48 protein-coding genes are annotated in these 47,853 nt (G+C 73.8%); 21 read left to right on the plus strand and 27 right to left on the minus strand.

The genetic code is table 11. The features are described 5' to 3' along the window. Nucleotides 1-655, plus strand: a 655-nt coding sequence (locus tag ACTT8P_RS23670) for an SbcC/MukB-like Walker B domain-containing protein (RefSeq protein WP_442833722.1), incomplete at its 5' end; no start/stop codon positions are given. 41 nt (nt 656-696) lie between these two features. Here the strand turns inward: ACTT8P_RS23670 and ACTT8P_RS23675 are convergent. Beyond that, entirely contained in the window at nt 697-1,143 is a 447-nt protein-coding gene (locus ACTT8P_RS23675) for an Lrp/AsnC family transcriptional regulator (protein ID WP_442833723.1), read from the minus strand. A 144-nt stretch (nt 1,144-1,287) separates the two neighbouring features. Between ACTT8P_RS23675 and ACTT8P_RS23680 the strand changes: the two genes are divergently transcribed. From ACTT8P_RS23680 to ACTT8P_RS23690, 3 genes are all read left to right on the plus strand, one after another. After that, nucleotides 1,288-1,743 carry a rhodanese-like domain-containing protein gene (locus ACTT8P_RS23680; RefSeq protein ID WP_442833724.1) on the plus strand — a complete coding sequence of 152 codons (456 nt, stop codon included), beginning with the start codon at nt 1,288-1,290 and terminating at the stop codon, nt 1,741-1,743. A 21-nt stretch (nt 1,744-1,764) separates the two neighbouring features. After that, a complete protein-coding gene (locus ACTT8P_RS23685; protein WP_442833725.1) occupies nt 1,765-2,280 on the plus strand; it encodes an immunity 21 family protein in 516 nt (171 codons plus the stop codon). Nucleotides 2,281-2,415: 135 nt separating this feature from the next. Then, complete coding sequence (locus ACTT8P_RS23690) at nt 2,416-3,261, plus strand: SDR family oxidoreductase (RefSeq protein ID WP_442833726.1); 846 nt, start codon at nt 2,416-2,418, stop codon at nt 3,259-3,261. 57 nt (nt 3,262-3,318) lie between these two features. Here the strand turns inward: ACTT8P_RS23690 and ACTT8P_RS23695 are convergent, their stop codons facing one another. The 3 genes from ACTT8P_RS23695 to ACTT8P_RS23705 form a co-directional block, all read right to left on the minus strand. Then, nucleotides 3,319-5,007, minus strand: coding sequence for a DUF885 domain-containing protein (locus ACTT8P_RS23695; protein ID WP_442833727.1), 1,689 nt, complete (start codon nt 5,005-5,007; stop codon nt 3,319-3,321). 90 nt (nt 5,008-5,097) lie between these two features. Beyond that, complete coding sequence (locus tag ACTT8P_RS23700; RefSeq protein ID WP_442833768.1) at nt 5,098-6,348, minus strand: GNAT family N-acetyltransferase; 1,251 nt, start codon at nt 6,346-6,348, stop codon at nt 5,098-5,100. 182 nt (nt 6,349-6,530) lie between these two features. After that, on the minus strand, nt 6,531-8,111 hold the full coding sequence (locus tag ACTT8P_RS23705) for an alkaline phosphatase D family protein (protein WP_442833728.1): 1,581 nt from the start codon (nt 8,109-8,111) through the stop codon (nt 6,531-6,533). A gap of 249 nt (nt 8,112-8,360) precedes the next feature. Here ACTT8P_RS23705 and ACTT8P_RS23710 point away from each other — a divergent pair, with 249 nt between their 5' ends. The 9 genes from ACTT8P_RS23710 (at nt 8,361) to ACTT8P_RS23750 (ending at nt 17,165) form a co-directional block, all read left to right on the plus strand. Beyond that, nucleotides 8,361-8,870 carry a hypothetical protein gene (locus ACTT8P_RS23710; protein WP_442833729.1) on the plus strand — a complete coding sequence of 170 codons (510 nt, stop codon included), beginning with the start codon at nt 8,361-8,363 and terminating at the stop codon, nt 8,868-8,870. Then, the gene (locus tag ACTT8P_RS23715; RefSeq protein WP_442833730.1) at nt 8,854-9,822 is read left to right on the plus strand and encodes a bifunctional lysylphosphatidylglycerol flippase/synthetase MprF; all 969 of its coding nucleotides are present in this window, start codon (nt 8,854-8,856) and stop codon (nt 9,820-9,822) included. The genes ACTT8P_RS23710 and ACTT8P_RS23715 overlap by 17 nt, the downstream gene beginning before the upstream one ends. Before the next feature lie 36 nt (nt 9,823-9,858). Continuing rightward, on the plus strand, nt 9,859-10,995 hold the full coding sequence (locus tag ACTT8P_RS23720; RefSeq protein ID WP_442833731.1) for an acyl-CoA dehydrogenase: 1,137 nt from the start codon (nt 9,859-9,861) through the stop codon (nt 10,993-10,995). Nucleotides 10,996-11,052: 57 nt separating this feature from the next. Then, complete coding sequence (locus tag ACTT8P_RS23725) at nt 11,053-12,180, plus strand: SDR family oxidoreductase (RefSeq protein ID WP_442833732.1); 1,128 nt, start codon at nt 11,053-11,055, stop codon at nt 12,178-12,180. After that, a complete protein-coding gene (locus tag ACTT8P_RS23730) occupies nt 12,177-13,451 on the plus strand; it encodes an aspartate aminotransferase family protein (RefSeq protein ID WP_442833733.1) in 1,275 nt (424 codons plus the stop codon). The genes ACTT8P_RS23725 and ACTT8P_RS23730 overlap by 4 nt, the downstream gene beginning before the upstream one ends. A 39-nt stretch (nt 13,452-13,490) precedes the next feature. After that, the gene (locus ACTT8P_RS23735; protein WP_442833734.1) at nt 13,491-13,958 is read left to right on the plus strand and encodes an aromatase/cyclase; all 468 of its coding nucleotides are present in this window, start codon (nt 13,491-13,493) and stop codon (nt 13,956-13,958) included. After that, on the plus strand, nt 13,930-14,487 hold the full coding sequence (locus ACTT8P_RS23740; RefSeq protein ID WP_442833735.1) for a flavin reductase family protein: 558 nt from the start codon (nt 13,930-13,932) through the stop codon (nt 14,485-14,487). The genes ACTT8P_RS23735 and ACTT8P_RS23740 overlap by 29 nt, the downstream gene beginning before the upstream one ends. Beyond that, nucleotides 14,484-15,848, plus strand: a complete 1,365-nt coding sequence (locus ACTT8P_RS23745) for an NAD(P)/FAD-dependent oxidoreductase (RefSeq protein ID WP_442833736.1) — start codon at nt 14,484-14,486, stop codon at nt 15,846-15,848. The genes ACTT8P_RS23740 and ACTT8P_RS23745 overlap by 4 nt, the downstream gene beginning before the upstream one ends. 66 nt (nt 15,849-15,914) lie before the next feature. Next, on the plus strand, nt 15,915-17,165 hold the full coding sequence (locus ACTT8P_RS23750; RefSeq protein ID WP_442833737.1) for a wax ester/triacylglycerol synthase domain-containing protein: 1,251 nt from the start codon (nt 15,915-15,917) through the stop codon (nt 17,163-17,165). 1 nt (nt 17,166) lies between these two features. Here the strand turns inward: ACTT8P_RS23750 and ACTT8P_RS23755 are convergent, their stop codons facing one another. The 6 genes from ACTT8P_RS23755 to ACTT8P_RS23780 all read right to left on the minus strand — a co-directional run bounded on the left by ACTT8P_RS23755 (nt 17,167) and on the right by ACTT8P_RS23780 (nt 23,603). Continuing rightward, complete coding sequence (locus ACTT8P_RS23755) at nt 17,167-18,042, minus strand: SAM-dependent methyltransferase (protein ID WP_442833738.1); 876 nt, start codon at nt 18,040-18,042, stop codon at nt 17,167-17,169. A 35-nt stretch (nt 18,043-18,077) separates the two neighbouring features. Continuing rightward, on the minus strand, nt 18,078-19,649 hold the full coding sequence (locus ACTT8P_RS23760) for an ABC1 kinase family protein (RefSeq protein WP_442833739.1): 1,572 nt from the start codon (nt 19,647-19,649) through the stop codon (nt 18,078-18,080). A 108-nt stretch (nt 19,650-19,757) separates the two neighbouring features. Beyond that, nucleotides 19,758-20,402 (minus strand): hypothetical protein, encoded by a 645-nt coding sequence (locus ACTT8P_RS23765; RefSeq protein WP_442833740.1) that lies wholly within the window; start codon nt 20,400-20,402, stop codon nt 19,758-19,760. Between the two features lie 86 nt (nt 20,403-20,488). After that, on the minus strand, nt 20,489-21,013 hold the full coding sequence (locus ACTT8P_RS23770; protein WP_442833741.1) for an RNA polymerase sigma factor: 525 nt from the start codon (nt 21,011-21,013) through the stop codon (nt 20,489-20,491). 158 nt (nt 21,014-21,171) lie between these two features. Beyond that, nucleotides 21,172-22,968, minus strand: a complete 1,797-nt coding sequence (locus tag ACTT8P_RS23775; protein ID WP_442833742.1) for an NAD(P)/FAD-dependent oxidoreductase — start codon at nt 22,966-22,968, stop codon at nt 21,172-21,174. 47 nt (nt 22,969-23,015) lie between these two features. Continuing rightward, nucleotides 23,016-23,603 carry a hypothetical protein gene (locus ACTT8P_RS23780; protein ID WP_442833743.1) on the minus strand — a complete coding sequence of 196 codons (588 nt, stop codon included), beginning with the start codon at nt 23,601-23,603 and terminating at the stop codon, nt 23,016-23,018. A 342-nt stretch (nt 23,604-23,945) separates the two neighbouring features. On the opposite strand from ACTT8P_RS23780, the gene ACTT8P_RS23785 reads away from it, so the two are divergent. Further along, the gene (locus ACTT8P_RS23785; RefSeq protein WP_442833769.1) at nt 23,946-24,485 is read left to right on the plus strand and encodes an SRPBCC family protein; all 540 of its coding nucleotides are present in this window, start codon (nt 23,946-23,948) and stop codon (nt 24,483-24,485) included. Between the two features lie 135 nt (nt 24,486-24,620). Beyond that, nucleotides 24,621-25,490 carry an esterase/lipase family protein gene (locus tag ACTT8P_RS23790; RefSeq protein ID WP_442833744.1) on the plus strand — a complete coding sequence of 290 codons (870 nt, stop codon included), beginning with the start codon at nt 24,621-24,623 and terminating at the stop codon, nt 25,488-25,490. Here ACTT8P_RS23790 and ACTT8P_RS23795 read toward each other — a convergent pair. Next, nucleotides 25,442-26,320, minus strand: a complete 879-nt coding sequence (locus tag ACTT8P_RS23795; RefSeq protein ID WP_442833745.1) for an alpha/beta fold hydrolase — start codon at nt 26,318-26,320, stop codon at nt 25,442-25,444. The genes ACTT8P_RS23790 and ACTT8P_RS23795 overlap by 49 nt on opposite strands. Nucleotides 26,321-26,524: 204 nt before the next feature. On the opposite strand from ACTT8P_RS23795, the gene ACTT8P_RS23800 reads away from it, so the two are divergent. After that, nucleotides 26,525-27,298 carry a GntR family transcriptional regulator gene (locus ACTT8P_RS23800; protein ID WP_442833746.1) on the plus strand — a complete coding sequence of 258 codons (774 nt, stop codon included), beginning with the start codon at nt 26,525-26,527 and terminating at the stop codon, nt 27,296-27,298. Between the two features lie 231 nt (nt 27,299-27,529). On the opposite strand, the gene ACTT8P_RS23805 is transcribed toward ACTT8P_RS23800, so the two are convergent. From ACTT8P_RS23805 to ACTT8P_RS23815, 3 genes are all read right to left on the minus strand, one after another. After that, complete coding sequence (locus ACTT8P_RS23805) at nt 27,530-28,684, minus strand: ROK family transcriptional regulator (RefSeq protein WP_442833747.1); 1,155 nt, start codon at nt 28,682-28,684, stop codon at nt 27,530-27,532. A gap of 92 nt (nt 28,685-28,776) precedes the next feature. Continuing rightward, nucleotides 28,777-29,439, minus strand: coding sequence for a response regulator transcription factor (locus ACTT8P_RS23810; protein ID WP_442833748.1), 663 nt, complete (start codon nt 29,437-29,439; stop codon nt 28,777-28,779). A gap of 14 nt (nt 29,440-29,453) precedes the next feature. Next, nucleotides 29,454-30,617 (minus strand): sensor histidine kinase, encoded by a 1,164-nt coding sequence (locus ACTT8P_RS23815; protein WP_442833749.1) that lies wholly within the window; start codon nt 30,615-30,617, stop codon nt 29,454-29,456. Nucleotides 30,618-30,746: 129 nt separating this feature from the next. Between ACTT8P_RS23815 and ACTT8P_RS23820 the strand changes: the two genes are divergently transcribed. Genes ACTT8P_RS23820 through ACTT8P_RS23830 form a run of 3 tightly spaced genes read left to right on the plus strand, consistent with a single transcriptional unit; the run spans nt 30,747 to nt 32,855 of the window. Further along, a complete protein-coding gene (locus ACTT8P_RS23820; RefSeq protein WP_442833750.1) occupies nt 30,747-31,670 on the plus strand; it encodes an ABC transporter ATP-binding protein in 924 nt (307 codons plus the stop codon). 2 nt (nt 31,671-31,672) lie between these two features. Next, nucleotides 31,673-32,398: an ABC transporter permease gene (locus ACTT8P_RS23825; protein WP_442833751.1), complete on the plus strand. Its 726-nt coding sequence runs from the start codon at nt 31,673-31,675 to the stop codon at nt 32,396-32,398. Nucleotides 32,399-32,438: 40 nt separating this feature from the next. Further along, the gene (locus ACTT8P_RS23830) at nt 32,439-32,855 is read left to right on the plus strand and encodes a hypothetical protein (protein WP_442833752.1); all 417 of its coding nucleotides are present in this window, start codon (nt 32,439-32,441) and stop codon (nt 32,853-32,855) included. Between the two features lie 4 nt (nt 32,856-32,859). Here the strand turns inward: ACTT8P_RS23830 and mug are convergent, their stop codons facing one another. The 11 genes from mug to bioB all read right to left on the minus strand — a co-directional run bounded on the left by mug (nt 32,860) and on the right by bioB (nt 44,608). Continuing rightward, nucleotides 32,860-33,405 carry a G/U mismatch-specific DNA glycosylase gene (mug, locus tag ACTT8P_RS23835; RefSeq protein ID WP_442833753.1) on the minus strand — a complete coding sequence of 182 codons (546 nt, stop codon included), beginning with the start codon at nt 33,403-33,405 and terminating at the stop codon, nt 32,860-32,862. Between the two features lie 13 nt (nt 33,406-33,418). Then, entirely contained in the window at nt 33,419-34,861 is a 1,443-nt protein-coding gene (purB, locus tag ACTT8P_RS23840) for an adenylosuccinate lyase (RefSeq protein WP_442833754.1), read from the minus strand. 120 nt (nt 34,862-34,981) lie between these two features. Next, nucleotides 34,982-35,764: an SGNH/GDSL hydrolase family protein gene (locus tag ACTT8P_RS23845; protein WP_442833755.1), complete on the minus strand. Its 783-nt coding sequence runs from the start codon at nt 35,762-35,764 to the stop codon at nt 34,982-34,984. A gap of 623 nt (nt 35,765-36,387) precedes the next feature. Then, complete coding sequence (locus tag ACTT8P_RS23850) at nt 36,388-37,401, minus strand: hemolysin family protein (RefSeq protein WP_442833756.1); 1,014 nt, start codon at nt 37,399-37,401, stop codon at nt 36,388-36,390. Continuing rightward, the gene (locus tag ACTT8P_RS23855; protein WP_442833757.1) at nt 37,398-38,747 is read right to left on the minus strand and encodes a hemolysin family protein; all 1,350 of its coding nucleotides are present in this window, start codon (nt 38,745-38,747) and stop codon (nt 37,398-37,400) included. The genes ACTT8P_RS23850 and ACTT8P_RS23855 overlap by 4 nt, the downstream gene beginning before the upstream one ends. A gap of 180 nt (nt 38,748-38,927) precedes the next feature. Continuing rightward, nucleotides 38,928-39,353: a GNAT family N-acetyltransferase gene (locus ACTT8P_RS23860; protein WP_442833758.1), complete on the minus strand. Its 426-nt coding sequence runs from the start codon at nt 39,351-39,353 to the stop codon at nt 38,928-38,930. A gap of 156 nt (nt 39,354-39,509) precedes the next feature. Next, nucleotides 39,510-40,313: an ABC transporter ATP-binding protein gene (locus ACTT8P_RS23865; protein ID WP_442833759.1), complete on the minus strand. Its 804-nt coding sequence runs from the start codon at nt 40,311-40,313 to the stop codon at nt 39,510-39,512. Nucleotides 40,314-40,600: 287 nt separating this feature from the next. Next, complete coding sequence (locus ACTT8P_RS23870) at nt 40,601-41,299, minus strand: class I SAM-dependent methyltransferase (RefSeq protein WP_442833760.1); 699 nt, start codon at nt 41,297-41,299, stop codon at nt 40,601-40,603. A 181-nt stretch (nt 41,300-41,480) separates the two neighbouring features. Beyond that, entirely contained in the window at nt 41,481-42,197 is a 717-nt protein-coding gene (gene bioD, locus ACTT8P_RS23875; protein ID WP_442833761.1) for a dethiobiotin synthase, read from the minus strand. 28 nt (nt 42,198-42,225) lie between these two features. Then, nucleotides 42,226-43,506, minus strand: a complete 1,281-nt coding sequence (locus ACTT8P_RS23880; RefSeq protein WP_442833762.1) for an adenosylmethionine--8-amino-7-oxononanoate transaminase — start codon at nt 43,504-43,506, stop codon at nt 42,226-42,228. Beyond that, nucleotides 43,499-44,608, minus strand: a complete 1,110-nt coding sequence (gene bioB, locus ACTT8P_RS23885; protein WP_442833763.1) for a biotin synthase BioB — start codon at nt 44,606-44,608, stop codon at nt 43,499-43,501. Before bioB ends, ACTT8P_RS23880 begins: the two co-directional genes overlap by 8 nt. Nucleotides 44,609-44,770: 162 nt before the next feature. On the opposite strand from bioB, the gene ACTT8P_RS23890 reads away from it, so the two are divergent. Then, a complete protein-coding gene (locus tag ACTT8P_RS23890) occupies nt 44,771-45,898 on the plus strand; it encodes an 8-amino-7-oxononanoate synthase (protein ID WP_442833764.1) in 1,128 nt (375 codons plus the stop codon). Nucleotides 45,899-45,940: 42 nt separating this feature from the next. Here the strand turns inward: ACTT8P_RS23890 and ACTT8P_RS23895 are convergent, their stop codons facing one another. Together ACTT8P_RS23895 and ACTT8P_RS23900 are read right to left on the minus strand one after the other, a co-directional pair. Beyond that, the gene (locus tag ACTT8P_RS23895) at nt 45,941-46,171 is read right to left on the minus strand and encodes a DUF397 domain-containing protein (RefSeq protein ID WP_442833765.1); all 231 of its coding nucleotides are present in this window, start codon (nt 46,169-46,171) and stop codon (nt 45,941-45,943) included. A 9-nt stretch (nt 46,172-46,180) separates the two neighbouring features. Beyond that, the gene (locus tag ACTT8P_RS23900; protein WP_442833766.1) at nt 46,181-47,041 is read right to left on the minus strand and encodes a helix-turn-helix domain-containing protein; all 861 of its coding nucleotides are present in this window, start codon (nt 47,039-47,041) and stop codon (nt 46,181-46,183) included. A gap of 214 nt (nt 47,042-47,255) precedes the next feature. On the opposite strand from ACTT8P_RS23900, the gene ACTT8P_RS23905 reads away from it, so the two are divergent. Continuing rightward, nucleotides 47,256-47,720 carry an ATP-binding protein gene (locus tag ACTT8P_RS23905; RefSeq protein ID WP_442833767.1) on the plus strand — a complete coding sequence of 155 codons (465 nt, stop codon included), beginning with the start codon at nt 47,256-47,258 and terminating at the stop codon, nt 47,718-47,720. Nucleotides 47,721-47,853: the final 133 nt, after the last annotated feature.

The following is a 47,853-nucleotide window of genomic DNA, read 5'->3' on the forward strand; positions in this document are numbered from 1 at the left end:
GGCCGCCTCCGCGCGGGACGCCGCCGCCCGGCGCTGCGCCGAACTCGACCGGCTCTCCGAGCGGGCCACCGCCGCCGCCCGCCGGCTCGCCCCGCTGCGCGAGGAGTACGACCGGGTGGCCCGGCTGGCCGGCCTGGCCGCGGGCACCTCGGCGGACAACGAACGCCGGATGCGGCTGGAGGCGTACGTCCTGGCCGCCCGCCTGGAGCAGGTCGCCGCCGCCGCGACGGTACGGCTGCGGCGGATGTCCTCCGGGCGCTACACCCTGGTCCACTCCGACGACCGGGCCGGGCGCGGCCGCAGCGGCCTCGGCCTGCACGTCGTGGACGCCTGGACCGGCCGGGAGCGGGACACGGCGACGCTGTCGGGCGGCGAGACCTTCTTCGCCTCCCTCGCCCTCGCCCTCGGCCTCGCCGACGTCGTCACCGACGAGACCGGCGGGGTCCGGCTGGACACCCTGTTCATCGACGAGGGCTTCGGCAGCCTCGACGACCAGACCCTCGACGAGGTCCTGGACGTCCTGGACTCGCTGCGCGAACGGGACCGCAGCGTCGGCATCGTCAGCCATGTCGCCGACCTCAGACGGCGCGTGCACGCCCAGTTGGAGGTGGTCAAGTCCCGGACCGGGTCGGTGCTGCGGCAGCGGGACGGGTGACGGTCGGCGCGGTCGCGGTCCGCGGATGCCGGGCGGCGGTGTCAGCGGCCCACCGGGCGGCGGGGCAGCGGCGAGGAGTAGACGACGCTCGTCGTCACCGAGCCGAGCGCGCCGATCCGCCCGGACACCTCCTCCAGGTGCCGCATCGAACGGGCCGCGACCTTGATGACGAAGCAGTCGTCGCCGGTGACGTGGTGCGCCTCCAGGATCTCGGGGGTGACGGCGACCAGGTCGTGGAACGGCTTGTAGTTGCCGGTCGGGTAGCGCAGCCGGACGAAGGCCAGGATCGGCAGGCCCAGCCGGTCGGGGTCGACGACGGCCGCGTACCCCTGGATGACGCCGGCCTCCTCCAGCCGGCGCACCCGCTCGGTCACCGCGCTCGCGGACATGGAGACGGCCCGGGCCAGCTCGGCGAAACTCGCCCGGCCGTCCCGCTGAAGGACGTCCAGAATGCGCCAGTCGGTGGCGTCCGGGGAATACACGGTCATGCGGCAGAAATAGCAGGGGAATCCCCGGCCGGGCAAGTCGCACGCCGGGGATCATGCCTTCTGGACGGGGCCTGGCGCCCGTAGATTTCCGGTCAGCAACCCATTCGGGAGCCAATTCGGGAACCCATTCAGGAAGGCCGGACCATGACCGTCACCCCCGCCCCCGCCCCGCCCGCCGAGGCCGCCGCCTACTTCCGTTCGCGCCTCGCCTTCCACACCGACGTGGCCGACGTGGGCGCCGCGCTCGCGGCCGGCGGCGATCCGGGGTTCGTGGTCGTGGACTCCCGGTCCACCGCGTCCTGGGACCAGGGCCATGTGCCGGGCGCCGTCCACCTGCCGACCGCGTTGATCCCCGAACAGGCCGAGCGGCTCCTCGACCGGAACGTCCCCGTCGTCACCTACTGCTGGGGCCCCGGCTGCGACGGCGCCACCCGCTCCGCCCTCGCCCTCGCCGAACTCGGCTACCGGGTCAAGGAGATGCTCGGCGGCTTCGAGTACTGGGTGCGGGAGGGGCTTGGGTACGAGACCTGGGAGGGCGCCGAACGCCGCGCCGCGGACGGACTCACCGCTCCCACCGACGCGGCGGACTGCGGCTGTTGAGGGACGTGTAGGTTCTGCCGCATGGTGCGATACGCGGAGCCGGGCACGGTGAACTGGGTCGAGTCGGGCGGCGGGCCGCTCATAGCGGTACCGGAGACGGTCCTGCCGTTCTGGGCCGGCGCCGACGGCGAGGAGACCGCCTCCGACTACGACCGGGCCTGCGAGGTCGACGGACAGGCCGGGTTCCTCCCGGTCGGCGACACCACGGCCCTGGTCCTCGGCGACGAACCCGCCGCGACCGCGTTCCTGCCCGAGCACGGCACCTTCGTCCGCTGGTGCGCCGGCGACGACGAACGGGAACTGCTGGCGAGCGTGCCCGAGGCGCTCCGCACCGCCGAGTGGGGCCCGGAGACGAACTGGCGGGTGCCCGGCCCGGTGGTGCTGTTCGACGCGGCCTGGCCGGGCGGCGCCTGCGAGCGCACCGACCACGTCCGCGTCCCCCTGGCACCCGGCCGGTACGCGGTCCGCACGGCTCACACCCGCCCCGGCCCGGAAACCTGGCTGGCCCTGGTGCAGCTGCGCCGGCTGACCGCCTGACCGCCGCCTGACCGGCGGACCGACCAGACCGCCTGAGCGACCGGCGGACTGGCCGACCGGCGGGCGGGGCACGCCCACGAGATGCGCGAGATATCCGTGTGCGTCGGCCCGCCCGGCCGACCATCATGGTCGGCCATGCCCCGACTGCCGCACCCCGAGCCCGAGAACCTCCGCCGCGACCCCCTGCCCCTGCGCGGCCGGACCGCGCTCGTCACCGGAGCCAGCCGCCGCGACGGCATCGGCCACGCGGTGGCGCGCCGGCTCGCCGCCCATGGAGCGAGCGTCTATCTGCACCACCACGTGCCGCACGACGCCGCCATGCCCTGGGGCGCCGACCGGACCGAGGACGTGCTCGGCTCCGTCCGCGCGGCGGCCGGTGCCCCGGACGCCCAGGTACTGGATGGCCCCGGCGACCTCACCGACCCGGCCGCACCCGGCGCCCTCGTCGCCACCGCCGCCGAGGCGCTCGGCGGCCGGCTCGACATCCTGGTCGCCAACCACGCCCTCAGCGGCAGCGACGGCACCCTGGACCGGATCGACGCCGCGATGCTCGACGCGCACTGGGCCGTCGACACCCGTTCCGTCCTGCTGCTGATCCAGGCGTACGCCCGTCGGCGCGCCGCGCTCCCGCCGCGCCTCCCCGGCGGACGCGTCATGATGATGACGTCCGGGCAGGACATCGCCGGCGGCATGCCGGGCGAGATCGCCTACGCCCTCCAGAAGGGCGCGCTGGCCTCCGTCACCCGGTCGCTCGCGACGACCCTGGCGGAGCACGCCGTGACCGTGAACACGGTCAACCCCGGTCCGGTCGACACCGGTTACCTCACCGGCGAGGCGTACGAGGCCGTCGCCGCGATGTTCCCCGCCGGGCGCTGGGGCAGGCCCGACGACCCGGCCCGCCTCATCGGGTGGCTGGCCACGGACGAGGCGGACTGGATCACCGGTCAGGTCATCGACAGCGAGGGCGGGTTCCGGCGCTGACGGCGATGACGGCACCGCCGCCGCTGACGCCGCTGACGGCGCCGGGCGCCCCCGCCCTCACAGCCGCGCCAGCTCGTCCACCAGGTCGTCCAGGCCCAGCGAGCCCTGCGACAGCGCGGCCATGTGCCACGCCTTGAGGTCGAAGGAGTCCCCGTGCCGCGCGCGGGCCTTCTCCCGGCCCAGCAGCCAGGCCCGCTCACCGAGCTTGTAGCCGATCGCCTGGCCCGGGATCGTCAGGTACCGGGTCAGCTCGCTCTCCACGAAGTCGGCCGGCCGGCTGCTGTGCGCGCCGAAGAACTCCTGCGCCAGCTTCGGCGTCCACCGCTCGCCCGGGTGGAACGGCGAGTCGGCCGGGATCTCAAGCTCCAGATGCATGCCGATGTCGACGATGACCCGGACCGCCCGCATCATCTGCGCGTCCAGGTACCCGAGCCGGGTCTCGGCGTCGGTGAGGAAACCCAGCTCGTCCATCAGCCGCTCCGCGTACAGCGCCCAGCCCTCGGCGTTGGCGCTGACCATGCCCACCGACGCCTGGTAGCGGGAGAGGTCGCCCGCGACGTGCGTCCACTGGGCGAGCTGGAGGTGGTGGCCCGGCACGCCCTCGTGGTACCAGGTGGAGACCAGGTCGTAGACCGGGAACCGGGTCTGCCCCATCGTCGGCAGCCAGGTGCGGCCCGGCCGGGAGAAGTCCTCCGACGGCTCGGTGTAGTAGGGCGCCGCCGCGCTGCCGGGCGGCGCGATCCGCGACTCCACCTTGCGGACCCGCTCGGCCAGTTCGAAGTGCGTGCCGTCCAGCGCCTCGATGGCCTGGTCCATCAGGCCCTGGAGCCACTCGCGGACCTCGTCCACGCCCTCGATGTGCCGCCCGTGCTCGTCGAGGTGGGCCAGCGCCTCCCACGGCGTCGCGGCCCCCGGCAGGATCTTCGCCGCCTCCGTCCGCATCTCGGCCAGCAGCCGGTGGTACTCGGCCCAGCCGTACGCGTACGCCTCGTCCAGGTCCAGATCGGTGCCGTTGTAGTAGCGCGCCCAGCGGGCGTACCGCTCCCGGCCGACGGTGTCCGGCGCGCCCTCGACGGCGGGCGCGTACCCGTCCCGCATCCAGTCCCGCAGCTCCACCACGGCCCCGGTCGCCGCCCGGGCCGCCGCGTCCAGCTCCGCGCGCAGCGGCTCGGGCCCGGCGGCCGCGAAGTCCTCGAACCAGCCGCGGCCCTCGCCGGTGTCCGCCCACTCGCCGAGCTGCCCGACGAAGGTGGCGGTCGGCCGCGGCGCGGCGCGCAGCCCGCGCTCCAGGCCCAGCGCGAGGGAGGCGCGGTAACCGGCCAGCGCGTCCGGCACCGCACGCAGCCGCTCGGCGATCCGCGCCCAGTCCTCCTCGGTCTCCGTCGGCGTCACCGTGAACACCTCCCGCACACTGTGCGCGGCGGTGCCCATGTTGCCGACCGAACGCAGCCCCTCCTGGGCCTCGTGCACGGCCAGCTCGGCGGTCAGCCGCTCGCGCAGCAGCCGGGCGCAGCGCCGCTCCACGTCACTGTCCCCGCCGGGCCGCCGCTCCGCCGCGTCCAGCCGGGCCAGCGTGGTCCGTGCCAGCTCGGCCAGAGCCTCCTGGCCCGCGGGCGAGAAGTCGGGCAGCCGACTGGAACTCTCCGGCACGCCCAGATACGTACCGGTGACCGGGTCGAGGGCGATGAGCTCGTCGACGTAGGCGTCGGCGACCTCGCGGGGCAGCGGGCTCTGTGTGTCTGACATGCGGACATCCTCGTACGGATGCCGGTGCCGCGTCAGCCCGGTGCGGCGGGCTGTGCGCGCCGGCGGTCCGATTTCGCTCACGGCGTGGCGCTACTCCCGGCCGATCCGCTCCCCGTCCAGCCGCCGTCCCGCGACCGCGGCCGGCTCCAGGCGGGCCGTGATGACCAGGGTGCCCTCCTCGATCTGGTAGTCGAGCGGGAGGCCCAGGCCGCGCATGGCGGTGACCATGCCGGTGTTGGACGCCTGGGTCACGGCGTAGACGGACTCGCAGCCGGTCTCGGCGGCCATCGCCACCAGTCGGCCGAGGAGTTCGGCGCCGATGCCGCGGCGCTGCCAGGCGTCCTCGACCAGCAGGGCGACCTCGGTCTCGTCGCCGTCCCACAGCAGGTGGCCGAGGCCGACGATCCGGCCGGTGGCGGTGCGTACGGCGAGGGTGCGGCCGTAGCGGGGGCTGAGGAGGTGGTTGAGGTAGCGGTCCGCGTCGCCGACCGGGCCGTGGTAGCGCAGCCGGAGAGTCCCCGGGGAGCACCGGCCGTGCATCGCCTTCGCCGCTTCCAGGTCGCCGGTGTCGGCGCGGCCGACGGTGATGTCGTCGCCCTCGGGCAGCGTCAGTACGTCCTGGCCGCGCGGCACCCGGGGGCCGAGCCGGGCGTCCAGTTCGACCAGGGCCCGGGCGCGGGCGAACTCCGTCGGGGTGAACGGCAGATACGGCCGCTCGATGCCGATCACGCCGCCCTCGGGCGTGCGCAGCCGCATCCCCGTCTCTTCCAGGACGCCTTCCGCGGGGACCTCGGCCGCCGCCGGGGCGGGCAGTGAGCGGATCGTGCAGCGGCCCAGCAACTGACGCAGGGCCAGGGGGAGTTCGGCGGCATCCACGGCGGTGCGGGTGGCCAGGCCCAGTACCCGGGTGGGGGCGTCGACCAGGTCGTGCGCGTCGGCCCGCTCGCACCAGGTGGCGCTGCCGCCGGCGGCCGTCACCGCCCCGCTCAGGTCGGCGACGGCCAGCGCGCCCGGCGCGCGCAGCAGGAACTCGTCCACCGTGCCGTCGGCCAGCGGGTGGGTCTGGAGGCTGAGGATGTCCACCCGCAGTGCGGCGAGGGCCGTGCACAGCGCGGCCAGCGACCCGGGCTCGTCGCGCACCGTGGTCCGCATCCGCCACAGCGCGCTGTCCTCGACGCCGGGCGCGGCCTCGGCGCCGGCCGCGGACGGCGGCCGGGCGCCGGCCTCGTCCGGCGGCGGTGCGTGACCGTGGCGTCGTGACCAGCGTGTCCACAGGCTCGCCACCGCCTTGCGGCGGGGGGCGGGACGGTTCTGCTCGGTGTGGTGTGCCGCGTGGGACATGTCTCGACTCATGCAGCCACTGTGAAGGAACGGTGTTGCGTGATCACGAACGCCTTGTGTCCGATGGGTAAAGAGTGCTTTTGCCCTGTTTTTGCAGGACGCTCTCTTGCCCCTGTCCCGACCTGCGGGGTCGCGCACCGGGGGATGACTCCAGTGCGCGACACCCCTGAAGGGTACGGGAGTTACTGCCCCACCCGGCCCGGCTGGAGCACCTTGGTGAACAGCACGGTGCCGTCCTGCTCCCGCAGCCGCACCGTCAGCTCGGCGCTGTCCCCGTCGATGTCGACCTCGCCGAAGAACTGGTAGCCCTCGGCGGGCGAGACGTTCGAGGCGGTCGGCGCCTTCACGAAGACCCGCTCCGGGCCGAAGGTGCCGTCCAGCGCGCTGGCCGGGAACGCGCCCGCGTTCAGCGGCCCGGAGACGAACTCCCAGAACGGCTCGAAGTCGGTGAAGGCGGCCCGCGACGGCTGGTAGTGCTGTGCCGAGGTGTGGTGCACGTCGGCGGTCAGCCACACCGTGCCGGTGATCCGCCGGTGCTTGACGAACCGCAGCAGCTCGGCGATCTGGAGCTCACGGCCGAGCGGGACGCCCGGGTCGCCCTGCGCGATCGCCTCGAAGTTGGCCTTCCCCTCGGTGGCGTCCGGCACCACCAGACCGATCGGCATGTCGGCCGCGATCACCTTCCACACCGCCCGCGAGCGGGACAGCTCCCGCTTCAGCCACTCCAGCTGCTCGCGGCCCAGGATGCCCTGCGGGTCGGTGCTCTGGTCGTCGGGGGAGTTGGCGTTGCGGTAGGTCCGCATGTCCAGGACGAAGACGTCGAGCAGCGGCCCCTGGCGCAGCACGCGCTGCACCCGCCCCTGTCGGGCGCCCGGCTTCAGGGTGGAGATCGGGAAGTACTCGGCGAACGCGCGCCGGGCCCGGGCGGCGAGCACGTCCACGTCCTTGACCGTGTACGCGCTGTCCGTGATGATCTCGCCCGGGTACCAGTTGTTGCGCACCTCGTGGTCGTCCCACTGGATGATCGAGGGGACCTGGGCGTTGAACCGGCGCAGGTTGTCGTCGAGCAGGTTGTAGCGGAAGGCGCCGCGGAACTCGTTCAGCGTCTCGGCCACCTTCGACTTCTCCTCGGTGGTGATGTTCCGGTACGTGCTGCCGTCGGGCAGGGCCTGGGTCGACGGTATGGGTCCGTCGGCGTAGATGTTGTCGCCGCTGCACAGGAAGAAGTCGGGGTCGAGCTTCCCCATCGCGTCGTAGATGCGGTAGCCGCCGATGTCCGGGTTGATGCCCCAGCCCTGCCCCGCCTGGTCGCCGGACCACACGAAGCGCACGCCGTCGCGGCGACTGGCGGAGGCGGTCCGGAAGGTGCCGGTGACCGGCTCACCGGTGCGCCGCGGGTCGTCCGGGTCGGCCAGCAGCACCCGGTAGTGGATCTGCTCACCGGCGGGCAGCCCGCGCACCCGGATGGTGCCGGTGAAGTCGGTGCCGGAGCCCAGCAGCGGGCCCTGCCAGCGGCGCGGGTCGCGGAACGACTCGGTCGCGGAGGTCTCCACGATCATGCGGGCCGGCCGGTCGGACCGTACCCAGACCAGGCCCGAGTCCGCGGTCACGTCGCCCGCCTGCACGCCCCAGCCGGCGCCCGGCCGCCCGGAGCGGGCGAAGGCCGGTGCCGCGCCGAGCGCGGTGGGCAGGGTGAGCGCCGCCGAGGCGGCCAGGGAACCGCGCAGCACGCTGCGGCGGCCGGGAAGCGGACGGGGTGACATGGATACGGCCTCCAGGCGAAGGGACTGATCGGGCACCGCCAGACCTACTGGGACCCGACGGCGGGCACGCAAACCCGAGATGAACAGCGGACACGCTTGCGGCGGGTGACAGCACCCAAGTCACCTGTGCGGTACGAGGGGTTGGCGCCGACAGCGCGTAAACAGAAGTGACAGACCACAGCGAGGGGGCAGGCTGTTGCCCGGCCCCGGAATTCGTACGCGCCATCTCCGCGCAATCCTGGAGCGCCCGTGGACGCCAAGAACCGGTTCGAGACGAAAACCACCTTCGCCCTCTCCCGACTCGAATGGCTGGCCTTTCTGGCAGTCTCGCTCGTACTCGCCTTCCAGCATCACGCGGACATCAGATGGGCCGTTTTCGTGCTGCTGTTCGCGGTGATCGACGTCATCGGCTATCTGCCCGGCGCGATCGCCTACCGGCGCAGCCCCGACCAGCGCGTCGCGCGCGGCTACTACGTCGCCTACAACACGATGCACAGCCTGGTCACGGCCGGTGTCATCGCCGGTGCCTGGGCGCTTTTCGTGCGGCCCGAGTGGGCCCTGCTGGCGCTGCCGATCCACCTCATGGGCGACCGCGCCCTGTTCGGCAACTCCCTGAAACCCTTCGGCGTCTCCTTCGAACCGGCCGCCGACCCGGAATTCGCGGAATTCGAGAAACGGCACCGCCCGGTGTTCCCCGGCCATTCGTCCCAGTCCGCCGCCGACCCGTCCGAGGAGGGCACGCATGCCGTCCGTGCTTGACACCCTCGCCGCGCACAGCGACAACCCGAGTTCCTTTCTGGCCCTCAACAGCGGAAACGAGTACTTCCGCGACGACCGGTTCGACGGCGCCTGCGCCTACCGGAAATCGGGCCGGTACGTCCTCCAGTTCGGCGGGCCCTTCACGGCGCCCGAGCACCGGGCCCGGTTGCTGGAGGCGTTCGTGGCGCACGCCGGGCGGCGGCTGGTCGCCATCCAGTTGCAGCGGGCGGACGCCGAGCTGTACGCGGCGGGCGGCTTCACGGTCAACCAGATCGGCGCCTCCTACGCCGTCGACCTGTCCCGCTTCACCCTGCGCGGCTCGCGTTTCGTCCGGCTGCGGAACAAGATCTCCCGGGCCCGGCGGGCCGGTCTGGAGGTCGTCGAGGTGAAGGCCGGCGACGACCGCGTCGAAGCCGAGCTGGACCGCATCGACGGGATCTGGCTGCGGCAGAAGGGCCGGCACGTCAAGGAACTACGGTTCCTGGTCGGTCAGCGCACCGGCGGGCTGCAACGCCACCGGCGGCTCTTCGCCGGCCGGATCGACGGCGAGGTGGTCGGCTACATCAACTACTCCCCGGTCTACGGCAGCCGTCCCGGCTGGCTGCACGACCTCAGCAGACGGCGGCCGGACGCGCCGCCCGGGGTGATGGAGGCCGTCAACGCCACCGTGATGGAACGGCTGGTCGAGGAGGGCGCCGCCTGGCTGCACTTCGGGTTCACCCCGTTCACCGGACTCGACCCGGACCACGAACTGCCCGGCGCCAGCCCGCTGTTCACCCGCTTCGCGCACTGGCTGGCGGAGCACGGCGAGGTCATCTACCCCGCCGCCTCCCAGCTCGAGTACAAGCAGAAGTGGGCCCCGCACGAGGTGCTGCCGGAGTACATCGCCTTCCGCGGCCGGCCCCGCCCCGGCGCGGTCTGGCAACTGCTGCGCGCCACCAACGCCGTCTGAGCCCCCGACCACCCCGTCTTGGAGGACCGCACGTCCATGCGATTCCTAGAGCGTGAACGCACCACCCTCGCCAAACTGCTGCCGGACCTCGACCCGGCGCTGCGCGAGACACCGCTGATGGAACTGGAGCGGCCGGGCAGCCCGGGCATCCGGCTGTTCCGGGACAGCGGCGGCCCGGGACTGCTGGTCCCCGAGTCCCACCGGGGGCGCGGCGCCACCGCCCTGGACGCGCTGCGCGTCCAGCGGGCCATCGGCAGCCGCTCGCCGTCCCTGGCGGTGGCCACCACCATGCACCACTTCTCCATGGCCACGCTGGTCGGCCTCGGCGGCCTCGGCGACGGCCTGGAGTGGATGCTCATCGAGGGCGTCGCGGCCGACAACCGCATCATGGCCTCCGGGTTCGCCGAGGGCCGGGCCGGCACCGGCATCCTGGACCCGTCGATGACCGCCGAGGTCACCCCGGACGGCATCCGGGTCAACGGCGTCAAACGCCCGTGCAGCCTGGCCCACTCGATGGACATCCTCACCGCCAGCGTGCTGATCCCGCGCGAGGACGGCAAGGGCGACGAACTCGCCATCGCGCTGGTGCCCGCCGAGAGCGCGGGACTGTCCGTCAGCGGCTTCTGGTCCAGCGCGTTCCTGGCCGGCGCGGAGAGCGAGCAGGTCACCCTCACCGACGTGCTGGTGCCGCCGGAGCTGATGCTGCGCACCGCCGCCACGGCCGCGGGGGAGAACCTCGACGAACTCCAGACCGCCGGACTGATCTGGTTCCAGGTGCTGATGACGGGCAGCTACCTCGGCGCGGCCAGCGCGCTGGTGGAGCGGGTGCTGCTCAACGACCGCATCCCGGAGCACGAGCGGGTCCGGCTGTTCGTCGAGACCGAGGCGGCGATGGCCACCGCCGAGGGCGTCGCCCGCCGGATCGACTCCGGGGACCTCGGTGAATCGGCGCTCGCCCAGGCCCTGTACACCCGCTACGGCGTGCAGGACGCGCTCGGCCGGATCGTGCCGCGCGCGGTCGAACTGCTCGGCGGCCTCAACTTCATGACCTCCGACGAGGTGGGCCACCTGGCCGCCAGCGCCAACGGCCTGGCCCTGCACCCGCCGGCCCGCACCCGGATGACCGGCCCGTTCTCGGCGTACCTCGCGGACCGGCCGCTGACCATCGCCTGACCGGCCGCGGCCCGGCCCGTCGCGAGCGCCCGACCGACCCGACCTTGGAGCCCGACCATGCCGCGAGACCTCTCGCGTCCCACTGCCTCGCTCAGCGCCCTGCCCAGCCCGCGCGGCACCCGCCCCACCCTGCTGCTCACCGGCGGCTCCGGGGTGCTCGGCCGGGCGCTGATCGACGAACTCGCTCCCGACTACGACCTGCTCTGCGTGCGCCGCAACCGCTCCCTCGGCGACCCGCGGATCCGGCAGATCGAGGGCGACCTGCGCGCCCCGCGCCTCGGCCTCAGCCCCCGCGCCTGGTACGAACTCGCCCTCCGGGTCGACGTGGTGATCCACTCGGGCGCCGCCACCAACTGGCATCTGCCGCCCGAGGAGATCGCCCGTACCAACACCCTCGGCACCGACAGCATGCTGGACCTCGCCGCCCGCGCCGACGCCCCGTTCTACCTGGTGAGCACCGCGTTCGTGGCGAACACGCCGTCCGAGGAGGACCGGCGGCGCTTCCCGGGCGCCGCCGCCTACCTCGACTCCAAGGCCCGCGCCGAGCAGCTGACCCGGGACTCCGGCGTGCCCGGCGCCATCGTCCGCCCCTCCGTCGTCATGGGCGACTCGGTCACCGGCCGGATCGCCGACGAGCAGGGCCTGACCAAGACGATCGGCGCGATGGTGCTCGGCCAGGTCCCGGTGCTGCCCGGCGCCCCCGAGGCACGGATCGACATGGTGCCGCAGGACTACGTCTCGCGCGCCATCGGCGCCCTGGTGCGCGGCGGCGTCGGCGGCGGCGAGTACTGGCTCACGGCCGGCAGGGAAGCGGTCGAACTGCGGGAGATCGCCGACACCTGCGCCGAGTTCGCCGTCCGTCTCGGCCTGCCCCGGCCGCCGCGCCCCCGGCTGATCCCGGTCGAGACGGTGCACCGGCTGCTGCTGCCGATGCTGGCGGGCACCGCGCTGTCCGGCTCGGTCCGCCAGCGCTTCAGGTACTACGCCGAACTCCTGCTGGTCTTCCAGCGCGAACTGCCCTTCGACAGCTCCCTCGGCGAGCCGGACTGCGGCAGCCGCCCGACCCACGCCGACATCCGCGCGGCCCTGGTCCGCAACCTGGAGCGCTGGTCCGACGACCGGTCCGCCCGCTCCACCGCGCGCCGCCGGCCCGCCGCGCAGACCCCCACGGAGGTGGCCTCATGACCGTATCGCCCCCTGCCCCCGCCCTCCCGGCCGACACCGACGAGGACGTCGTCGACCTCTACCTCAAGCACATCGGCTCCGGCCGCGCCGTCATGGGCCGGGTGATGGGCGGGATGGCCGAGATCCGCTCCGAGGGCCCCTGGATCCACGCCGACGACGGCCGCCGCTTCCTCAACTTCGGCGGCTACGGCGTCTTCCTGCTCGGCCACCGCCACCCCGCCGTCACCGAGGCCGTGCACCGGCAGATCGACAGCCATCCGCTGTCCAGCCGGGTCTTCCTGGAACCGGTGGCCGCCCGCGCCGCCCGGGCGCTGGCCGCGCACACCCCGCCCGGCCTCGACTACGTCCACTTCGTCAACTCCGGCGCCGAGGCCACCGAGGCCGCCCTCAAACTGGCCCGCGCGAACGGCCGCAACTCCGTGATCACCATGCGCAAGGGCTTCCACGGCAAGACCCTCGGCGCCCTCAGCGTCACCGCCAACGACACCTACCAGAGCCCGTTCCAGCCCCTGATCCCCGACGTCACCCAGGTCGCCTACGACGACCCGGCCGACCTCGAACAGGCCCTCGCCGCCCGCCGCGACACCGCCTGCGTGATCCTCGAACCCGTCCAGGGCGAGGCCGGCGTCCGCATCCCGGGCCCCGGCTACCTCACCCGCGTCGCCGAACTGTGCCGGACCTACGGCGCGCTGCTGATCGTCGACGAGATCCAGACCGGCATGGGCCGCCTCGGCACCTGGTGGGGCATCGACACCGAGGGCGTCCGCCCCGACATCATGCTGGTCGGCAAGGGTCTCAGCGGCGGCGTCGTGCCGGTCGCCGCGATGGTCGCCACCGCCGAGGCGTACGGCCCGTTCAGCCGCGACCCCTACCTGCACACCTCCACCTTCGGCGCCTCGCCGCTGGCCTGCGCGGCCGCGCTCGCCACCGTCGAGACGATGGACCGGGAGGACACCGTGGCCCGGGCCGCCGCGCTCGGCCGGCGCCTGCTGGCCGGCGTCCGCCAGGTGTGCGCGCCCTACCAGGACGCCCTGGTGCGCGAGGTGCGCGGCCGGGGCCTGCTGATCGGCATCGAGTTCGACCGCGAACAGGCGGTCGGCGAACTGCTGCTGGAGCTGATCGGCCGCGGCGTGCTCGTCAACCACTCCCTCAACTCCACCCATGTCCTGCGCCTGACCCCGCCCGCCGTGGTGGACGACACCGCGCTCGACCTGTTCCTCACCACCTTCGCCGACGCCCTCGGCAGCACCGCCGCCCGCATGGCCGGCTGACCACCAACCCCGAGAAACACACCGGAAAGGACCCCCCTCATGCCCCAAGTGCAGCTGCACGCGCTCACCGACGCCGTGGAACCCGCCGAGGCCTACCGCCGGATCAGCGACTTCCGCCGCTACCCCGAGTTCACCGACACCGTCCGCGAGGTCCGGGTCGAGGAACCGCTGCCGGACGGCACCACGGTCTCCGACTGGGCCGTGGTCTTCCGCGGCGGCCTGATGCGCTGGCGCGAACGCGACACCTACCACCCGGACACCCACTCCATCGTCTTCGAGCAGACCAGCGGCGACTTCCAGAGCTTCTCGGGCAGCTGGCGCTGCGAGCCGCACCACACCGGCACCCGGGTCGTCTTCACCGCCGAGTTCGACCTGGGCATCCCGAGCCTGGCCGAGATGCTCGACCCGGTCGCCGAAGCCACCCTGCGCCAGCTCATCGGGGAGATCGTCAAGGGCCTGCTGGGAGCGGAGGTGACCGATGAGCGCGCCGCCACAGGCCGTGGCTGACCGCACCGACCCGCTGCTGCGCACCGAACCGGGCCCGGACGCCGCCCGCTGCCTGGGCCTGTACGCGAAACTGGCCGCGGGCGTGACCGTGGTGACCGCGCGCGGCGAGGCCGGCCCGCTGGGCATGACCGTCTCCGCCGTCACCTCGCTCTCCGCCCGCCCCCCGATGCTGCTGGCCTGTCTGCGCGACGGCTCCCGCACGCTGGCCGCGGTCCGCTCCCGGCGCGCCTTCGCCGTGCACCTGCTGCGCGAGGAACAGCAGGAGCTGGCGGCCCGGTTCGCCTCCCCCACCAGCACCGCCGCCGAACGGTTCGCGGGCACCGACACCCGCCAGGTGCTCGGCGTGCCGGTGCTGGCCGGCGCGCTGGCCTGGTCGGTCTGCCTGACCGAGGACGTGCGCCGCTACGGCGACCACCACCTGGTCGTCGGCCGGGTCGCGGCCGTGCACGTGGGCGGCGGCCGGCCGCTGCTGTGGCACGACCGGCGCTTTGGGGCACTGACCGAACCGGCCCCGGACGGCACCGCGTGAACGAGCCCCGCTCCGCCCCCTCGGCGAGCCGGCACCGGACCACCGGCCCGCCGTCCGGCACCCCCTGCTGGGACCCGGCCGAACTGCCCGCGCAGCCCCAGCTGCACGGCGTGGTCACCGCGGACGTGGCCGTGGTCGGGGCCGGCCTGGCGGGCCTGGCCTGCGCCTACCACCTGGCCGAACGCGCGCCGGGCCTGGACATCGCGGTGGTCGACGCGACCGGCCCGGCCGCCGGGGCCAGCGGCCGGGGCACCGGCCTGCTCGGCCCCCGCGCCGGGCCGGCTCTCGACCGCGCGGTGCGCCGGTTCGGCCCCGACACCGCGCGCCGGATGCACCAGGCCAGCGTCCGCGCCGTACAGGACGTCCTCGACCTGTGCGGCCGGCTCGACGTGCCCTGCGGACTGCGGCCCGGCGAGCAGATCATGGCCGCCCGCTCCCCGGCCGGCCTGGTGGCGCTCGCCCGCCAGGCCCGCGCCTGCCGCGCCCTCGGCCTGGACGTCCCGGTGCTGTCCGCGGCCGGCCTGCGCGACCGGGTCGGCGTCCCCTACACCGCCGGACTCCTGCACCGCCCCGCCGCCACCCTCGACCCGGCTGCGCTGACCTGCGCGCTGGCCCGCGCCTGCGCCGCCAAGGGCGTCCGGTTCTACGGCGACAGCCCGCTGCTCGCCGTCCACCCCGGCGAACTGGTCGGCCCCGAACTGGTCTTCCCCAACGGCCGCCTCTACGCCGGTCAGGCGGTCCTCGCGGTCAACTCCGCCGCCCAGTCGGTGGGCCTGCCGGTCGGCACCGTCCTGCCGCTGGAGGTGTACGCGGTGGCCACCGAGCCGCTGAGCGCCCCGGCGTACGAGGCACTGGGCGGGCGCGCGGGGTACGCCGTGATCGACGCGGTGCCCATGGCACCGTACTTCCGGTTGCTGCCCGACCGGGGCGTGGTGGCCGGCGGCGGCACCGTGACCGTCCCGGCCGGGCTCGGCGAACCCCGGCTGCGGGCCCGCGGGGAGCGCGCCTGGGCCTGGCTGGAGGGGTGGCTGCGCTCCCTCCACCCCGAGCTGGCCCGGGTCCGCGTCACCCACCGCTGGTCCGGCCGGATCGGCATGACCGGCGACGACCTGCCGGTGGTCGGGCCGGTCGACGGCTTCCCCGACGTCTGGTACATCGGCGGCTGCTGCGGCCACGGCCTCGCCCTGTCCGTCGCGCACGGCGCGCACGTGGCCGGCGCCCTGCTCGGCGACCCGGACCCCGGCGACCCGCTGCCCTGGCACCGCTCCCGCGCCCCCCGCCTGCCGGTGCGCGGCCCGGCCCGGAGCCTGCTGCGCACCTACGTGGACACGCAGGGGCTCGTCACGCGCCGCGCGTGCTGACACCGCCGCGAACGGCAGGCTGATCCCCGTACGTCATGGTTCTCCGTCCCCAGAGGAAGGTTCCCGATGCGACCGTTGCGTTCCGGCCGAGGCACCGACGGCCCCCTGCCCCCGACCCTGCCGCTGGGGACCGTGGACCTCGCCTACCGCCTGGCCGCGCGCGGCCGGCCGCTGCCGCTGCCGCTGGTGTTCGCGTTCGACGGCCCCGCGCCGTCCCTTGACTCGGTGCGCGCCAGGATCGCCGAACGCGCCCCGCGCATCCCGGCGCTCAACTACCGCCCCGCCCAGGGCGCCAAGACGTTCCGGCGGGTCGGCGGCCTCGCCGTCGAGCGGCACGTGCGGGAGCTGCGGCTGCCCGAGGACACCGACGGCACGGCGACCGGGCGGCTGCTGCTGTCCCGGCCGATGACCACCGGCGACGGCCCGCTGTGGGACGTATGGCTGGTGCACGGCGCGGCGGGCGGCCATCTGCTGTGCTACCGCACCGACCACACCGTCCAGGACGGCATGGGCGCCGTCTACGCGGCCCGCGCCCTGCTCGACGACCGCCCCGACGCGCAGCCCGCCGGGCAGCCCGGTGCCCGCCCGGCGCCGAGCGGCCTGGCCGGTGTCCTCGGCGACATCGCGGCCGGTTTCGGTGTCCCCACCCCCAAGCCGGGCTTCGACGGTCCGGTCGGCGGCCGCACCGGCGTCTGCCACGTCACCGTCCCGCTGGCCCGGCTGCGCGGCCTCGGCCGCGAGCACGGCGCCACCGTCAACGACGTGTATCTCGCGGCCCTCGCGGGCGCCGTGCGCACCTGGCACCTGAAGGCCACCGGCACGGTCCACCCGCCGCTGCCGGTGGCGGTGCCGATGTCGGTCCGGGCGCCGGGAGAGGAGCACGCCCCCGGCAACCGGATCGTCACCGCCCGCCTGCTGCTGCCCTGCGACGAGCCCTCGCCGGCCGGCGCGGTCCGGCTGGTGGCGGCGCGGCTGCGACGGCTGAAGGAGAGCCGCCGGCGCGACGCCTTCCGGGTACTGATGGCCAGCACACCGCGGGGGATCGGCGCCCGGATCGGAGTACGCCTGGTCAACGGCTCGGTGGTGGCCGGCCCCGCCAGCATGGTGCCGCTCGGCGCCCCGCTGCTCCACCAGGGGGCGCCGGCGCGCTGGACGGCCGCCTACTCCGGGCTGGCCAACGGCGTGCGCTGCCTGGTGACCCTGACCAGCCAGCACGACACCGCCTGCCTGACCGTCGTGCACGACGAGAACCTGCCCACCGCCGACGAACTGCCCGGCCTGTGGCTGTCGGCGCTGCTCGAACTGGAGCGGACGTGACTCACCGCGGCGCGCCGAGCGTCCCGGTGGTCAGGAACACCGTCCGCGCGGCGGCCTCGCCGATCAGCGGCAGGTAGGGACCCAGCCGCTGCACCGCGTACGGCAGGGTGAACAGGTCGGCGACCGCCGCGTCCCAGCCGTGCTCGGCCCACCAGCGCTCCGGTTCGGCGAGCTGCCACTGCCAGGAGAGCCCGGTGGTGGACAGCGCTTGAAGGAACGGGGTCACGAACGACGACGAGGTGGCCTCGGCGTTCACGCACTCCGCGCCGAAGACGCTGCCCGGCGCGGAGAGCTCCGTCATGGTGGTGACGACGGACTCCGCTTCGCGCGGCGGCAGGTGGTACAGGAGGGTCTCCGCCAGCCAGGCGGTGGGCTGCCCGGGGTCGAAGCCCACCGCGCACAGCTCCTCGGTCCAGGCGCCGGTGGGGTCCACGCCGACGGTGCTGCGCCGGCCGCAGGTCGGCGCGGCCCAGTCGAGCACATGCTCCTTGAAGGCCAGCAGCGCCGGGTCCTCCACCTCGAAGACGTGCACCCCGCGCGGCCAGTCCAGGCGGAACGCCCGGGTGTCCAGACCGGCGCCCAGCAGCACCACCTGGCGGCAGCCCGAGCCGGCCGCGGCCAGCAGGTGCTCGTCGAAGAACCGGCTGCGCACCACCGCCCAGTCGGGCAGCAGCCGCTGCAGCGGGCCGTCGCCCGGCGGCCCGCCCGGCGGGAAACCGGCCGCGTGCAGGAAGTCACCGGCCCACGGGTCACGGACGTACGGCGCCTCGCGGCCGTGCTCCGCGGCGTGCGCCGCCGCCGTCCAGACGGCGACCTTGGAGAGCCCGTCGGGCAGCGGCACACCTCTGGAAGGCGTGGGCCCTGCGGTGTCCGTCATGGGTACCTCCGAATCGCTGGGTGTACGGGTGCTGTTCAGCGGGAGCGGCTGCGGCCGAGCAGATAGGCCAGCGCGCCCAGTGCCAGCAGACCGCCGGAGGGGTGGCCGGAGCGCCGGCCGCCCTGGGCGGCGGTGGTGCGCGGCTCGTGCACGTTGAGCGCGAACTGGCGGTTGGCGACGTCGGCCAGCACCCCGCGCACCTGCTCGGGACTGGTGACGGCGGTGAGCAGCAGCTCCATTGAGTTGCGGGCGAACTGGTGCCGGCCGAGGAACTCCCGGCCGAGCGCCAGCAGGATGCGCGGCACCTCCCCCTGGAACACCTCGGGCAGGGTGATCTCCGGCGCCAGGTGCCGCACCGAACCGTCCAGGTTGGCGAAGGACTTGCCGAGCAGCGAGACGGCCGGCGGCGAACCGATGCCCCGCCGGGTCGCCTTGGCCAGCACGGTGGTCAGCGCCGTCCCGAAGTTCATCTCCTCCAGGGACAGATGGGAGACCTTCGGTACGAAGGCGGCCATGTCGGCGGCGAACGCCGGCATGTTGGCCCAGGACGTGACCCGGCCCATCTCCGCCCAGTGCTGGGCAAGACCGGCGCCGTCGTTCTGCGCGATGGTCATGAACAGGGGCAGCAGTTGCAGGCTGGTACGGCGGTCCAGGCGGCCGACCATGCCCCAGTCGATCAGCGTCGCGGGCGCCCCGGGCGCGGCGAAGACGTTGCCCGCGTGCGGATCGGCGTGGAAGAAGCGGTGCACGAAGTACCCGTGGTACATGAACCGCAGCAGGTCCTTGCCGAGTTCGACACGCTCGTCGTCGGTGAAGTGCGACGGGTCGAGGTGGCGCACCGAGACGCCCGCGGCCAGCGACTGGACCAGCACCCGGGGCGTGGCGTGCAGCACCCGGGGCACCTCCAGGGTGCGGAACGCCCGTACGTGTTCCCGGGCCTCGTCCATGTTGCGGGCCTCGCCGGTGAAGTCCAGCTCCGGTTCCATCGCGTCGAACACCGAGCCGAGCATCGCCTCGACGTCGATGACCTCGTTGAAGCGGGGCGCGACCCGGGCGACGATCTTGGCCGCCTTGCGCATCAGCGCCATGTCGGCGAGGACGCCCTCGCGGATGCCGGGCCGCTGGATCTTGACCACGGCCGGCCGGCCGCCGGGCAGGGTCACCCGGTAGACCTGGGCCAGGGAGGCGGCACCGAGCGGTTTGACGGTCTCGATGTCGTCGAAGCGCAGCTTCCAGTCCGCCCCCAGATCGCGCGCGAGGACCGGCTCGAACTCGGAGAACGGCTGGACGTCGACCTGGTCGTGCAGGTTCTGCAACTCGTCCCGGATCGACTGCGGGACCATGTCGGGCCGGGTGGAGAGCATCTGGCCGAGCTTCACGTAGAAGGGACCGAGGCTCTCCAGGGCCTGGCGCACCGCCTTGGCACGCCGCTGTTCGCCCGCGGCGACGTCCGCCGAGATCCCGTGCGGGGATTCGGCGGACGCCACCGGGGGCCGGGTGTCCCGCTTGCGGCGTCTGAGGCGGGTGGCCTGGCCGACCTCGTCGGCGACGAGGCTTCCCAGCACCTTGACCACGAGACGCAGCCGGTCGCCGACGGCAGACGGCATGGTGAGCGTTCCTCCTCGATCGGCACAGCGGGATCGGTACGGCGGAGGCCGCGACCGTCGGCCGGAGGGTTCCGGCACGACCGGCGGAGCGGGACGGCGGGGCGTTGGTCAGAACTGGGGGACGACGGTGCCCAGGCCCTGGAAGCCGGGCGCGCCGGTGCCGACGCTCCCGGTGAGGCCCTTGGCGGCGTCGCCCGCCGCCTTCGCGGCGCCGGACGCCGTGGCGGCCGCCTGTCCGGCCGTGGCGGCCGCCTGGCCCACCGGGTTGTTCTGGAGGACCTGCACCAACTGCGTGATCATCTGGCCGAGCTGGTTGATCTGGTTCGGCAGCGCGGCCATGGACGACATCACGTCGCCCGCGCCCGACGCGGCGTTCCCGACCCCGCCGGCCAGCTGGTTCAGGCCCTGGAGGGCGGCCAGCGGATTGCCGGCGCCCGCCGCTCCCAGCGCGGCCAGCGGATTGCCGCCCGCCCCGGCCAGCGCGGCCAGCGGGTTGCCGCCCGCCCCGGCGCCGGCCAGTCCGGCCAGCGGGTTGCCCGGCCCGGCCAGGGCGGCCAGCGCGTTCTGGGGCAGGCCGGCCAGATTCTGCACCGGGTTCGCGGACCGGGCCCGGCTCCGCCTGCCCCAGTCGTCCCAGTCGTCGTCCCGGTCGTCCCGGTCGTCGCGATCGAGGAGGTCGTCGAACGCTTCCTTCCCGCTGTCGGCCATATCGCCGATCAAGTCCTTGATGATGTCCTGGATGCTCTTGGACATGAGAGGAGCTTCCTTTCCTTTTCTGCGGTGTACGCAGACGGGATGGCAGACCCACGGCCGCGAATGTTTTCCGGGACGTGGGACAGTTATCGTGCGCAGCCCTCGAGGGCCCTGGCACACGCCGTTTTCAGACGTGCCCGACCTCGGGTGAAGGCGGCTTCCGCCGCTTTCACGGAGATGTTGTGAATGCGGGCGAACTCCGCCGTGGAGATTCCCGCGGCACGGGCGAGTATGACTTCCTGTTCCCGGCCGCGCAATTTGTCCACCTGGCTCAGCAGCCATCTGCCGAAATCCTCGTCGCACACGTCTTCCTCGGTGGTGCCGGGGAAGTCCAGAAGTGCCGCACGCTGCAACAGTCTGCTGCGGCGCTCTATGTCACGGTAGAAGTCGATGCAGAGCCGAAGCGCCACGGAGGTCAGGAAAGGACCCAGTCGATTTCTGTCCAGTGTGGCGTGCGAGGCCGCTCGGGCCATGGTTTCCTGAACACAGTCCTCGGCGTCCTGAAAACTTGGCAGTCGTCGTCGAACCAACCGCATGAGGCGGTCCTGGTGCTGAAAAATGTCTTCCCAGGAGCATGCAGCGGGCGATTGGCAGGTGGAATGTAGCGCCATTGTGGATTGCAGCCCGTTGTCTCTCGGTTTCAGGCAGGGGAATCGGTGGCCGGATTCTTTCCGGCGGCCACAGGCATTTCCTACCCGACCCTTTGGAGCCGCAAACCGGAGTGTGCGGGTCCGGTGTTCCGGTCGTCCGCAGAAATGATTTTCCTGGGTCAGTCCCGGGCCGGCGCCGACTCCGCGGCCGGTTCGGCCGCCGAGCGGGGAGCGGGCCGCCGGGTCCAGTCCCGGTTCCAGTTGATCCACATGTCGCGCAGGGTCTGGTGCACCTGGGTGGCGCCCGAGCGCAGTTCGGTGGCGTACGTCTGGACGGCCTCCTTTCCGACCAGCCGCGCGCCCCCGGTGAAGTAGGCGCCCCGGACGTGCCGCGGCGAGCGGAACTTGCCCCACAGCAGGATCTTCGTCAGCGGCCAGAGGGTGAACGACCCGGCGGGGCAGCGGTTCTCGGGGTCGAGGGTGCCCCACACCTGCGGGCTCAGCTCGCTCTCGCGCAGCAGCTCGTAGATCCGCTCGATGGTCCGCTCCTTGGTCTGCTCGCCGTCCCGGTAGGCGAGGACGGCGTCCCGGGACTGGTTGAACAGCCGCTCCACCCAGGGGTTGTCGGCGCCCTGGAGTCCCCGGTAGGGCGGCTGTTCCAGCGCGTCGAAGCAGGCGGTGTCGTGGGTCTTCTCGAAGGTGACGGCGGCCTGGTTCAGCGCGTTGGTGCCGTAGAGCGTGGTGATGACCCACACCCGGGTCCAGGCGTTCCACAGGTCGAAGTCGTCGAAGGCGATGTAGCTGCACGAGACCAGGTCGTCGAAGAACCGGAACATGCGCTTGGTCCAGTGCTCCAGGTACTGGAAGCGGGTGGTGTCGAAGTCGTCCCGGCGCACCGCGTCGATGAGCCGGTGGCCGAGCGCGTTCAGCGACATCACCGTGACCGACAGACCGCTGGAGAACAGCGGGTCGATGAAGTCACTGGCGTGCGGCAGCAGGCACCAGCGGTCGCCGACCACCTGCTGGGAGGAGAACTGGGTCCGGTCGGTCGACACGTACGGCCGCACCGACCGGGCCCGCTCGAACTGCCGGGCCACGCTGGGGAACCGGCCCACGTGGTGCCAGAACTCCTCCTGCGCCGACATGTCCTCGGGGCGCGGGTACAGGTCGAGGTCGAGATTGACGCCGACGCTGCACAGCCCGCTGGTCCCGGCGGAGTGGTTGTCGAACGGAATGACCCAGAACCAGCCGCCCTTGAAGACGTGGTGCAGCGTGCCCTGGCTGAACGGGCTGGGCATCTTGTGCTGTTCGCGCGGTGGCGCCACGGTGTCGAACGGCCGCACGCCCACCATGTGCGTGAAGATCGTGCGCGACCGGGTCCGGTACGGCGGCTCCTGCCGCAGCCCGAGCCGCTCGGGCAGCATCGCCCGCATCCCGCCGGCGTCCACCACGTAGGAGGCCCGGAAACTGCCCCTGTCCCGGGTGACCAGAGTGGCGTGGTCCTCCTCGAACTTGACGTCCTCGACCATCGTGTGGGTGTACGCGGTGACCCCGTAGGACACCGCGACGTGGAACATGTAGGCGTCCACGTCCTGGCGGAAGTAGTGCGAGTCGGGACCGAGCGGCGGACCCCAGGTGGGGTTCTGGGTGCACTCCTCGGCCCGGGTGGACTCGCCCTCCCGGTGGTAGACGAAGCTGAAGTTGCGCTTGACCCCGCAGTTCGACGACACGTGCCGGCGCAGCGTCCCGTAGGTGGCCAGGTGCTCGAGCTCGGGGACGTCGTAGCGGCGGGCCAGCACCCGCAGGCCGAACGTGGTCTCGGGGACGGTCGACTCCCCGATGGCGAACCGCGGATGTCCGCTGCCCTCCAGCAGCAGCGTGCGGACGCCGTGCCGGGCGAGGATCGCCCCGAGCATCGTCCCGCCGATGCCCCCGCCGACGATGGCGACATCGAATTCCCGCTGGTCCTCTTGCATGTCTACGGTCCTTTCGCGACGGGTGGAGCGAGTCGCCGGTCCGGTGGTCACCGCGGGGCGGCGGGCCGGGCCGGCAGCACCCGGCGCGGCCCGCAGGCCGCCACCCGGGCGCAGAAGGAGAGGGCGAACCAGGGGGTCGGGGCCAGTTCGGCCAGCAGCCGCCGCTCCCCGGGCACCAGGCGGCCACCGCGACCGGTGACGTCCAGCCAGGCACCGAAGTGCAGCAGCCGGGCCTCCGGCCCCGCGTCCGGCGCGGGGAACGGCCGCATGTGCTCCCGCACCGCCCGGATGAGCATCCGGCGGCGGTCGCCGGTCACCCGCTGCCCGGTCAGGAACCGGCCGAGCAACTCGGCGGAACGGGCGGTGAATCCGCCCTGGCCCAGTGGGGCGCGGCCCACCAGCCCGGTGTCGTGGAACGCGACGGCGGCCAGCAGCCCGGCCCGGTCGTAAGCGGTCCCGGCGACCCGGGCTCGCGCGTCGGCCAGCAGGAACACCCGCAGGGAGTGCAGCGCCACCCGGGCCGGCAGCAGCCGGCACATCTCCCGCAGCGCCGCGTCCGCCACCGGATCGCCCCGCAGCCCGGTCAGCGGCGGCCGGGCGAGCAGCGCGTGCCACGCGCCGGGCAGTGCGGCCATGACCCAACCCCCTTCGCCGGCGGCCCGCTGGTGCCTTCCTCACCTGTCTTTACGCTCGGGTTCCGCCCGCTCCCGCGTTCTTCCGGCCTTTGGCCGGACTTCGCCCCCAGGACTCGAACGGGAATCCGCACCGCTCCAACTTCCGGCCCGCTCGGCCGAGTCGGGGCACGGCCGGGCCCTCGTCGGCCACTCCCGCGCGACGACGGGATCCGGCCATCCGCCGACCGGGCGGTGCGCTGTGCGACGGCGTGCGCGGTGGTGCGCACGCTCGGGGAGTGCGTCCGCGTTCCCCTTTCGGGGCATGGCCGCCGTCCCTTCGCAACCGGCATTCTCTTCCGCGTGATCGCCGTGCTCAACGTCCATGAACGCGCACTGCCCGCCCCGCCGGAAACCGTGGGGGCCCTGATCGACGGCCTCGGCTCCCGGGACGACCGCCTCTGGCCGCCGGACTGGCCGCCCATCCGGTTCGAGGGGCCGTTGGCCGTCGGCGCCCATGGCGGGCACGGCGTGGTGCGCTACACCGTGAGCCACTACGTGCCCGGCCGCTGGGTGCGGTTCCGGTTCACCGGCCCGCGGGGCTTCGCGGGCTTCCACGAGTTCGACGTCGAGCGCGTGGACGACCGCTGGACCACGCTCCGCCACACGCTGGTGGTCCGGCCGCGAGCCCCGCTGTGGCCGCTGTGGGCGCTGCTCTTCCGGCCGCTGCACGACGCGGTGTTCCGGGGCGGCCTGGACCGCGCCGAGCGCGAGCTGACCGGAAAGGTCGCCCGCCCGGTCCGGTGGAGCCCCTACGTCAGACTGCTGCGCGCTGTGACCGTCCGGCTGGCACCGCACCTGGCCGAGGGAGCGCGTCCGGTGCCCCATACGAACTCGAAGAGCTGATCCCCACATGCCCGTTGGAATGAATTCTTTCCCTCGCACGAGGGATCGTGACGGACTTGGCCGGCCGCAAGACTGGAGGCTGGAGAGTTCGCCGGTTCGAGCCGGCCGAAATCCTCGCTGAAACGGAGAAGCACCGTGGGCCTTTCAATCCCTCGTCCGTCCGGACTCAACACCGACGACCTCACCAAGGACATCACCGAGCTGCCCCACCGGGTGACCGCCCTCAAAGAGGTGGCCGGTGCCACGGTCATCGCCGCTGTCGACGTCGAGGCGGGTGAGGACGACTGGGACCTGCCGCTGACCGAGGAACACCCCCGCCCGGTGGTGCTCGTGCACGGCACCTTCGGCAACCGCGGCTACACGTGGTCCACCGCGGCGCCGGTGCTGCGCGAGCGCGGCTACCGCATCTTCCGCCCCGACTACGGCAAGTACCTGAATCCGACGATCTTCGGCCTCGGCGACATCAGGAAGTCGGCGGAGGAGCTACGGGACTTCGTCGACGAGGTACTGCGCCGCACCAAGGCGGACCGGGTCGACATCGTCGGCTTCTCGCAGGGCGGCATGATGCCGCGCTACTACCTGAACAAGCTGGGCGGCGGGGCGAAGGTGCACAACTTCGTCGGCATCAGTCCGAGCAACCACGGCATCACCGCCCAGGGGCTGATGAACCTCGCGCGGCAGATCCCCGGTGCGGTCCAGCTGGTCGAACAGGGCGTGGTGGCGATGACCGTGCCGGCCTGGCCGCAGCTCCAGCACGACCACGCGTTCCAGCGCGAACTCGCGGAGCTGGGCGAGACCACCGACGGCGTCCGGCACACCGTCATCGCCACCGCCTACGACGACGTGGTCACCCCGTACACCTCCTGCGCCCTGGCGGAGACCGAGGGCCAGTACGTCCGCAACATCGTCCTCCAGGACATCGACCCGGACGACCACACGCCGCACGTGAGCATGCCCTACAACGCGACCGTGCTGAGCGAGGTGCTCGCGGCCCTGGCGGACTGAGGCCGGCTGCCGTCGAGGAGGACCCGGGCCACCAGCGCGGGGTCGTCGTTCATCGGCACGTGGCCGCAGCCGGGCAGCCGTATCAGCCGGGCCCGCGGGAGCACCGTCTTGGCGCGGACGCCCTGCCGGGGTAGGAGCAGCCGGTCCCGGGTGCCCCAGGCGACGGTGACGGGTATGCGGTCGACGTCGTCGGTGAAGCGGACCTCGCGGCCGGCCCGGAGGGTCTCGGCGAAGCTCTCGGCGTGGGCCAGCGCCAGCGTCTCGGCGACCACCGCTTCGGGCGAACGGCGGCCGGGACGGGCGTATATCGAGCTGGTCAGGGCGGTGCGGCCGGCCGCGGTGCGGGACAGCCGCTGGACCAGCGGGAGCGGCAGACGGCGGGCGGCGGCCCGCATGCCCGCCAGGACACCGAAGGCGTAGCGCCGTTCGGCCTCGGTCCAGAAGCCGGCCGGGGACAGGGCCGTCACCGACCGTACGCGGTTCTCGCGGCCCAGTTCCAGGGCCAGCAGGCCGCCCAGCGAGTTGCCCGCCACATGCGGCCGGTCCAGGCCCAGTTCCGCGCAGAACGCGGTGAGTACGGCAGCCGTCGTCGGCAGGTCGTGCGGCAGGCCGGCCGGCAGCGCCGGGGAGGCGCCGAATCCGGGCAGGTCGAGGGCGATGACGTCGCGCTCGGTCGCCAGGATGTGCAGCACCGGGTCCCAGGCCTGCCGGTGGTGGCCGATGCCGTGCAGCAGGAGCAGCGGTTCGCCGCTGCCCACGCGGGTGCAGGAGACGGTGACGGGGTGCGGGCCGTGCGGGGTGGGGGCGGTGAAGGAGACGGTCGAGGACATGGGCACTCCTGGTCGTGGCGCGTCCGGGAAACGTGCGTAGACAGAGTGTCAGCAAAAGCTACCGACGGGTAGACCCGGGGCGCGCTTCCGGTATTGGTCTTGACCAAGGGTGAGGGCCGCCCTATGGTCGCAGAGAAGTGCAACAACCTTTAATAAACAAGGGCGTTAAAACGCCGCCGGACCACGGCGAGTGCGGAGGACAGGGTGGGGACCACGCAGCTGGAACCGGTACAGGAACCGAAGTACTGGCACTTGAGGACCGTACTGAGCGAGGCGCTGGACTCGGAGTTCTCCGTCGGCGAGGTCCTGCCCAACGAGCGTGACCTCGCGGCCCGGTTCGGCGTCGCCCGCGCCACCCTCCGCCAGGCCCTGGAGCAGCTCGAACTGGAGGGCCGGCTCCAGCGCCGCCGCGGTGTCGGCACGACCGTGGCACCGCCGCGGGTGGGCGTGGCGGTCGGCACCCGGGAGCACGTCTGGCCCGGCGTGGCCGACGACGCCTGGCAGCCGGTGGACAGCACCCTGGCGGTGCCGCCCGCGGCCGTCGCCGACGCCCTGGGCACCGGCCGCGACGCGCCCGTGCACACCGTGCGCCGCTCCCGGGTCTCGCACGGCCGGCCGGTCGCCGCCGAACTGTTCCATGTCCCGCCGTCCTCGGTGCCCGGCCTGCCCGACGCCTCTTCCGGGGCGGCACGCGCGCGTGCGGTCCTGCGCGAACTGCACCGCCTGGAGCTCGTGCGCCAGGAGAGCGCGGTGGAACTGGGCTCCGCCCGCGCCGACGAGGCCAGGGAGCTGGACCGGCTGCCGGGCGCCCCGGTCCTGGTCGTCACCACCCGCTACCTCACCGGGACCGGCACGGCCGCCCTCAGCGTCGCCACCTACCGGGCGGACACCTGCCGCCTGACGTTCGGCGACACGGGCGACGTGGAGATCCATGACGGGGTGGGGGACGGAGTGGCGGCGACCAGCGGGGTCTGCTGAGGCGGACCGCCGGGCGGGGCGGTGGCGCCGTGCCCGGCCACCCGGCGGAAGGCTGGGGGGCTCGGAGCAGGCGCCCGCCGGCGGGGCGCGGGCGTGCGCGTCCGGCGGCGCTGAACAGGACTGCCGACACTGACGGCACGGCCGGCACCGACGGCACGGCTGGCACCGACAGCACGGCCGGCACCGACAGCACGGCCGGCGCTGCCGGTACGCGACCGGTCGTGCGGGCGGTCAGCGGCGGGCCGTCGTGCTCTCGACCGCGAAGAGCTGTTCCTCCACGTGATCCAGGGCCAGCCGCAGCGCGCCCGTCGGTACGGCGGCCTCGCCCAGCAGGGACAGGGCGACCCTCGGCGGGCGCAGGCAGTAGCGGGACAATTCACGGCGCAGCGGTTCCAGGACGCCGTCGAGGCCGGCCGCCCAGCCCCCGATCACCACCAGCTCCGGATCGAGGGCCAGCACCAGCGCCGCCACGTCGTGCACCAGCCGCCGGATGAACCGGTCCATCGCCGCACGGGCCCGCTCGTCACCGTCCCGGGCCTGCGCGAACACCTTCGCGACCGCCTGCTCGTCGAGCGGGTGCAACGGCTCGTCGGTGGTGGACAGCAGCGTCTCCGGCGTCACCTCGCGGCCCAGCAGATGCAGCGCCCCGATCTCCCCGGCCGCCCCGCCGTACCCCCGGTGCAGCCGCCCGCCGATCAGCGCGCCCGCCCCGGGACTCAGCCCGGCCAGCACGAACACCACGTCGTCGGAGTCGGCGGCGGCACCCTGCCAGTGCTCGGCGACCGCCGCCGCGTTGGCGTCGTTCTCCACCAGCACCGGGCACTTGAAGGAACGGCTCAGCCGCTCGCCCAGCCGCAGCCCCGTCCACCCGGGCAACGCGGTACCGAGCCGCACCGTGCCGTCGGCCTCGACGATCCCCGGCGTCGCCGCCCCCACCGCGCGCAGCGACCCGCGGGCCACCCCGGCCCGGCGCAGCACCTCGGCGACCGCGCCCCGCAGCCGCTCCAGCCGCTCGTCGGCCGGCGCGCTCTCCTCGACCTCCTTGGCCTGCGCGCCGATCACCGTGCCGTCCAGGTCGGCCAGGAGCGCGGAGACCCGGTGCGGGCCGATCTCCAGCCCCAGCAGATGCCCCGCCTCCGCCCGGAACCGGAACCGCCGGGCGGGCCGCCCCTGCCGTCGCGCCGAGCCCTCCTCGGCCGCCGTCTCGACGACCAGCCCGGCCTCGATCAGCCCGTCGACCACGCCCTCCACGGTCGGCCGGGACAGCCCGGTCACCCGGGTGATCTCGGTCAGCGTCGCGCAGTCCGTCGCGCGCAGCGCGTGCAGCACCACCGTGGAGTTGATCCTCCGCAGCAGCGAGGGGTCCCCGCCGGTCAGCCGCCCCACCGTCCGTCCTCCCAGCTCGTGCGCGTGTTGGCCGGATCGTACTCGGCACACCGCACCCCGGCGAGTGCCGCCCGGGCCCGACCCCGTACGGCTCAGCCCGGCGCCACGAACCCCGACTCGTAGGCCGCGATCACCGCCTGGGTGCGGTCCCGCGCCCCGAGCTTGGCCAGCACGGCGCTCACGTGCGACTTCACCGTCTCCGTCCCGATCACCAGCCGGGCGGCGATCTCCGCGTTCGACAGTCCGCGTGCCATCAGCCGCAGCACCTCGCCCTCCCGTTCGGTCAGCCGGGCCCGCTCCAGTGCCGCGCGGGCCGCGCGGTTCCCGCCGTCGTCGCCGTACCGGGCCGCCAACTGCCGCACCGACGCCGGGAAGAGCAGCGACTCGCCCGCCGCGACCAGCCGCACCGCGTGCACGATCTCCGCGGGCCGGGCCCGTTTCAGCAGGAACCCGTCGGCCCCGGCGCGCAGCGCCTCGTACACGTACTCGTCGTTCTCGAAGGTGGTCACCACCAGGATCTTCGGCGGGTCGGCGACCGTGCGCAGCACGGCGCGGGTGGCCTCGATGCCGTCCAGCAGCGGCATCCGGACATCCATGGCGACCACGTCCGGCCGCAGCGCGCGCACCAGCGGCATCACCGCCGCCCCGTCGGCCGCCTCCCCGACCACCTCGATGTCGGGCTGCGCCTCCAGCACCGCCCGCAGACCCGCGCGCACCAGAGGTTCGTCGTCGACGAGGAGAACGGTGACCGGCATCCGACCAGCGTAGATCAGCTCACCGGCAGCACCACATGGACCTGCCAGTCACCGGCGTCGGGGCCGGTACGGGCCTGTCCGCCGAGCAGGGCGGCCCGCTCGCGTATGCCGCGCAGTCCGCTGCCGCGGCCCGGACCGGGCGCGGCGGCCCTGAGCGGGTTGCGTATCTCCAGGCCGAGGCTGCCGTCCGCGACCCGGATCCGGACCCGGACGGGCACCGCCCCCGCGTGCCGCAGCACGTTGGTCAGCGCCTCCTGGAGAATGCGGTACCCCTCCCGGGACACCGGCCCCGGCACGGCCCCCAGCGGCCCGGTCACCTCCGTGTCGAGCTTCGCCCCCGAGGACCGCGCGGACTCCAGCAGCCGGCCGGCGTCCGCCAGCGTCGGCCGCGCGCTCACCGGCCGCCGCGCCTCGCGCAGCACCCCCAGTACGCGTTCCAGGTCCTCCAGGGCGGCCCGGCCGGTGTCCTCGATGGCCGACAGCGCCCGGTCGGTGAAGTCCGGGTCACCGGCCGCCCGGGCCGCGCCGGCCTGGACCACGGCGACGGTCAGCGCGTGCCCGATGGAGTCGTGCAACTCGCGGGCTATCCGGGTGCGTTCCAGCAGCTGTTCGGTGCGCTCCTCCAGCGCGGCGAGCCGCTCGGCGGGGGAGGGGCCGAGCAGCTTCGGCGCGAGCCGGGTGATCAGTACGCCCGAGCCCACGACGACGGCGGCCAGCAGGACCAGCGGCAGCGGTGCCAGCAGCGCGTACCACCAGTGCTGCCCGGGGACGGGGACGAGGGCACCGTCGCCCAGCGGCACCCCTCGGGCGCCGGCCACCAGGTTGTCGGTGGTGATCGGCAACTGGATCGTGAGCACCGCGACCAGGCAGCCCAGGAGCAGCCGCGCCTGGAGCCACACCACCGTCCGCGCGCGGTCGGCCCAGGTGGCGGACGGCGCGACGACTATCTCCTGGCCGTCGCTCTCCTGCCGCTGACCGGTCAGCAGCAGCCGCGCCTGGAACCCCTCGACCACCCGCATCGCCGGCACCGGTCCCGCGAGCGCCAGCAGCACGGGCGAGAGGTACATCCAGATGTCGTCGACGTACATCAGCACAGCCGGCAGCACCGCGGCGACGAAGAGATGCAGCCACCGCGTGTATGTCACCGCCCGGGTGAACGGGCGCAGCATGCGGACCATTTCGCCATCGTGCCAGCCACCACTGACAACGGGCCTCCCCCGGGCGGGGGAGCCGCCCGCCACCCGCGGGGGAGCCGCCCGCCACCCGCGGGGGAGGCCCCGCCGGGCCCGACCGGCCAGGCTGGCGCCATGACCAGCATCGAACTGCGGGCCCTCACCAAGGAGTACGGCTCCCGACGCGCCGTGGACGACCTGACCTGCACCGTGCGCCCAGGCCGCGTCACCGGCTTCCTCGGTCCCAACGGCGCCGGGAAGTCCACCACCATGCGGCTCGTCCTCGGCCTGGACCGGCCCACCGCCGGCACCGCCACCCTCGGCGGACGCCCCTACACCACCCTCGACGAACCCCTGCGGCACGTCGGTGCCCTGCTCGACGTACACGCCGCGCACGGCTCGCGCACCGCCCGGGACCATCTGCGCGTCCTGGCGGCGAGCAACCGGCTGCCCGGCCACCGGGTGGAGGAGGTACTGGAGGAGACGGGCATCGCGCCGGTGGCCCGCCGCCGGGTGCGGACCTACTCCCTGGGCATGCGGCAGCGGCTCGGCATCGCCGCCGCGCTGCTCGGCGACCCCGGCGTCGTGCTGCTGGACGAGCCCTCCAACGGCCTCGACCCGGAAGGCATCGTCTGGATCCGGGAACTGCTGCGCCGCCTGGCGGCCGAGGGCCGTACGGTGCTGGTCTCCAGTCATCTGATGAACGAGACCGCCTCCTTCGCCGACCACCTCGTGGTCCTCGGCCGGGGCCGGCTGCTCGCCGACACCCCGATGCGGGAGTTCATCCACGCGCGCGTACGGCCACGGGTGCGCGTCCGCACCTCGGACCCCACCGCCCTCACCGGCGTCCTCGCCCGCCACGGCCTCGACGCCGTCCGGCACCAGAAGGGGCACTGGACCGTGTCCGACGCGCACGTGGCGGACGTGGGCCGCCTCGTGTCGGGAGCCGGCGTGCCGATCCTCGAACTCACCGCAGAGGAGGGCACCTTGGAACAGGCCTATCTGGACCTGACGTCCGCCGAGACCGAGTTCGCCGCCCAGCGCCACCAGGAGGTCTGACCATGCCGTTCATCCCCGTGCTCCGCTCCGAGTGGCTGAAGATCCGGACCCTGCGGCCGCTGTACGGGGCGCTGGCGGCGGTGTTCGCCGCCACCGCCGGGTTCTCCGCGCTCGCCGGCCTCGACGACGGCACCGACCCGGAGTTCGACCCCCTGTTCACGTCCCTGTCCGGGGTCGTCCTCGGCCAGATCGCCGCCATCGTCTTCGGGGCGCTCGCCGTGTCCTGCGAGTACCACGGCGGAGCGATCCGCCTCACCCTGGCGGCGGTGCCGCGCCGCGGCCGGTGGTTCGCGGCCAAGCTGACGGCGATCGCCGTACCGGCCCTGGTGGTGGGTCTGGTGACCGCCCTGGCCGCTCTGCCGGCGGCCCGCGCCGGCCTGGGCGCCGCCGCGCGTGGACTGACCGTGGCCGAGCAGGCCAGGGGCATCGTGGGCTGCGGCCTCTACCTGATGCTGATGGCGCTGTTCGCGGCCGGCCTCACCGCGCTGTTGCGCAGCGGCGTCGCCACCCTCTCGGTGCTGATCCCGTTCGTCCTGGTCATCTCCTTCGTGATCGGCGACGCGGCCGGCGGCGCCACCGACTTCCTGCCGGACAAGGCGGGGCAGGTGATCCTGCACCAGACGTCCGACGCGAGCACCGGGCCCTGGACGGGACTCGCGGTGACGGCGCTGTGGACGGCCGCCGTCGTGCTGGCGGGCGGGTGGCGGCTGCGTCGCCGGGACGCCTGACGCACAGCCAGTTGTCAGTGCCGCCCGCTTTACTGGAGCCATGGACATCGCACGGCACATCGCCCTCATCGACGAGCTGTGCTTCCGCCCGTTCCCGGCGGGGCACGGCCACCACCTCGTGGTGCTGAGCGGCAGCCGCGGACTGCGCGGCGGCGCCGACCCGGCGGAGCGTGCGGTGACGGTCGACCAGTACGAGAAGGAGCGGGACGCCGTCGACGCGCTGCTGACCGAGCGGTGGGGCGAGTCGGAGATCCTCAGTCTGCTCACGGTCCTGCTGCGCACCGAGCGGGCGGGGGAGATACCGGAGCCGTGGGCCGAGCTGAGCGCCCGCGCCCGGGTGGCCTACCTGTGGGAGGTGGCGGGCACCGGCCGCTGGGTCGCGCTCGCCGTCGCCGACCGGGACACGGCGGACGAGGTGCGGCTGCTGGCCGCGGTCACGCGGGAGGCCCCGCCATGAGCCGCTACGTGTCGGCCGCGACCCGCAGCCGGGCGAACTCCTCGGCCATGGTCTGCGCCGTCCAGTGCGCGTTCAGCCCGCTCGGATTCGGCAGCACCCACACCCGGGTGTCCCCGATCAGCCGCTCCTGCGGGCCCACTTGGGCCTTCTTGTCGTCGAAGGCGGCGCGGTACGCGGTGACCCCGACCACGGCCAGCCAGCGGGGCCGCAGCCGGGTCACCTTCCGGGCCAGCTCCCGGCCGCCCGCCCGGTACTCCTCGGCGGTCAGCTCGTCGGCCCGGGCACTGGCCCGCGCGACCACGTTGGTGATGCCGAGCCCGTACGACAGGAGTTCCTGCTGCTCGGCGGGGGCGAGCCGCCTCGGGGTGAATCCGGACAGGTGCAGCACCGGCCAGAACCGGTTGCCGGGGCGGGCGAAGTGGTGGCCCGTCGCGGCCGTCATCAGGCCGGGGTTGATGCCGCAGAACAGCACCTGGAGACCGGCCGCGACGACGTCTGGTACGAGACGGTCGCGGGCGGCCTCCAGTTCGGCCGGCGTGAAGCGGGGCATGTCCGGGCGACGGTCAGAGGATCGCGCCGGGCGTGTAGCCGGCCGCCTCGGGGTGCTGCTTGACGATCTCCTCGATCCGGGCGGCGACGGCGGCCACCTGGTCGGCGGCGGCGCCCGTGAAGGACAGCTTGTCGGCCATCAGCGCGGCCAGCCGCTCCCGGTCCAGCGGCAGCCGGTCGTCGGCGGCGAGCTTGTCGAGCAGGTCGTTGCGCTCGGCGCCCTGCTCGCGCATGGCCAGCGCGGTGGCGACGGCGTTCTCCTTGATCGCCTCGTGCGCCACCTCCCGCCCGACCCCGGCGCGCACCGCGCCCATCAGCACCTTGGTGGTGGCCAGGAACGGCAGGTAGCGGTCCAGCTCCCGGGCGACCACGGCCGGGAACGCGCCGAACTCGTCGAGCACGGTAAGGAACGTCTCCAGCAGCCCGTCGAGCGCGAAGAACGCGTCGGGGAGGGCCACCCGGCGCACCACCGAGCAGGACACGTCGCCCTCGTTCCACTGGTCGCCCGCCAGCTCACCCGTCATCGAGGCGTAGCCGCGCAGGATGACCATCAGGCCGTTGACGCGCTCGCAGGAGCGGGTGTTCATCTTGTGCGGCATCGCCGACGAGCCGACCTGGCCCGGCTTGAAGCCCTCGGTGACCAGCTCGTGCCCGGCCATCAGCCGGATCGTCTTCGCCAGCGAGGACGGCGCCGCCGCCAGCTGCACCAGCGCGGTGACGACCTCGTAGTCCAGCGAGCGCGGATAGACCTGGCCGACCGAGGTGAAGGCCCGGCCGAAGCCGAGGTGCCCGGCGATCCGCTGCTCCAGCTCCGCCAGCTTGCCCGCGTCGCCGCCGAGCAGGTCCAGCATGTCCTGGGCGGTGCCGACCGGGCCCTTGATGCCGCGCAGCGGGTAGCGGCCGAGCAGCTCCTCCACCCGGCCGTACGCCACGAGCAGCTCGTCGGCGGCGGTGGCGAACCGCTTGCCCAGTGTCGTGGCCTGCGCCGCCACGTTGTGCGAGCGCCCGGCCATGACCAGCTCGCCGTACTCGCCGGCCAGCTTGCCCAGCCGCGCCAGCACCGCCACGGTCCGGTCCCGCACCAGTTCCAGGGAGAGCCGGATCTGGAGCTGCTCGACGTTCTCCGTCAGGTCCCGGGAGGTCATGCCCTTGTGCACCTGCTCGTGCCCGGCGAGGTCGTTGAACTCCTCGATCCGCGCCTTCACATCGTGCCGGGTGACCTTCTCGCGCTCGGCGATCGAGGCGAGGTCCACCTGGTCGAGGACGCGCTCGTAGGCGCCGATCGCCTCGTCGGGCACCTCGATGCCGAGGTCCTTCTGCGCCCGCAGCACGGCGAGCCAGAGCTGCCGCTCCAGCCTCACCTTCTGCTCGGGCGACCAGAGCGTGGCGAGCTCGGCGGAGGCGTAGCGTCCGGCGAGGACGTTGGGGATGCGGGGCTTGGCGGGAGCGGAAGTCACGTAACCGGATTCTACTGGCGATTCGTGCAGGCCAGTGCCGAGGGGTGGACTGGAGGATCCTACGAGAGCACGCACCCGGAGCCTCTCCGGGGCGCCCCGGATTCCGCGCGGGCTCCGGGGTCAGCCGAGCGGGCCCTGGTACGGCAGCAGATCCGGACGTTTCGCCGGGCGGCCGTCGCCGGAGGAGCGGCCGGTCAGCCGGCGGCCGATCCACGGGAGCAGATGCACCCGGGCGAACCGGAGGTCGGCGGTGCGCCGCGGCAGCCAGCCCGGTGGCGCGGTGGCCGGCATCGGCGCGTGCCACGCGGGGTCCTCGGCCGCGTACCCGAGTGTCTGCCACACCGCCTCGGCGACCCGGCGGTGCCCCTCCGCGGTCAGGTGCAGCCGGTCCACGTCCCACAGCCGCGGGTCGGCCAGCGAGGGCGCCCCGTACAGGTCGGAGACGACGGCGCCGTGCCGGGCGGCCAGGTCGTCGACGACGGCGAAGAGGGCCTCCATGCGCGGCCGGAAGCGTTCCAGGACCGGGCCCTGGCGGCCGGGGCTGCGCATCAGCACCAGTTGCTTGCAGTTCGGGGCCAGCCGCTCCACGGCCTCCGTCAGCAGGGCCCGCACCCGCCCCATGTCGCACTTGGGGCGCAGGGTGTCGTTGAGGCCGCCGACCAGGGTGATCACGTCGGCGCCCATCGCGGCGGCGACCGGCACCTGCTCGTCGACGATCTGGCCGATCAGTTTGCCGCGCACGGCGAGGTTGGCGTAGCGGAAGCCGGGGGTGCGGGCCGCCATCCGGGCGGCCAGGAGATCGGCCCAGCCCCGGTAGGAGCCGTCGGGCAGCAGGTCCGACATGCCCTCGGTGAAGGAGTCGCCGACCGCGACCAGGCTGGTGAAGGTGGGGTTCGTCTGCATGGCGACGAAAATGGTATCCCGGGGCACCCATCGGCATACCCGCCGGTCGGTGCCGGTGCCTGTCGGCGACTTTCCGGGGGCGTCGGTCGCTGTCCGGTGCCTCGCGGGTTGCCGCCCGGTACCCGCCTGCCGTTGCCTGGCACCCGCCGCCTGGCGCTGCTTGGCCACCGCCCGGCCTCCGGCTTCCGGGGCCTTGTCGGGCCGGTACGTGTCCTGACCGGCTTGGCTTCTGCTGCCTGCTGCCTGCTGCCTGCTGCCTGCTGCCTGCGCCTGCGCCTGCTGCCCGCTGCCTGCGCCTGCTGCCCGCCGGTGCTGATGGGGACCGCGCGGCCTCCGGGGCCCTGCCCGGCCGGTCCACCGGTACCCGTCCGGCCGGCGCCTGCCGGTCCCGGTTCCCGGCAGCCGGGATCTGCCCGCCTGGCGCCTGCCCGGCGGAGCCGGCCCGGCCCCTGGCCGATGCCTGGTGGAGTCCGTTCCCCACCCGCCGGTGTCCAAGGCGCCGGCCGTGCTCATGTCCGCTGCTCAATCCCCGGTGCGGGCGAGGGTCCGCCCGGCAGGACCCCGCTCAGGCGGACCCGTGGCCCGTGGCCCGTGCCGCCGGTGTATCGGGGCGACGGCCGGGCTCATGGCCGTCGTCCGAACAGTTCCCGCAGGACGTCCTCCATGGTCACCAGGCCCGCCAGCCGGCCGTCGGCGCCCAGGACGGCCGCCAGGTGGGTGCGGCTCGCTCGCATCGCCGTCAGGACGTCGTCCAGCGGCGTGCTCTCCCGTACCCGGGCGATGGGACGCATGTCACCCGGCCGGAACGGCCGGTCGCGGGGAGCGGCGTCCAAGGCGTCCTTCACATGCAGGTACCCGACGATCCGGCGTCCGTCGTCCACCACCGGGAACCGGGAGAACCCGGACTCGGCCGACAGCCGCTCCACCTGCTCGGGAGTGACGCCCACGCGCGCGTGCACGACCCGTTCCAGGGGCAGGACGACATCGCGCACCGGGCGCCGGCCCAGTTCCAGCGCGTCGTTCAGCCGCTCCTGCGCCCGGTCGTCGATGAGTCCCGCCTCGCCCGCGTCCTTGACGATCTCGGCCAGCTCGGCGTCGGTGAAGGTCGCCGACACCTCGTCGCGCGCCTCAACGCGCAGCAGCTTGAGCAGACCGTTGGCGAACGCGTTGACCGTGAAGATCACCGGACGCAGCGCCCGGGACAGCGCCACCAGCGGCGGGCCGAGCAGCAGCGCGCTGCGCACCGGCTCCGCCAGCGCGATGTTCTTCGGCACCATCTCGCCCAGCAGCATGTGCAGATAGGTCGCCAGCGCCAGCGCCAGCACGAAGGACACCAGGTGCCCGGCCCCGGACGGCACCCCCATCGCGTGGAACACCGGCTCCAGCAGATGCGCGATCGCCGGTTCCGCGACGATGCCGAGGACCAGCGTGCACAGCGTGATGCCGAGCTGGGCCGCCGCCAGCAGCGCCGAGACGTGCTCCAGCCCCCACAGCACCCGCTTCGCCCGCCGGTCGCCCGCCTCGGCATGCGGCTCCACCTGGCTGCGGCGCACCGAGATCAGCGCGAACTCGGCGCCCACGAAGAAGGCGTTGACGACCAGCGTCAGCAGCCCGATCAGCAGTTGTACGGCGGTCACCGCCCGGCCTCCCCTGCTCCGCCGCCGTCGGCCCGCTCGTCGGCCAGCGGCGCGCGCAGCAGGACGGCGGCGGCCCGGCGGCCCGTGGCGTTCACCACGTCCAGGCGCCAGCCCGCCACCGCCACCCGGTCGCCGACCGCCGGGATCCGGCCCAGCTCGGCGGCGACCAGCCCGGCCACCGTCTCGTACGGCCCCTCCGGCACCCTGAGCCCGACCCGCTTCAGCCGGTCCACCCGGGCCGCGCCGTCCGCCCGGAACAGCGCGTGCCCCTGCTCGTCAGTACCGGCCGGAGCCAGCTCGGACGTCTCGTACGGGTCGTGCTCGTCGCGCACCTCGCCGACCACCTCCTCGACGATGTCCTCCAGCGTCGCCACCCCCGCCGTGCCGCCGTACTCGTCGATCACCACGGCCATGGTGCGCCGCCCGGAGAGCCGGTCGAGCAGCCGGTCGACGGTGAGGGTCGCCGGTACCAGGAGCGGGTCGCGCATCAGTTCGGAGACCGGCACCTCGGGGCGCCGCTCGGCGGGTATCGCCAGGACGTCCTTGATGTGCGCGGTGCCCACCACCGCGTCCAGGGTGTCCCGGTAGACGGGGAACCGGGACAGCCCGGTCGCCCGCGTCGCGTTCGCCACGTCCGCGCAGGTCGCGCCGGACTCCAGGGCGATCACCTGGACCCGCGGCGTCATCACGTGCTCCGCGGTGAGGTCGGCGAGGTTCAGGGTCCGCACGAACAGCTCGGCGGTGTCCGCCTCCAGGGCGCCCTCCTTGGCCGAGTGCCGGGCCAGCGCCGCCAGCTCCTGCGGTCCGCGCGCGGACGCCAGCTCCTCGGCGGGCTCCACGCCGAACCGCCGTACGACACGGTTGGCGGTGTTGTTCAGATGGGTGATGAACGGCCGGAACGCCGCGCTGAACCAGCGCTGCGGGGTCGCCACCCGTTTGGCCACGGCGACCGGCGAGGAGATCGCCCAGTTCTTCGGCACCAGCTCGCCGACCACCATCAGGACCACCGTCGACAGCGCCGTACCGATCACCAGCGCGATCGAGGAGGCGGTCGACGGCGAGGCGCCCAGATCCCGCAGCGGGCCCGCGAGCAGCGCGGCCACCGACGGCTCGGCGAGCATGCCGACCACCAGATTGGTGACCGTGATGCCGAGCTGCGCGCCGGACAGCTGGAACGTCAGATTCCGTACCGCCTTCAGGGCGCCCGCCGCGCCGCGCTCCCCGCGGGCCGCGGCCCGCTCCAGCGCGCCGCGTTCCACGGTGGTCAAGGAGAACTCGGCCGCGACGAAGGCGCCACAGGCCAGCGCGAGCAGGACGGCCAGCAACAGGAGGAGCACTTCGGTCATCGGTTCACCTCCGTCCCGTGATCATCAGTCCAATTGTCGTGCGTTCCATGATCGGGGAGGGTGGGGCGGCTCGCGCGCTGTCGGGTGCCGGGGGCCGGTGCGTGGGCGGGTGCTCGGGGTCCGTCATGGTCGCGCGAGTGCCCGCGCAGGGCGATGCGAAGGCACGGAGCCGGGAGCGGCTCAGGAGGCGAGGTGCTTCACCCAGCGCCGCCACTGCTCCTCGGGCCGGTAACCGGCGGCCCGCCAGGCGTGCTGGGCGCGCTCGTTGCGCACCAGCACCATCGCGTCGCCGCGCCGCCCGCCGAGGGCCGTGAACCGCTCCTCGGCGGCGCTGAGCAGCGCCGTGGCGATGCCCCGGCGGCGCCGGTCCGGATGTACCGCGAGCCGGTACAGATGGCACCGCCAGCCGTCGAAGCCCGCGATCAGCGTGCCGACCAGTTCGCCGTCGATCTCGCCCAGGACCAGTGCCTCGGGATCGCGGGCGACCAGTCGCTCGACGCCTGCCCGGTCGTCGCTGATGCTGGTGCCCTCGGCGGCCGCCTTCCAGAAGGCCAGCACGGTGTCCAGGTCCTGGGGCCCGGCGGCCCGTACACGGAGATCGGTCATGGGGCGATCCCATCAGCCCGCCGGCCGCCCGGTCAGGGGTTTCCGGTATGCGGACGGGAGGGCACCCCCCTCCTCGCAGCCCCCGCCGTGAGCGGCGGCACGGCGCGCCGGTCACTCGTGCGCGAGGAAGTTCCGTGACGTCGCCGCCAGCACGGGTCAGTCCTCGCCGACCGGGTTTCGGCCCGGGACGCCGGCGGCGAACAGCCGCATCCGTTCCAGTACGGCCTCCGCCGTGGGCCGCTCCCGCTGGTCCACGATGCGGCCGTCGGCGAGGAAGAGCGCCAGGTCGGCGTGGGCGGCGGCGCCCGGGTCGTGGGTGACCATCACGACGGTCTGCCCGAGACCGTCGACCGCCTCGCGCAGGAAGCCGAGCACCTCCGCGCCGGCCCGCGAGTCGAGGTTGCCGGTCGGCTCGTCCGCGAAGATCAGTTCCGGGCGGGAGACCAGCGCGCGGGCGCAGGCGACGCGTTGCTGCTGGCCGCCGGAGAGCTGGGCGGGCCGGTGCTTCAGCCGGTCCCGCAGGCCCAGGGTGTCGATGACCTGGTCGAGCCACGGCCGGTCGGGGCGGCGCCCCGCGATGCTCATGGGGAGGATGATGTTCTCCAGGGCGTTCAGCGTCGGGATCAGGTTGAACGACTGGAACATGAACCCGATCCGGTCCCGGCGCAGCCGGGTCAGCTCGCGCTCCCGCAGCCCGGTGATCTCCGTGTCGCCGAGCCACACCTGACCGGCCGACACGTTGTCCAGCCCGGCGAGGCAGTGCATCAGGGTGGATTTCCCCGAGCCCGACGGACCCATGACCGCGGTGAACCGGCCGCGCACGATGTCGACGTCGACCGCGTCCAGGGCGAGCACGGTCGTCTCGCCGGAGCCGTACGCCTTGGTCAGGCCCCGGGTCCGGGCCGCGATCCGGTCCGCGGGCGCCAGGCCCGGGGCGTGCTCGGCGGCGGGAGTGGACAAGACGGCCTCCTCGGTGGTCCCGCACGGGTGCGGGCATCGGCGTTCCTTGTCCCGGCCGAGGGTATGGTGACCCGCCCCGCACGCGGTATCCCCCTGTGGTGCCGGGGCGGGGTCCGCCTCAGGTCGGGCCCCGGCTACGGGTGTAAGGGGCAACGTCCTGCCGGTGGCTACGGTGCGGAGGGCGCCGGCCTCGCAGGGGCCGATGTGGGGCAGGCCGACGTGGGGCAGGCCGACGTGGGGCAGGCCAACGTGGGGCAGGCCAACGTCGGGCAGGCCGGCGGAGTGGGTCAGCGCTGAGTGGTCGCGGGACCCGGCCGCCAGGCGGTGCCCAGCACGCAGTACGACGTGGGCAGGCGCGGGCCCTTCGGCGGCATCAGGGTCCGCCGGTAGGGGCCCAGCGTGAAACCGGCCTCGCGCAGCGCGACGAGCGGGTCCCGGGCCACATGGCAGCCGCCGGCCAGCGGCGGCCACACCGTCCGGTCCAGGGCCCGCTGGGTGAGGGTCATCAGCCGGCCGCCGCCGCGCCCGTGCTCGAAGAACCGCACCTCGCCGCCGGGCCGCAGCACCCGCCGCAGCTCGCCGAGGGCCCGCGGCACGTCGCGGACGCTGCACAGCACCAGGGAGACGACGGCCGCGTCGAACGCCTCGCTCTTGACCGGCAGCGCCTCGGCGGTGCCCGGCGCCACGTCGACGGGGGTCTCCGCGCGCAGCGCCGCCTCCACCGCCAACTGCCGCAGCAGACGCTCCGGTTCGATGGCGACGACCTCGGAGACGGTGCGGGGGTAGTGGGTGAAGTTGAGGCCGTTGCCCGCGCCGATCTCGATCACCCGCCCGGAGAGCCCGGCGAGCAGCCGGTCCCGGACGGTCCCCATGCCCATCCGAGTCTCGGCGCTCACGCTCAGCCGGGCGTAGCGGCGCGCGAACCACGGGTGGTGCACGGCGTCCCGGGGCGTGGCCGGGTGACGGGTGGTCCGGAGCGGCGGCATGGGGCCTCCCTCGCCAGGATGCGGTGCGTTACGGCGATTGTCCCCCGTACCGGGGCGGCGCACCCCTGCTGACGGTGGCCTCTCGTCCCGACGTGGCTGCCGAAACCGCCCCTCACCTCAACGGCCACCCCTCCCACCGACCCCCACCCTCCCCTTCAGCCCCCTTCCCCCACCCTCCCCTTCAGCCCCCTTCCCCGCGCCGAAACCCCTCCGCGTCCCACCTCCCGCCCAGGTCGGCCGCCAGCCACCCCGGCGCCGCCGACCGGAAGGCGGCCGGGGTGCGGGTGGCGGCGCCGGCGGGCAGGGCGCCCAGCAGGGGGGCGCCGGTGACGTCCGGCAGGTCCGTGAGGTTGCAGCGGGCGGCGAGGTCCGGACGTTTGGGCCAGCTGCCGATCACCACGCCCAGCGGAGCCGGCCCGCGCGAACGCAGCTCGCGCGCCGTCAGCTCCGTAGCGTTCAGGGTGCCGAGCCCGGCCGGCGCCACGATCAGCACCGGCGCGCCCAGCAGCCCGGCGACGTCCGCCAGCGTGCCGCCCGCCGCGTCGAACCGTACGAGCAGCCCGCCCGCCCCCTCGACCAGCACCAGGTCGTGGGCGGCGGCCAGCTTCTCCGCGGCGTCGGCCACGTCGATCGGCCGCACCGGTGCGAGCCCCGCGCGCCGCGCGGCCGTCGCGGGCGCCAGCGGGTCGGGATAGCGGGCCACTTCGGCGGTGGTGACCGGGCTCGCCAGCCGCGCGACCTCCTCGGCGTCCCCGGGTTCGCCGGGCGCCACGCCCGTCTGCGCGGCCTTCAGCACCGCCACCGACCGGCCGGCCGCCGCGGCCGTCGCGGCGACGGCGGCGGTCACCACCGTCTTGCCGACCTCCGTGCCGGTCCCGGTGATCACGAGCACGGTCATGTCCGGCCTCCCCATGAGTACCTCCACGTCACCCCTCCCGCGCCGCCGCGCACACCGCGCGGCCGATCCGGGCCAGGTCCGCGTCGTCCGTGACGTACGGCGGCATCGTGTAGACCAGGTCGCGGAACGGCCGCAGCCACACGCCCTCGCGCACCGCCGCCCGGGTCGCCGCCGCCATGTCGACGGCGTGGTCGAGCTGCACCACGCCGATCGCGCCGAGGACCCGTACGTCCCGCACCCCCGGCAGCGCCGCGGCCGGTGCCAGCCCGTCCCGCAGCCCGGCCTCGATCCGCTTGACCTCGGCGCGCCAGTCCTGCCCGAGCAGCAGTCCGATCGACGCGCAGGCCACGGCCGCCGCCAGCGGGTTGCCCATGAACGTCGGCCCGTGGGCGAGCACCGGGACCTCGCCGCGCGAGATGCCCGCGGCCACCCGGGGCGTGCACAGCGTCGCCGCCATCGTCAGATAACCGCCGGTCAGCGCCTTGCCCACGCACATCACATCCGGCGTCACCGCCGCGTGCCCGGCCGCGAACATCGCCCCGGTGCGCCCGAAGCCGGTGGCGATCTCGTCGAACACCAGCAGCACGTCGTGCGCGTCGCATGCCTCGCGCAGCACCCGCAGATACCCGGGGGAGTGGAACCGCATCCCGCCCGCCCCCTGCACCACCGGTTCGACGATCACCGCGGCCAGTTCGCCGGCGTGCCGCTCGACCAGCGCCCGCAACCGATCGGCGTAGGTCTCGTCGTACTCCGCCGGCGGGGCGTCCGCGAAGACCTGGCGCGGCAGCAGTCCCGCCCACAGCCCGTGCATGCCGCCCTCGGGATCGCACACCGACATCGGCTGCCAGGTGTCGCCGTGGTAACCGCCGCGCCAGGTCAGCAGCCGCCGCTTCGCCGGCCGGCCGAGCGAACGCCAGTACTGGAGGCACATCTTGACCGCGACCTCCACCGACACCGACCCGGAGTCGGCGAGGAACACGTGCTCCAGCCCGTCCGGCGACAGGTCGACGAGGAGCTTCGCCAGCCGTACGGCGGGTTCGTGGGTGAGCCCGCCGAACATCACGTGGCTCATCCGCCCCAGCTGCGCGCGCGCCGCCTCGTTCAGCACCGGGTGGTTGTAGCCGTGGATCGCCGACCACCAGGAGGACATCCCGTCCACCAACTCGCCGCCGCCGTCGGCCGGCCGCAGCCGTACCCCGTCGGCCGAGGCGACCACCAGCGGGTCGGACCGGCCGGGCATGGGGCCGTACGGATGCCACACGTGCCGCCGGTCCAGCTCCAGCAGTTCCGCCACCGTCAGGTCAGGCATTGGGCGCCAGGTCCGTGCCGGCCCCACGGCGCCGCACCGCGACCAGGTCGGTACGAGCGTCCCGGGCGCCGTCCGCGCGGTGCTCCGGCAGCGTCACCTCGTCGGCGCCCTCCACCTCGAACCCGGCGTCCGCGATCATCTCCAGGTCGGCCCGGCCCGCCTGGCCCTCGCTGGTCAGGTAGTCGCCGAGGAAGACCGAGTTGGCCAGGTGCAGGGCGAGCGGCTGGAGGGTGCGCAGATGGACCTCGCGGCCGCCCGCGATCCGCACCTCCGCGTCCGGGCAGACGAACCGGGTCATCGCCAGGATGCGCAGGCACCGCTGCGGCGTCAGGTGCCACTCGGCGGCCAGCGGCGTGCCCGCCATCGGGATCAGGAAGTTCACCGGCACCGAGTCCGGGTCCAGCTCGCGCAGCGCGAACACCACGTCGACCAGGTCCTCGTCGCTCTCGCCCATCCCCGCGATCAGCCCGGAACAGGCCGACAGACCGGCGGCGTGCGCCTTGCGCACCGTGTCCACCCGGTCGGCGTACGTGTGCGTGGTCGTGATCTCCCCGTACGTCGCCTCGGAGGTGTTGAGGTTGTGGTTGTAGGCGTCCGCGCCCGCCGCCCGCAGCCGCTCCGCCTGACCGTCGGAGAGCAGGCCCAGACAGGCACAGACCTCCACGCCCGCGTGCCGCTCCTTGATGGCCGCGACGGTCTTTGAGACCCGGTCCACGTCCCGGTCGGTCGGACCGCGCCCGCTCGCCACCAGGCACACCCGCTTGGCGCCCCCGGCGACCCCCGCGGCGGCGGCCTCGGACGCCTGGTCCGGCTTGAGCCAGGTGTACTTGAGGATCTCCGCCCGCGAACCGAGCCGCTGCGAGCAGTAGGAGCAGTCCTCCGGGCACAGGCCCGACTTGAGGTTGACGAGGTAGTTGAGCTTCACCCGGCGGCCGAACCAGTGCCGACGCACCTTGCCGGCCGCGGCCACCACGTCGAGCAGCTCGTCGTCCGACGCCGTGAGGACGGCCAGCGCCTCCTCGCGGGTCGGCGGCTCGCGCCGCAGTCCCTTGTCCACCAGCGTGTCCAGCAACGTGTTCAGCGGTGTGCTCTCCAGGTCCATGGCAGGCGATCCTGTCCCATGAACGGCCCTCGGCGAAAGGAGGATCCGCACAACAGGTCCGGTTCGACCTGTGGTGATTGCCACACAGTGCACGGCTTGTCGCGCCGCTAGGGTCTGTTCACTGTCCACAAACCGCCTGTGAACCTGTGAGGTAACCGTCCCATGGCGTTCGGCTGGATCGACCCGCAGCGCGAACTGCGCCGCCGCTCCGGGCTGCTGCGCGCGCTGCGCCCCCGTCCGGCCGGCTCGCCGCTCCTCGACCTGGCGAGCAACGACTACCTCGGCCTGGCCCGGCACCCCGAAGTGACCGAGGCGGCGGCCCGGGCGACGCGGACCTGGGGCGCCGGCGCGACCGGCTCCCGGCTGGTCACCGGGTCGACCGAACTGCACGCGGAACTCGAGGCGGAACTCGCCGCCTTCTGCGGCTTCGAGGCCGCCCTGGTCTTCTCCTCCGGCTACGCGGCCAACCTGGCCGCCGTCACCGCGCTGGCGCCGCACGGCTCGCTGCTGGTCTCCGACGCCGGCAACCACGCCTCCCTGATCGACGGCTGCCGGCTGGCCCGCGGCACCACCCAGGTGGTGCCGCACGCCGACCCGGCGGCGGTGCGCAAGGCGCTGGCGACGCACGACGGGCCCGCGCTCGTCGTCTCCGACGCGGTGTTCTCGGTCGACGGCGACGCCGCCCCGCTGACCGCGCTGGCCGCGGTGGGCCGGGAGCGCGGCGCCGGGCTGCTCGTCGACGACGCGCACGGCCTCGGCGTACTCGGGGCCGGCGGCCGGGGCGCGCCGCACGCCGCCGGAGTCGCGGGCGCGGACGACGTGGTCGCGACGGTCACGCTGTCGAAGTCGCTGGGCAGCCAGGGCGGGGCGGTGCTCGGCCCGGCGCGGGTGATCGGGCATCTGGTCGACACGGCCCGGACGTTCATCTTCGACACCGGACTGGCGCCGGCGGCGACGGGCGCCGCGCTGGCGGCACTGCGGCTGCTGCGCCGCGAGCCGGAACGGGCCGCGCGCTGCCGCGCGGTGGCGACGGGCCTGCACACCCGGCTGACGGCCGCGGGCCTGGCGGCGGTGCGCCCGGACGCCGCGGTGGTCTCGGTGCGCGCGCCGTCCCCGGCGGCGGCCGTGCGGTGGGCGGCCGACTGCCGTACGGCCGGCCTGGCCGTGGGATGCTTCCGTCCTCCTTCCGTGCCCGACGGCATCTCACGGCTCAGGCTGACCGCCCGTGCGGACCTCACCGAGGGTCAGATCGAACGCGCCGTGCGGTGGATCGGCGAGACGCGGCCATGAGTCGGCGTGACACGGCCGTGCGTCGCTCGACGCCGCCCGGGGCTACTGGAGCCGGAACCCTGCGGTGAAGCCGGCCCAGCTCCCGGGGGAGAAGAGCAGCGCCGGTCCGGCCGGATCCTTGGAGTCGCGCACGGCGAGCAACCCGGCCCCGGGGCCGGACGACGGACGGGCCGTCTCCACGCAGTTGTTCGCTCCCGTGCTGTAGCTGCTGCGCAGCCACCGCACGCCGTGCAGTCGGGTACTGGAAGGGACGTGCCGAGGAGGTGCGGACATGGTGCCTCCTTACGCGCCGGCCGCTGTCGCGGCGATGAGATTCAACGAGTCGTCGGGCGAAAGGGCGTGGACTTGCAGGGCGTTGAAAGCCTCGGTGTAGGCCTCCAGGTCTTCTTTCCGTTCCAGATAGAGGCTACTCGTCAAGTGGTCGAGAACAACTACGTCCAGATCAGAAGTGCTCGAAAAAGAGAAGACAACGAAAGGCCCGGTGACCCCGATGTGCGCCCCGGCGGCGAACGGCAATACCTGGAGCCGCACATGGGGCAGCCGCGCCGCGTCGACCAGCCGTTCCAGTTGATGCGCCATCACGTCCCGGTCGCCGACCGTCCGGTGCAGCACCGCCTCGTCCAGGACGGCGCTCAGCCGCAGGGGCGCGGGGGAGCGCAATACGTCCTGCCGGGCCAGCCGCACCTCGACGAGTGCGTCGATGCGCTCCTCCGGCAACCTGTCCATCGCGGCCCGGGTCACCGCGCGGGCGTACTCCGGCGTCTGGAGCAGGCCGGGGACCACGGTGGTCTCCAGGGTGCGCATCGTGCTCGCCTGGGACTCCAGGCTGATGAAGTCGCGGTAGGCCGGGGGCAGTACGCCGCGGTACGGGTGCCACCAGTGCTGCCGGCCGCCGTCGTCCTCGGACCCCGCCAGGGCGAGGATGACCTCGCGCAGCTGGGTGTCGGCCACGCCGTAGACGTCCAGGAGTAACCGCACGTCACCGGGTTTCGCGCCGCTCGTCCCGGTCTCGATCCGGCTCACCTTCGACTGGTGCCAGCCCGCCAGCCGGGCCGCCTCGCCGCTGGTGATCCCCGCGTCCGTGCGCAGCGCGCGCAGTTCGGCGCCCAGTTTCCGGCGGCGCACCACGGGACCGTGCCGCATGGGCCAACTCCTTTACTCCTTATGAGTCGCCCAAAAAGGGTCTGGCGTCGCAGAGTTCACCGCTTCGAGCGACAGATATATGCATATCTTGGGGGATCGCCACCCTTCACCGGTGCGGTGATGGCAATCTGGCGACCAAGCACAGTCCGGGACCGTACTCGAACCGTCCGCTCCGTGTCGGGCCGCGGTCCCATCGGAAAGGGACGACGACGCCATGGCAGACCACCTGGAAGCATCCGTCACTCTGCCGAGCGATCCCGCCTCGGTGTCCGCCGCCCGGACCTACGTCGTCGGCACCCTCGCGGAGTGGGGGCTGGCCGCGGACACGGACGTCTCCGAGACCATTCGGCTCATCGTGTCCGAGCTGGCGACCAACGTCGTGCAGCACACCCTGGGCCAGTCGCCCACCTTTACGGTGGACCTGGCGCTGGACCGTGACGAACACCTGCGCATCGGCGTCACCGACAGCCATCCGCGGTTCCCCAAGCGGCTGCCCGCCGCCGTCCAGCAGGACAACGGCCGCGGCATGGTCATCATCCGCTGGCTCGCCGCGGAGTGCGGCGGGCGGCTGAGGGTCCGCCCCACCCGGGAGGGCGGCAAGACCGTCTCCGTCGAACTGCCCTGGACGACCCGGACCGCGCCGCTCCCGGCGACACCCCGGCCGAAGGGGCGGCGGTGACGCGCCGGCGGTACGGGACGCGGCGAGGCGCGTCCCGAGGTCCCGGGACGCGCCTCGGCGGCGCCGGTCGCTCCGAACCGGCGCCCCGGGCCGCTGCCGCCGCTGCCGGCCGCACGGCGGCCCGGGGCCGTAC

It is taken from the genome of Streptomyces sp. JW3, assembly GCF_052216785.1.
Classification (GTDB): domain Bacteria; phylum Actinomycetota; class Actinomycetes; order Streptomycetales; family Streptomycetaceae; genus Streptomyces.

Bases quoted from the DNA above. Each gene is read 5' to 3' on its own strand.
- ACTT8P_RS23675 (WP_442833723.1), bottom strand. From the start codon at position 1,143: ATGACCGTGTATTCCCCGGACGCCACCGACTGGCGCATTCTGGACGTC.
- ACTT8P_RS23680 (WP_442833724.1), top strand. From the start codon at position 1,288: ATGACCGTCACCCCCGCCCCCGCCCCGCCCGCCGAGGCCGCCGCCTAC.
- ACTT8P_RS23685 (WP_442833725.1), top strand. From the start codon at position 1,765: ATGGTGCGATACGCGGAGCCGGGCACGGTGAACTGGGTCGAGTCGGGC.
- ACTT8P_RS23690 (WP_442833726.1), top strand. From the start codon at position 2,416: ATGCCCCGACTGCCGCACCCCGAGCCCGAGAACCTCCGCCGCGACCCC.
- ACTT8P_RS23695 (WP_442833727.1), bottom strand. From the start codon at position 5,007: ATGTCAGACACACAGAGCCCGCTGCCCCGCGAGGTCGCCGACGCCTAC.
- ACTT8P_RS23700 (WP_442833768.1), bottom strand. From the start codon at position 6,348: ATGTCCCACGCGGCACACCACACCGAGCAGAACCGTCCCGCCCCCCGC.
- ACTT8P_RS23705 (WP_442833728.1), bottom strand. From the start codon at position 8,111: ATGTCACCCCGTCCGCTTCCCGGCCGCCGCAGCGTGCTGCGCGGTTCC.
- ACTT8P_RS23715 (WP_442833730.1), top strand. From the start codon at position 8,854: ATGCCGTCCGTGCTTGACACCCTCGCCGCGCACAGCGACAACCCGAGT.
- ACTT8P_RS23720 (WP_442833731.1), top strand. From the start codon at position 9,859: ATGCGATTCCTAGAGCGTGAACGCACCACCCTCGCCAAACTGCTGCCG.
- ACTT8P_RS23725 (WP_442833732.1), top strand. From the start codon at position 11,053: ATGCCGCGAGACCTCTCGCGTCCCACTGCCTCGCTCAGCGCCCTGCCC.
- ACTT8P_RS23730 (WP_442833733.1), top strand. From the start codon at position 12,177: ATGACCGTATCGCCCCCTGCCCCCGCCCTCCCGGCCGACACCGACGAG.
- ACTT8P_RS23735 (WP_442833734.1), top strand. From the start codon at position 13,491: ATGCCCCAAGTGCAGCTGCACGCGCTCACCGACGCCGTGGAACCCGCC.
- ACTT8P_RS23740 (WP_442833735.1), top strand. From the start codon at position 13,930: ATGAGCGCGCCGCCACAGGCCGTGGCTGACCGCACCGACCCGCTGCTG.
- ACTT8P_RS23750 (WP_442833737.1), top strand. From the start codon at position 15,915: ATGCGACCGTTGCGTTCCGGCCGAGGCACCGACGGCCCCCTGCCCCCG.
- ACTT8P_RS23755 (WP_442833738.1), bottom strand. From the start codon at position 18,042: ATGACGGACACCGCAGGGCCCACGCCTTCCAGAGGTGTGCCGCTGCCC.
- ACTT8P_RS23760 (WP_442833739.1), bottom strand. From the start codon at position 19,649: ATGCCGTCTGCCGTCGGCGACCGGCTGCGTCTCGTGGTCAAGGTGCTG.
- ACTT8P_RS23765 (WP_442833740.1), bottom strand. From the start codon at position 20,402: ATGTCCAAGAGCATCCAGGACATCATCAAGGACTTGATCGGCGATATG.
- ACTT8P_RS23770 (WP_442833741.1), bottom strand. From the start codon at position 21,013: ATGGCGCTACATTCCACCTGCCAATCGCCCGCTGCATGCTCCTGGGAA.
- ACTT8P_RS23775 (WP_442833742.1), bottom strand. From the start codon at position 22,968: ATGCAAGAGGACCAGCGGGAATTCGATGTCGCCATCGTCGGCGGGGGC.
- ACTT8P_RS23780 (WP_442833743.1), bottom strand. From the start codon at position 23,603: ATGGCCGCACTGCCCGGCGCGTGGCACGCGCTGCTCGCCCGGCCGCCG.
- ACTT8P_RS23795 (WP_442833745.1), bottom strand. From the start codon at position 26,320: ATGTCCTCGACCGTCTCCTTCACCGCCCCCACCCCGCACGGCCCGCAC.
- ACTT8P_RS23810 (WP_442833748.1), bottom strand. From the start codon at position 29,439: ATGCCGGTCACCGTTCTCCTCGTCGACGACGAACCTCTGGTGCGCGCG.
- ACTT8P_RS23815 (WP_442833749.1), bottom strand. From the start codon at position 30,617: ATGGTCCGCATGCTGCGCCCGTTCACCCGGGCGGTGACATACACGCGG.
- ACTT8P_RS23820 (WP_442833750.1), top strand. From the start codon at position 30,747: ATGACCAGCATCGAACTGCGGGCCCTCACCAAGGAGTACGGCTCCCGA.
- ACTT8P_RS23825 (WP_442833751.1), top strand. From the start codon at position 31,673: ATGCCGTTCATCCCCGTGCTCCGCTCCGAGTGGCTGAAGATCCGGACC.
- ACTT8P_RS23830 (WP_442833752.1), top strand. From the start codon at position 32,439: ATGGACATCGCACGGCACATCGCCCTCATCGACGAGCTGTGCTTCCGC.
- mug (WP_442833753.1), bottom strand. From the start codon at position 33,405: ATGCCCCGCTTCACGCCGGCCGAACTGGAGGCCGCCCGCGACCGTCTC.
- ACTT8P_RS23845 (WP_442833755.1), bottom strand. From the start codon at position 35,764: ATGCAGACGAACCCCACCTTCACCAGCCTGGTCGCGGTCGGCGACTCC.
- ACTT8P_RS23855 (WP_442833757.1), bottom strand. From the start codon at position 38,747: ATGACCGAAGTGCTCCTCCTGTTGCTGGCCGTCCTGCTCGCGCTGGCC.
- ACTT8P_RS23860 (WP_442833758.1), bottom strand. From the start codon at position 39,353: ATGACCGATCTCCGTGTACGGGCCGCCGGGCCCCAGGACCTGGACACC.
- ACTT8P_RS23870 (WP_442833760.1), bottom strand. From the start codon at position 41,299: ATGCCGCCGCTCCGGACCACCCGTCACCCGGCCACGCCCCGGGACGCC.
- bioD (WP_442833761.1), bottom strand. From the start codon at position 42,197: ATGACCGTGCTCGTGATCACCGGGACCGGCACGGAGGTCGGCAAGACG.
- ACTT8P_RS23880 (WP_442833762.1), bottom strand. From the start codon at position 43,506: ATGCCTGACCTGACGGTGGCGGAACTGCTGGAGCTGGACCGGCGGCAC.
- bioB (WP_442833763.1), bottom strand. From the start codon at position 44,608: ATGGACCTGGAGAGCACACCGCTGAACACGTTGCTGGACACGCTGGTG.
- ACTT8P_RS23890 (WP_442833764.1), top strand. From the start codon at position 44,771: ATGGCGTTCGGCTGGATCGACCCGCAGCGCGAACTGCGCCGCCGCTCC.
- ACTT8P_RS23895 (WP_442833765.1), bottom strand. From the start codon at position 46,171: ATGTCCGCACCTCCTCGGCACGTCCCTTCCAGTACCCGACTGCACGGC.
- ACTT8P_RS23900 (WP_442833766.1), bottom strand. From the start codon at position 47,041: ATGCGGCACGGTCCCGTGGTGCGCCGCCGGAAACTGGGCGCCGAACTG.
- ACTT8P_RS23905 (WP_442833767.1), top strand. From the start codon at position 47,256: ATGGCAGACCACCTGGAAGCATCCGTCACTCTGCCGAGCGATCCCGCC.